The sequence below is a fragment of the Geodermatophilus sp. SYSU D00779 genome, assembly GCF_054050595.1.
The window spans coordinates 1-56,169 of the sequence record NZ_JBJGZQ010000030.1 but is presented as its reverse complement, the minus strand read 5'-3'; the positions used below and the strand labels follow the sequence as shown (position 1 = coordinate 56,169).

Genomic DNA, 56,169 nt, shown 5'->3' with positions numbered 1-56,169 from the left:
GCGACCCGCTGTCCGGCGACGGCCAGGGGCTGGAGTACCTGGCCGGCCTCGGCGACCGCGCCGGGCGCTTCACCGCCCTCTGGGCGCACGACGCCGCCGGCGAACGCCGCATGGTCGAGGACCTGGTGGACCGCGTCGTCGAGGCCTGGCGCACCGACCCCGGCATGCACGTCTACCACTACGCCGCCTACGAGGTCAGCGCGCTCAAGCGGCTCACCGGGCGGTACGGCGTCCGCGAGGCCGAGCTCGACCAGCTGCTCCGCGCCGGGCGGTTCGTCGACCTGCTGCCCGTCGTCCGCCAGTCGATGCGGATCAGCAAGGAGTCCTACTCGATCAAGAAGGTCGAGGCGTTCTACGGGCGCGAGCACACCGGCGACGTCGCCGACGCGATGAGCAGCGTCGTCGAGTACGAGAAGTGGCTGATCGACCGCGACCCGGCCCGCCTGCAGGCCATCGAGGACTACAACCGCGACGACGTCGACTCCACCCGCGAGCTGCACGACTGGCTGGAGTCCCAGCGGACCGAGCTGGCGGCGCGGTACGGCGTGCTGCCCCGGCCGTCGGCGGCCGAGGTCGCCGCCCCCGCCCCGCGGTCGGACGCCGAGGCCGCGGAGTTCGCGCTGGTGGAGCGGCTCCGGGACACCGGCCACCCTCTCCTCGGCGACCTGGTGCAGTGGCACCGCCGCGAGGCCCGGCCCGGCTGGTGGGAGTTCTTCTCCCGCAGCGAGCTGGAGGACGAGCAGCTGGTCGAGGACCGCACCGCCCTCGGCGGCATCTCCGGCGGGTTCGAGATCGGCGCCGAGAAGCGCAGCAAGCTCTACGAGTTCTACTTCCCGCCGCAGGACACCAAGCTGTCGGTCGGCGCCCGGGTCGTCGACGTCGACACCCGCGTGCGCATGGGTGAGGTCCGCGAGATCGACGCCGTCGCCGGCCGGGTCGTGGTCAAGAGCACCAAGCCGCCGGCGTCGGCCCGGGGGCTGGGTCCCGAGGGTCCGCTGGACGACAAGGCCATGCGCGAGTCGATCGCCGCGACCGCGGACGCCGTCCTGGCCGGCCGGTCCTGCCTCGGGCAGCGGCTGCTCGACCGCGTCGTCCCCGCGGACACCCGCCGGCTGCCGGGGGAGGAGGCCGGCGACGCCGTCGTGCGGCTCGGCCTGGCGCTGCACGGCGAGGTGCTCGCCGTGCAGGGGCCGCCCGGCAGCGGCAAGACGCGGGCGGCGTCGCGGCTGATCCGCGCGCTGCTCGACGCCGGCAAGAAGGTCGGCGTCACGGCGACGTCCCACGCGGTGATCGGCAACGTGCTGAGCGCCGTCGGTCGGCCGGCGCTGCAGAAGTGCGAGGAGCACCAGGCCTGCGGCGCGCCGGGGGTGGAGTGGTCCAAGGACTCGTCCGACGTGGCCTCCCGGCTGCTGGACGGTTCCGCGTCCCTGGTCGGCGGGACGTCGTGGTTCTGGTGCCGCGAGGACCTGGCCGAGGCGGTGGACGTCCTGGTGGTCGACGAGGCGGGGCAGTTCTCCCTGGCCAACGCGGTCGCCGTCGCGCGGTCGGCCCGCTCGCTGGTGCTGCTGGGCGACCCGCAGCAGCTCGCGCAGCCGACGCAGGCGGTGCACCCGGGGGAGTCGGGGCTCTCGGCGCTGGAGCACCTGCTCGACGGGCACCTGACCGTGCCCGAGGACCGCGGCGTCTTCCTCGACCGCACCTACCGGATGCACCCGGCGCTGACCGCGTTCGTCTCCGACCTGGCCTACGAGGGCCGGCTGGAGTCGGCGGCCGGCCGCGACCGGATCGCGGTGGACGGCTGGACCAGCGGGCTCGCCGTCCGGTTCGTCGAGCACGCGCAGCCGTCGATGGCGGCGTCGCAGGACGAGGCGACGGCGGTGGCCGAGCTGTGGCACTCGCTGCAGGGGGCGGCCTGGACCGACGCCGAGGGTGCGGAGCGGCTGATCGGGCCGGACGACGTGCTGGTGGTCGCCCCGTACAACAACCAGGTCGCGCTCATCCGGCGGGCGCTCCCGCACGGGGCGCGGGTCGGCACGGTGGACAAGTTCCAGGGCCAGGAGGCGCCGGTCGTCGTCTACTCGATGACGTCGACCTCGGCCGAGGACGCACCCCGCGGCGTCTCCTTCCTCTACGACCTGCACCGGCTCAACGTGGCGGTCTCGCGCGCCAAGGCGCTGGCCGTCGTGGTGATGAGCGAGGAGCTGCTGGACGCCGCCGTCCGGACGCCGGAGCAGCTGCGCCAGGTCAACGCGCTGTGCCGGCTGGTCGAGATGGCCACGATCGTCCGCTGAGCAGGTGGATGCGCTGTCCGGGCTCCAGGGCCGCCAGGGGTCGAGGAGGTCGACGGCGGTGAACGGGCAGTGGCGACGCGTCGAGACGGCGGCCGTCGTCTGCTCGGTGTCGTCGTCCTCCTTGCGGTGCCACTCCGTGCCTGGGGAGCCTCGTCCTCCCACACGAGGTCCGAGGGGAGCGCGGGATGAAGTACGTCGTCACGTGGCGCGAGCGGCCGACCGGCTCGGTCGCGGAGTACGAGGCCGCGCAGCAGCGGGTCCTCGAGATCTTCTCCCGGTGGGAGATGCCGGAGAGCCTGACCTTCCACCAGTTCCTCGTCCGCCTCGGCGAGTTCGGCGGGTACGCCGTCGTCGAGACCGACGCGCCCGCCGACCTGCAGTACCTCACCACCGTCTACGCGGGCTTCTCCTTCACCGTCGAGCCGGTGATGGACGTGATGGACGCCGTCGCTGCCGAGACGCGCGGGATCGACTACCGGGACTCGCTGCGGAAGGAGTGACGGCGTCTCGCCGCGCCGTCGCGCAGCCGGACCCACGGTGTCGACGCTCGGCCCCTGCCCACAGTGCGGGGCAGGGGCTGAGGCACGCTCACCCGCTGCCCACAGTGCGGGGCAGGGGCTGAGGCATGCTCACCCGCTGCCCACAGTGCGGGGCAGGGGACGAGGCTGCGGGGAGAACACCTTCCCCGTGGACCTCTGCCGCAGCTTCTGGATGGAAGCAGCGGCAGAGGTCAGCGGAGGGGTCGTCAGGCGGCCGGGGCTCCCCGCTCGTCATCGTCCGAGTCGCCGCGGGTGGTGCTGCTCCCTGGGCGAGGAGACGGCGTCCGCGGCGGTGAGCACCCACCGGCCGGAGCGGCCGCCGACCACGCCGAGACCTCCGGGCGTGGGCGGTGGAGGGCGCGGCGACCGGGGATCCACGGGTCGATCGACGCTAGGCTCCCCGCCTCACAGGGGCGGCCCCGGTCCTCAGCGGGGGCGCCCGTGGTCACTGCCGAGTCGTCCGGGAGTCCACCCACATGGCCGACAAGAGCTCTTCCCCCTCTGACCGACACCGGCACGCCCGCCGCCCAGCGCCGAGGGATCGCCGCAGGCGCCTGCTCCTGATCGCAGTCGGCGTCCTCGTCGTCGCCGCACTGGCCGCGGTGCTCGTCCTCTCCACCGGGGACCGGTCCGACGACGCGGCCGCCGATCAGGCCGTCGCGCCCGCCCCCGCCGCCGCGAGCACGTCCCCACCCCCCACCAGCCCGCCCGCCGCGACACCGGCCCCGACGACCGAGCAGACGACCCCCACGTCGGATGTGCCCGTCGAGTTCGCCGACGCGATGCGCCAGATCGGCATCCCGCTGGACCCCCACACCGGCTGGGTCGTCGCCCAGGGGATCTGCGTCCGGCTGGGGCAACCCCAGTACGACCAGTTCAGGATGTCCGAGGGCGTCGAGAGGTTGTTCCCCTCGGTCCCCGATGAGCAGGCGCACGAGTTCGTGGCCATGGTTGCCGAGTCCGTCTGCCACATGTGAGGCCACCCCGGTGCGGGGTCCCCGCACCCGTCACAGCCACGCCTCGATCGCGTCCAGCTGCTCGTGCGTGAGCCCGACGAACAGGTCCGGCGCCACGACCAGCACGTGCGGGTTCGCCGCCAGCCAGTCACCGGTGTCGGCGGCCTGCATCGCCAGGTCGTCGTCGACCCAGATGATCCGCCGGTCCGGCTCCGCCTCGGCGACGGCCCGGGCGGCGGTCAGCTTCCACCAGCCCGACCGGCCGCCGAACACGCCGGCGAACCCGGTCGGGGCCGAGTCGGCGCGGGCGTGGGTCACCAGGCCGCGGGGGAGTCCCATCGGCTCGGCCAGCAGCCGGTCGGCGTCCGTCGTCCACGTGGTCAGCCACTGGATCTCCACCCGGCCGGACTCGTGCAGCTCCCGCAGCCGTGCCGTGATCGTCGGGTCCCAGGTCAGCACGTAGCCGTTGAACGTGCCCCGCCGCCAGCCCTCGGGCTGGTCCACGCGCGCGGCGTTGAGCACGCCGTCGACGTCCAGCAGCAGGATGGGGACGTCGCTGGTCGAGCCCATGCCCCATCCTGACGCCCGAGCCCCTCCGCCGTATCAGAGCCCCGTGTCGGGTCGTCTGGGTGTCAGCTGCCGGGTGTCGAGCGTCGTCGTCCTCATCGCGCCGCTCCGCTGCCCGGGAGCCTCCAGGGGTCCGAAGGGGGAGATCGACATGAAGTACGTCGTCAGCTGGCGCGAGCGGCCGACCGCCTCCGCCGCAGAGTTCGAAGCGGCACGGAAGCGGGTCGTCGAAGCCTTCTCGACGTCGGAGAAGCCCGAGAGCCTCACCATCCACCACTTCGACGCCCGTGTCGGGCTCGGCGGGTACGCCGTCGTCGAGACGGACGAGCCGGCCGACCTGCAGTACCTCGCCAGGGCGTACGAGCCCGTCTGCTTCACGGTCCGGCCGGTGGTCGACGTGGTGGCCGCCGCCGCTGCCGAGGCGCGTTACAACTGACCGCGCGTCCTCCGGGGAGGACGGCGGCGGTCGCGCGCCGTCCGGGATCGGCGCAGGGACCTCCGAGTCCGGTGACGGAGGTGGCGGCTTCCTGGCTTGGGCCCGTGTCGGTGACGCCTGCGCGGCCGGTACGAGCGCGACCACCGCGTCTGCTGCCTGAGCTCGGCTGACGAAGCGGTCGCCACGCTGGAAGAGCCCGCGCCGGCCGACGAGCAGTCCACCAGGCCGTCGCGAGCTCCCTGGCCTCCGGGCGCCCACCGGTGCCACTGGAGATCAGCGTCTCCGGGGCCCTCGCCGCCGGGGACGTCCGGCACGGGTCCATCGAACGCGTGGCGTCAGCGGTGGGGGCTCGATCGCCGTTCGGTACCACGCCGCAACGGTCAGAGCGGCGGCTGGCCGCCGATGACACCGGCGACCACGGCAGCCGCTGCGTGCCCGGTCCGGACGGCGTCCGGCACGAGGGCCCCGGCGCGCCAGCCGGACAGCACCCCGGCCACGAAGGCGTCCCCGCAGCCGGTCGTGTCACGCAGCCGTCCCTCCGGCAGCGGCTCGACCGGCACCTCCTCCGTGCCGGCCCGCGTCCTCACCCGCGTCGGCCGCGCGCCGGCGTGCACGAGCACCAGCCCCGGCGCCCACGCCGGCAGGTCGCCGTCCAGACCGAGCACTGCGGCCTCGGCGGCGTTGCACGACAGCAGGTCCGCCCGCAGCCCGGCCAACAGGTCGACGTACGCGCCGGCCCCGTGGCGCTCGATCCGGGGTGCGGCGGCGACGTCCGCGCTGACCGGAACCCCGGCGTCGTGTGCGAGGGACGCCGCGGCGAGCACGGCCTCGGGGAAGCGCAGCAGGTCGTAGCCGTCGAGGTGGAGGACGGCGGCGTCCGCGAACCACTCCGGGCGGACGTCGGCCGGCTCCAGCCCGCCCTCCCCGCCGTCGGTGAGCAGCGTGCGCTCGCCGTCCGGGTGCACCAGCACCGTCGACAGCGGCGCCCGCCCGCGACGCACCACCGCGACCTCGACGCCGCGCTCGGCGAGACCGGCCAGCAGCCCGTCGGCGAGCGGATCGGCACCGGCCCAGCCCGCGAGCCGGGCCGGCGCCCCGAGGCGGGTCACGCCGGCCGTCACATTGGCCGGAGCGCCACCCGCCGTCGTCGTCCGGACCACCCGCTGCTGGCCACCGACCACCAGGGGCGCGGACAGCTGCAGGAGCTGGTCGGCCACCAGCTTGCCCAGCGCGACCACCGGGCCAGCGCCTGCGGGGCGCGGCCACTCGGGAGCGTCATCCTGCGGCATGAGGTCAGGATGCCCGGCACGCGGAAAGGAACTCTGGCCGTCGGGTACGTCAATAGGATCAGGCCACTGAATCCGCTGCTGGACACTGCGATGCGGGCGCCGCAGCAGCTGAGCAGGGTTGACGCATCGTGCCGACTCGTCGACATGGTCACGAGCTGCGGGATGTCCACGTCATGAGGGTGCTCATTCGAGCAGCCGGTCGCGGTCAGGCGACGCCGTACCGTCGCCGCTCTTCCTCGCGGCCGCGATCCATCAACGCCCGGCGAGCCACGTCGCTCTGGAAGACGCTCTCTGGCTCGAGTGGCTGCCCCTCATGGTCGACCCAGGTCCACACGGGCGACAAGTCCTGCGAGGTCATTCGCAGGTCCAGGAGCACCCCGTGCTTGTAGCCATGGACGGTGACAACCTGCTGAACCGATTCGAGCGACCCGCCACGGGCTCCTTGACGCTGGTGATTGGTCTTCAATTCGAGGACGAGCAGGTTGTTGCCCTGCTTCCTCTCGCCGCGTCGATGGACGATGAGGTCGGGAGTGACCGTCTGCCAGTTCGGGTCATCCGCAGCCGGGAGATGAGGCCGTTTCACGATGGCCTCAGCACCATGGAAGACCCGGTTGTACTCGCAATCGATGTCCCAACTGCGCTCCATCACCTGCCGGAGGTGCCACCCGAGGGCGAAGGCCACCGCTCTTTCGCTCATTCGTGCGTTCATCGCGAGCAAACGCCATTCGTCGACGATGAGATTGCTGATCGCCAGGCCTAGTCGCCGCGCGACGGTGCTTCTTTCCACGAGCGCCGATGATCGCAGAGGGCTGGCCCGGTGTTGGGGATGTACACGGGTCACTTGGCGGCATGATGTGGGTGGTCCCCATGAGGTCTCTGCGCTTCGCCTCCTCCAACGACAGGCACGACCGGCATGCACAGCGTCCCGTGGTCAGCGGCCGCCCTGCTCCAGGCGCCGCAGCGCCGCGGTGAAGCTGTCGTTCCACAGCCCCAGGTGCGGCCACCGCTCGGCGACGTACGCCGTCGCCGCCTCGGGCGACATCCCCTCCTCGCGGACCAGCCAGGCACGCAGCACCAGCCCGGTCCGCGAGGCGCCGCCGTGGCAGTGCACGAGCAGCCGGTGGCCCTCGGCGCGCAGCGCGGCCATGTCGTCGAGGACATCGGCCAGCATGACGTCGAGGTCGGCGTTGTGGTCGCTGTCGGCGATGTAGGCCATCCGGTGCAGCGCGTGGCTGAACGGCTCGCCGAGCCGGCACAGCGAGATGACGGCGAAGTCCTGCGCGCTGTAGCGGGCGCCGTCGAGGTTGCCCGCCCAGATGCCCGGCAGCACCTCCTGCGGACCGATCCGCGGGATCACCCCGGGGTCGTAGCTCTGCTGCGCGCCGCCGTCGAGCGCGGCCGCCAGCTGCTGCAGCTCGGCCAGCCGCCACACCCGCGCGCCGTGCCCGGGGACGCGCCCGTGGACGACGGACGCCCAGCGCATCGGGATGCCGCCCATCCCGTACACCGCCCCGGCCAGCCCGCCGGCGACCGCGGCGACGGTATCGGTGTCACCGCCCAGGTCGATCACCAACCGCAGCACGTCGGCGAACGACGTCCCGCGCCGCAGCGCCCACACCGCCTGGCCGAGCGTCGGCCACACCGCGCCGTTGGGCATGCCGGGCTCCGGTGTCCAGTCCGGTGCGAGCACCTGCGCGTACCGCTCGCGGTGCTCGGCGGCCACCGCCTCGAGCGCCGAGGGGACGGCGGCAAGCGGGTCGCCGCCGTCGAGCGCCACCCGCACCAGCTCGTGGAGCACCGCGCACCCCTCGCCGGCCGCGGGGTCGCCGTGGGTCAGCGCCGAGATGCGCCGCGCGGCGTCCGTGGTGGCCTCGCGGCCCTCGCGGGCGAACCGGACGGCGGCGGGCGTGGTGCGCATCAGCGACCCGTTGCCGGCGGCCCGCCCGGTGCGCCGGACGTGCTCGGCCGCGGCGGTGTCCCACGGCAGGCCGGAGCGGAGGACGGCGCGGGTCTGGCTGCCGATGTCCGGCGGGTCCGCCTCCGCCCAGCGAAGGAACCGGTCGAACAGGTCGGCCTCGTCCAGCCCACCGCGCTCGACCAGGGACGTCGCGATCATCAGCGCCATCTGCGTGTCGTCGGTGAACTCGCCGGGCTCCCGGTGGAGCGCCCCGCCGCCGCACATCTCGGTGTGCGCGCCGCGGGCGGGGGTGGGGAAGCGGGCGGAGAACCGACCGGGCGGGCCGAACTCGAATGGCGCGCCGAGCGCGTCGCCGACGGCCGAGCCGACCAGCGCGCCGGCGGCGCGGTGCGAGCGGTGCAGGGGCGGGGTCACGCGTGCATCGTGCACACGCCGCGCGCCTCAGCCGTCAGGCGCTGACCTCCTCGTGCGTGTTCACGCCGGGGATGCGCCGCACCGACCCCCACCCGAAGCGGGCCCACACGACCAGCAACGCAGCGCCGACGAGCGATCCGAGCGTGTCGCGGAAGAGGTCGCCGTTGGTGTCGTCGTTGTCCTCGGAGAGCTGGGTCCCGAACCACGCGTCCGACCGCCACTCGAACAGCTCCCACAGCGCCCCGACGGCGATGCCCAGGGCCGCGGTCACCACGCCGATGCCGACGTAGTGCCGCAGGTGCGTCTCGTCGCGGGGGTCCGGGACGACGTCCAGCCGGGCGAGGCCGATGTAGACGACCGGGGCCGTGAGCATCGGGAGCGTGAAGTGCACCAGGTCGTCGAAGCGGACGAACTCGTCGTAGAGGCCGAGCGTCTCGCCGAACCCCTGCAGCGCCATGCCGAGGGTCAGCGACAGGTCGTAGAGCCGGGGCAGGTTCACCAGTCGCGCGACGAGCGTGATGCTCCCCAGCGCGACCAGCAGGGCCGCCGACCCCCACTGCCCGTCGACCGCGTAGACCGCGGCCCCGGCGAAGATGATCAGCCTGAGGACGTCGATGCCGTCCCTGATCCACGGATTCCAGTCACCCAGCAGCAGCGTGCGCCCGTCCACGTCGCCGGACTACCCGCCGGGGACGGCGCACGCTCGCCGTTCGCGACCCTGCGTCACCAGATTCCGCCGTCACCCAGGCGACCGGGGGACGACTGCGTCTGCGGCGCGCGCACGGCGACCTCCCGGTGCTGCACTGTCCCCGGCCGGCGCAGCGCCGGCGGAGGCACCGCAGGACAGGAGCACGTCGTGACCGATCGGGAGCTCGGGCCGACCACCGCGAGGAGCAGCCGCACGGCCCGCTGCAGCAGCCATGCCGCCGGTCACGGCGTCCACCCCACCCGCGTGCTGCTCTGCGACAACAGTCCGGACGACGCGTGGACACCGGTCGTCGTCATGGGCGCCGTCGGCGACGTGCTCACCGTGGCCTGCGGCGCGGAGCTCCGGCGCTACCGCAACCACGAGGCCGGCCGGCTGCTGGACCTGGCCGACACCACCGGCCCCGACGCCCTCCTCAACGAGCGGTACGGCCTGCTCTTCCTGCGGACCTGGCCGCAGGACGCCGCCTCGGTGTTCTCGTTGCAGCCGGCCGACCAGCCGCCGCACCCCTGCCGCTGACCTCCGCGGCGGGATCGGCGATCTCGCCGGGGCGGGGAGCGACGGGGGCCCGGACGCGGGGGTGCCCCGGCCGGCAGCGTCGCCGACCGGGGCATCCCGTGCGACCGGGTCAGGCGACCCGGCGGGCGCCCGAGTAGCTCGGCATCGAGTCGAGCTTCATGACCTGGACCGGCTTGCTGGAGTTCAGCGCGTGCACGATCTGGCCGTTGCCGATGTACATCGCCACGTGCGAGACCGGGCTGTAGAAGAACACCAGGTCACCCGGCTGCAGGTTGGCCTTCGACACCGGGGTGCCGAACGTCGACTGCGCCTTGGACGTGCGCGGGAGGGAGATGCCGGCCGCCTTGTAGGAGAAGCTGGTCAGCCCCGAGCAGTCGAAGGAGTTGGGGCCGGTGGCGCCGTACACGTACCGGTCACCCACCTGGGCGAGCGCGGTGTTGACGGCGGTCTGCGCGGCGCCGCTGGCCGCGGCGGCCGGGGCTGCGGCGACGGTCGGGGCGGCGGCGAGGGCCGTACCGGTCGGGCCACCCACAGCGGCCGAGGCCGGGGCGGGGGCGAGGGCGATCCCGGCGCCGGCGATGGCGGCGACGGCGACACCCCGGAACGAGCGGCGAGCGAAGGACGTGCGGGCAGTCGTCATCGACGACGGTTCTCCTGTTCTCCACGACCGCCTACCGGGTTAGCTGACGGGTTCGGACGGGGGAGTCGCCCGGCGCGACGAGGTCGCGCTTCACCCCAGTGCTGCGGTGGGTCCCCGGCCTGCGCAGCGGTCATCGACCGGTGCGCGGTTCGGCGGCGTCCGTCGGGTGTCGCAAGGTCAGCGACGCGGGCCCTCCGGACGGCGACCGAGGCTAGGTGGGCCCTTCGGCCCTGTTCAAAGCGAGCGCCGCGGTCCCGTACAGCGGTTGACGCGGACCGCGACACGCCGAGCCGACCACGACGATCGCCGTCGGCGAACCGCGGGTACGCGTGGGAAAAGCCCTGGTCGGGGCGTTATGAAAAAGTTGCTTCGATGGCGGAGAGCCGATGCACACCGTGTCTGATCAGGTGCCGAGAGCTCCGGCGGTGTCGTGGTTGGTCCGGGGGTTCCCCGGGCACGACCAGAGGTGACAGACCCAAGGAGGAGCACCATGGCCGGCATGTTGAGGAAGGTCCTGGCCTCGGGGATCGCGGCGAAGGTCATCCAGGAGGCCCGCAAGCCGCAGAACCAGGCCAAGATCAAGGAGTTCATCGCCAAGATGGGCGAGCAGAACAAGAAGCAGGGCGGCGGCCGGGGCTACGGCCGCGGTCCGGTGCGCTGAGCACCGGACGCTGAGCGCACGGCGACCCCCGCTCGCACCGGGCGGGGGTCGCCGTCATGCTCGGGGACCGTGCTGCGGATCGCCGTCCTCGACGACTTCCAGTCCGTGTCCGGTGAGTTCGCCGACTGGTCACGTCTGCCCGAGGAGGCCGAAGTCGTCGCCTTCGCCGACCACCTCGACGACGAGGACGCCGTCGTCGACCGGCTCGCCGGGTTCGACGTCGTCGTCGCCATGCGCGAGCGCACCCCGTTCCCGCGCAGCCTCCTCGAGCGGCTGCCGCGGCTGCGGCTGCTGGTGACCACCGGCGCCCGCAACGCCGCCATCGACGTGGCCGCGGCCGCCGAGCGCGGCGTGACCGTCTGCGGCACCGGTGCCCACCCCACCGGTCCGGTCGAGCTGACCTGGGCGCTGGTCCTGGCGGTGGCCCGGCACGTCCCCGAGGAGGACGCCGGGGTCCGGGCCGGCGGCTGGCAGCGCACCGTCGGGACCGACCTCGCCGGCGCCCGGCTCGGCGTCGTCGGCCTCGGCCGGCTCGGCACCCGCGTCGCCCGCATCGGCCAGGCGTTCGGCATGGACGTCGTCGCCTGGAGCCAGAACCTGACCGACGAGCGCGCCGCCGAGGCCGGCGCGCGCCGCGTCGACCGCGACGAGCTGTTCGCCACCGCCGACGTCGTCACCGTGCACCTGGTGCTCTCCGAGCGCACCCGCGGTCTGGTCGGCCGCCGCGAGCTCGCCCGGATGAAGCGCAGCGCGATCCTGGTCAACACCTCCCGCGGCCCGATCGTCGACGAGGCCGCGCTGCTCGAGGCGCTGTCCGAGGGGCGCCTCGCGGGGGCCGGCCTCGACGTCTACGACCGCGAGCCGCTGCCCGCCGACGCCGCCCTGCGCACCGCGCCGCGCACCGTGCTCACCCCGCACCTGGGCTACGTCACCCGCGACACCTACCGGGTCTTCTACGGCGACGCCGTCGAGGACGTCGCCGCCTTCCTCCGCGGGGAACCGGTCCGCGTCCTCACGCCCGCGTGACCCGTGCCGGGCCCGGGTACCCACCGGGCCCGGCACGAGGAGGCCTGCGATGACCGAGGGCAACATGACCGGCCGTCCCTACGGCGGCGCCAACGAGCGACCCGACGACGACGTCCTCCCCGGCGAGCGGCCGGAGCAGGACCTGGTCGGGCCGCCGTCCCAGCAGGAGGAGCCGCGGGCGGCGCGGGACGGCGAGATGTCGACCAACCCGGGTGAGACCGGCAGCGGCGTCCCGGACACCGACCACCCGCTCGGGGGCCGGCAGGGCGGCAACTGACCCGGCGCGGGCTACGGCCGCCCGGCGTGGGGGACGGCGACCTCGGTCGCCACCAGCACCGCCTCGCGCACCGGCGCGCGGTTGTGCTCGTAGAAGTCCGGCGCGCAGCACATCAGCAGCGTGCGGCCGTCCTCCCCGCCGAGCATGCAGGCGAAGACGCCGAGTCCCTCCGGCGCGGCGACCTCGTCGACGATCGCGCCGCCCTGTTCGACCCGCACCACCCGTCCGCCGACCGCGTCCGCCGCCCGCACGTGTCCCTCGGCGTCCAGCGCGCAGCCGTCCGGCGCCACCGTGAGCTGGCCCAGCACCTCCTCGGTGGTCCGGCCGGTCACCTCCGGCCCGAGCGACGCCCACACGCGCCGGTTGGTCAGCGCGCCGTCGGCACCGAGGTCGAAGGCGGTGTACCGGTTGCCGAGGGTCTCCCCGACGACGAGCGTGCCGCCGTCCGGGGGGACCACCATGCCGTTGGGGAACTGCAACCCCTCCGCGGCGACCGACACCGTGCCGTCGGGGTCGATGCGCTTCAGTGACGCGGTCCGCGCGTCGCCGCCGCCCATCAGGTCGAAGCCGAAGTCGCCGACGAACACCTGCCCTGCGTCGGGGACCACCAGGTCGTCGAGGTGCCCGCCGCAGTGCTCGGTCAGGTCGGCGTGGGTCGACAGGGTCCCGTCGGCGTACCGCAGCACGCGGTGGTCCTTCATCGCCACGACCACCAGCGACCCGCCGGGCAGCCAGCCCAGCCCCGATGGCTGGCCCTCCACCTCGACGACGACGGTCTCCGCGCCGTCCGGCGTCACCCGGCTGACCGTGCGCCGGTAGAAGTCCGGCACCCACCAGGTGCCCTCGTGCCAGCGCGGGCCCTCGAAGAACCCGCCACCCTCCAGGACCGTCCTGAGCTGCTGCTCCGCCATGACCCGGACAGCAGGTGGCGCCGGTCACGCACCGACGGCATGGTCGGGACGGCGGCCGCCCGGGTGCCGGCGGCCGTCGCGCGCCGGACCGGACCGGGCGGTCCGGCGCGCCGTTTCCGCAGCCGACCGGCGGGGCAGGCCCCGCGGACCCGCACCCGACAGTGAGGACGACGACCATGCAGGTCGGCTACAAGCTCGCGACCGAGGCCTTCGGGCCGGAGGACCTCGTCCGCCAGACGGTCCGCGCCGAACAGGCGGGCTTCGACTTCGTCGAGATGAGCGACCACTTCCACCCGTGGCTCGACGTCCAGGGGCACAGCTCGTTCACGTGGTCGGTGCTGGGGGCGATGGCGGCCAGGACCGAGCGGATCGGCCTGGCCACCGGCGTGACGTGCCCGATGATCCGGTACCACCCGGCCGTGATCGCGCAGGCCGCGGCGACGGTGCAGATCCTCTCCGGCAACCGCTTCACGCTGGGCATCGGCTCCGGCGAGCGGCTCAACGAGCACGTCGTGGGCGCCGGCTGGCCGGCGGTGCGGAAGCGGCACGAGATGCTCCGCGAGGCGCTGGAGATCATCCGGCTGCTGTGGCAGGGCGGCTACCGGTCCTACGACGGCAGGTACCTGCAGCTGGAGGACGCCCGCCTCTTCGACCTGCCCGACCAGCTGCCGGTGATCGCGGTGGCCTCCGGTGGGCACAACGCCTCGGCCATCGCCGCCGAGCTCGGCGACGGGCTGTTCGCCACCGAGCCGCGCAGCGACCTGGTCGAGGCCTACACCGGCGCCGGGGGGAAGGGGCCGCGGTACGCCGAGGTGCCGATGGCGTGGGCGGCCGACGAGGACTCCGCCGTCCAGGCCGCCCTGGAGACCAGCCGCTGGGCGCTCACCGGCTGGAAGGTGATGAGCGAGCTGCCCAACCCGGTCAACTTCGACGCGGCCAGCGCCACGGTGAAGCCCGAGGACATCCGGCAGCAGTTCTCGGTCGGCCCCGACCTCGACGCGCACGTCCAGCAGGCGCAGCCCTACGTCGACGCGGGTTTCGACCACGTGGTGCTGCAGAACACCGGTCCGGATCCCGACGGCTTCCTGGAGGTCTGCGAGCGCGAGCTCGTCGAGCGGGTGCGCGCGCTGACCCCGTCGTCCTGAGGGAGGACCCCGTCCTCCTCGTGAAGGACCCCCTTGCCCCCGCCACTCGCAAGCTCGCGGCGGGACCCTGCACGAGGGCCTCAGGGCTCGCGGCGAGCCTCGGGACGGGGCCGGGCCGACGTCCCCCCGCATGCGGCGTCGGCCGGTGCCGCTCAGGCGGCGTCGAGCGGTGAGCGGTCGGCCCGGGGGTCCAGGAGCCCGGCCATGCCGGTCAGGCGCAGCAGCCGGACGGTGAACGGCGACGGGTCGACCAGCCGCAGGGTGCAGCCGCGGTCCTCGGCCAGGGCGGCGCCCGCGGCGAGCGCCCGCAGGCCCGCGGCGTCGCAGAACGTGATGCCGGCGGCGTCGACGGTCCAGGTGCGGTGGCCGGTCACGCTGAGCGCGTGCAGCGCGTCGCCGAGCCGGTGGGCGACGAGTCGGTCGAGCTCGCCGGCGGCGGTCACGCGGCCGGTCTGCAGGTCGATGGACAGCAGCAGCGGACGCTCGAACGAGCGCTGCGGGATGGCACGTGCGCGCATGGGGCTCCCCCCTGGGGGCACCGGTCGGCAGCCGAGCACCGGACGGCGTCCCCACGGACGTGGGCGTCCGGGCCAGCTCTTCGACCCGGTTCCCGACGTTAACAGGGCCGACCCGTCTTGTCTGGTGCACGATGAAGTGGCCCACCACCGGTCGGTGCCGACACGCCGGGCGGTGCTGCCGGGCCCTCCCTCAGGCGCGGGAGCTCTGCCCCTGCCCACCATGCGGGGCAGGGGGAGAGCATCCACGAGGACGACCGGTCCCCCCGGACGTGGACCGGCCGGTGTCCGCGGGTGCGGACACCGGCCGGTGTGGTGCGGGTCAGGCGCGGTCGTTGCGGGGCAGGTAGGGCGCGCCCGGGTTGAAGACCACGAGGGTGTACTGGTCGAACCGGCGGATCCAGGACCTGATCGTGCGAGCGGTCCGCGTGGTGCTGCGGGATGGCATGGGTGTCCTCCTGTCGTCCTCCGGACGTGCGTCGTCCGGAGGCGGCGGTCTGCGGGATGGCTGACCGGCCGGCCCGGCAGTGGGCGGCGGCGCGCCGGTGCGCACGTGAGGCGGCGCGGTCGCGGGTCAGCTGCGCCCGGCGTCGTCGCGGGGCGCGGTCACCGGCGCGTGCGGACGCCGGCACCAGGGGGAACGTGCACGCCGGGGGCCCCGTTCCGCGACTCCGATCACGCACCCCGCTCCGCGACTTTGAGGACCCCGGCTGATGCCGTCCGCGCAGACGAGCGACGCGTGCGCGGCACGGGTCGGGGTAGTCCGTTCCCCGTGAGCGAGACGACGAGCGGCCGCGTCAGCAAGGTCGCGGCGGCGGACGTGGCCGCCGGACGGATGGGGCAGCGGTACCTGGCCGCGGGCTCCCGGGTCGCGATGCGGTTGTGGGCGGCAGAAGAGCCGACCGAGGGCAAACCCGAGGCGGCCCGGGAGTACGAGACGGTGGGGTACGTCGTCACCGGGCGGGCCCGGCTGCGCGCGGGGGACCAGACGCTGGACCTCGGGCCGGGTGACTCCTGGGTGGTGCCGGCCAGCGTGAGCCACACCTACGAGATCCTCGAGGAGTTCACCGCGGTGGAGGCGACCTCCCCGCCCGCGGACCAGGCCGGCCGGGACGCCCCGCCCGCCTGAGCAGCTCCGTGCCCGGCAGCGGGGCCCCCTCAGTCGCCCTTGACGTTGACCACCTGGCGCAGGGTGTGCCGGACCTCCACCAGGTCGGCGGCGTCGGCCATGACGACGTCGATCGGCTTGTAGGCATCGGGGTGCTCGTCGAGGAACGCGTCCGAGCGGCCCCAGGCGATGCCCTTCATCCGCCGGTCGAGGTCGGCGCGGGTGAACATCCGCCGCGCGGCACCCCGCGAGTGGTTGCGCCCGGCACCGTGCGGCGCCGAGGTCAGCGACTCGACGTCGCCCTTGCCGACGACGACGTAGGACGCCGCGCCCATGGAGCCGGGGATCAGCCCCCACTGGCCGGCCCGCGCGGAGATCGCGCCCTTGCGCGAGAGCCACACCTCGGTGCCGTAGTGGGTCTCCCGCTCGGTGTAGTTGTGGTGGCACTGCACGACCTGCGCCCGGTGCACCTCCTCGGTGAGGAACCGGGAGACCTGCTCGGCCAGGCGGTCCATCATCTCCTCGCGGTTGAGTGCGGCGAACCGCTGCGCCCAGTGCAGCGCCTCGACGTAGGCGTCGAACTCCGCCGTCCCCTCCTCGAGGTAGGCGAGGTCGCGGTCGGGCAGGTCCATGCCGGCACAGCGGTCCTGCGCCACCCGGATGTGCTTGGACGCCAGCCGGTTGCCCACGCCGCGCGAGCCGGAGTGCAGGAACAGCCACACCCGGTCGTCCTCGTCGAGGCAGACCTCGATGAAGTGGTTGCCCGAGCCGAGGGAGCCCAGCTGCAGCGGCCAGTTGTGCGCGACGCCGTCGGCCTGCGCCGCGCCCGGGAGGTCGCGCAGCTCCTCGACCCGCGCCGCCGCCGTCCCGCGCAGCTTCTTGTTGTAGCGCCCGGCCGACAGGGGGATGGCCCGCGAGATCTGCTCGTGCAGCGTCGCCAGGTTGCGGCCGCGGACGTCGTCCCCGGTGAACTGGGTGCGCACGGCCATCATCCCGCAGCCGATGTCCACGCCCACGGCCGCCGGGATGATCGCCCCGTCGGTGGGGATGACCGAGCCGACGGTCGCCCCGAGCCCGAGGTGCGCGTCGGGCATCAGCGCCACGTGCGGGTGGATGAACGGCATCGAGGCGGTGCGCTCGGCCTGCGTGCGCGTGGTCGGCTCGAGGATCGACGCCCAGTTGAGCAGCCGGTCGTTGATCTTCTCCATGGCCCTTCCGTTCCGGGTCGGTGACGCGGCGGTGGAGCAGGACCGCCCCGCCGTCCACCCGGCACTACCCGGCGGAGGAGCTCAGTCGTCGTCCTTGTCGTTGCCCCGGCCGCGCTCCTCGTCGCGGTCGCGGCCGCGGCCGCGCTCCTTCTCCGGGGTCGGCGTCTGGGCTGCCGGCGCAGGCGCCGCCGCCGTCGGCGGGGGAGGAGGCGGCGGGGCGACCGCGTGCGTGACGGTCACCGTCGTCCCGACCAGGAGCTCGCCGGTCGGCGCGAGCGCGAGGACCTGCCCGGCGGGGACGTCGGCCCGCTCGACCGCCACCAGCGCGACCGGCAGGTCCAGGCCGGTCAGCCACGCCTGCACCTCGGTCACCGGCTGACCGATGTGCGCGGCCGGGTCCACCCGGACGTAGGTGCCCGAGGGCCGCGGCGCGACCGGCGTCGGCGCCGCGGACGTGGTGGGGGTGGCCGCGCGCGGCGCCGCGGTGGGGACGTCGCGGGTCCCCAGCACCAACCCGGCGACGACGAGCGCCGTGGCCACCAGCCCGACCAGCACGGGCACCACCAGCCGGCGCACGCGGCCGCGGTCGTCGGGCTCCTCGTCCTCGTCGTCCAGCGCGGGCAGCACCGGGGGGACGGCCGCGGGGGAGCTCCCCGGCAGCGGGGCGGTGGTGGTCGACTGCGGCACGGGGAGGACGGGCAGCACGCGGGTCGCCGTCCGCTCGTCGGCCGGCTCCGGCGCACGGCCCGCGGCGGCGGTGCTCGTGGTGGCGGCCACCGCGGCGACCAGCGCGGCGCCGTCCGGGATCCGCGCGGCCGGATCGGTGGCGAGGGTGCGCTCGACCAGCTCGCGGACCGGCGCGGGGACGTCGGCCGGCAGGGGCGCGGGCGTCTCCGAGACCCGCCGCATCGCGACCTCGACCGGGTCGGGCCCGTCGAAGGGACGGCGCCCGGCGAGGCACTCGTAGGCGACCGTGCCCCACGAGTAGACGTCGACGGCGGGCGTGGCCTTCTGCCCCTGCACCAGCTCGGGCGCCAGGTACTGCGCGGTCCCGACGACGTGGCCGGTGCGGGTGACGGTGGCGTTCGCGGCCGACCAGGCGATGCCGAAGTCGGTCATCTTCACGGTGCCGTCGGGGCGGACCAGCAGGTTGGCCGGCTTGACGTCGCGGTGCACGACCCCGGCGGCGTGCGCTGCGGCCAGCCCGGCGGCGACCTGACCCAGCAGGTCCAGCGTCCGCTCCGGCGACAGCCGGCCCTCGCGCGCCAGCACCGCCGACAGCGGCTCGCCGTCCACCAGCTCCATGACCAGGTAGACCAGCCGGTCGCCACCGGGGGAGACCGGCTCTCCCTCGCCGTAGTCGTGCAGGACGGCGATGTTCGGGTGGCTCAACCCGGCCGACAGGCGGGCCTCGGTGCGGAACCGGGTCAGGAAGACCAGGTCGCCGGTGAACTGGCTCTTGAGCACCTTGACCGCGACCTCGCGGCCGAGCACCCGGTCCTGCCCGCGCCAGACCTCGCCCATGCCCCCGGTCGCGATGAGCGACCGGAGCTCGTAGCGGTCCTGGAGGACGTCTCCCGTGGCCGCCATGCTCAGACGGGGTCGACCAGGCGCAGCGGCGGGTGCGGCGCCAGGCGCTTCTCCAGCGTGACCCGGTGCCGCCCGTCGGACTCGTGCCGGAAGTCCAGCCGGTCGACCAGCGCCTGCATGAGCAGCAGGCCGCGGCCCTCGTCCAGCGGCGAGCGGCCGTCCTCCTCGGGGAGCGCGGCGGGGTCGAAGCCCTCGCCGCTGTCGACCACGCTGATCCGGCACAGCCGGTCGTCGATGGCGACCTCGACCTCGTACTCGGCGTGCTCCCCGGCGTGCTGGACGACGTTGGCGCAGGCCTCGGTGAGCGCCAGCGCGACCTCGTCGATCACCGTCTGCTCGATGCGCAGGTGCGCCAGGGCCTGCCGGCACAGCCCGCGGATGAACGGGACGCTGTCGGTGTCCACCGGGAGGTGGACCGTGAACGCGATGTCCACGCCGGGTTCCCCCCTCCCGCCCGCAGGCATCTAGGCTGCTCAGGTTCCACGTCGTCGATGGGAGGACCGATCCGTGCACTTCGACGTCGAGCGGACGACGGTCCTCGGGCGGCCGGCGCTGAGCGTACGCGGAGAGCTGGACCTGGCGACCGCCCCGCGCCTCGCGGAGGCCGCTGAGTCACAGCTGTCCCAGCAGCCGCAGTCCCTGGTCGTCGACCTGACCGGCACGACGTTCCTCGACAGCTCCGGTGCCCGGGAGCTGGTGCGCCTCGCCCGCCGCGCCGCCGGCGAGGGCGTGGCGCTCGAGGTCGTCTGCCCCCGCGCCAACCGGCCGGTGCGGCTGGTGGTCGACCTGCTGGAGCTCCGGGCGGTGGTGCCGATCGTCGAGTCGCCCAGCCTGACCGAGAACGAGGTCGGCCCGTAGTCCGTAGGGTCGGACGGCGATGACGCCGATCGGGAGCACACCTCCTCCTGACGTCCCGGGGGTCGACGACGACGCCCTGCAGCGCTGCGCCGACGAGCCGATCGCCGTCCCTGGCGCGATCCAGCCGCACGGCGCGCTGCTGGCCGTCACCGAGCCCGACCTCGCCGTCGTCGTCGCCTCGGCCAACGCCGCCGACGTCCTCGGCACGACCCCGGCGTCCCTCGCCGACGTGCTGGGCCCCGCCGACCTCGAGCGGCTGCGCGCCGGCCTGGCCGGGGACCTCGCCGCGGTCGACCCGCTGCGGGTGACCGTCGCCGGCGCCGAGGTCGACCTCGTCGTCCACCGCGCCGACGGCCTGCTGGTCACCGAGTGGGAGCCGCTGGCCGGCGCCGAGCAGGCCGATGCGGTCTGGCACACCCGGCTGGCGCTGGTGCTGCAGCGGCTGTCGGCCAGCGGCACCCTCGACGAGCTGACCGCCTCGCTGGCCCGCGACGTCCGGGCGCTCACCGGCTTCGACCGGGTGATGGTCTACCGCTTCGACCCCGAGTGGAACGGGGAGGTGGTCGCCGAGGACCGCCGCGCGGACCTCGAGCCCTTCCTCGGCCTGCGCTACCCGGCCAGCGACATCCCCGCCCAGGCCCGCGCGCTCTACGCGACCAACTGGCTGCGGCTCATCCCCGACGCGACCTACCGGCGGGTGCCGCTGGCGCCGGCCGCGAACCCGGTCACCGGGCGCCCGCTGGACCTCTCCGGCGCGATGCTGCGCAGCGTCTCGCCGGTGCACCTGGAGTACCTGGCCAACATGGGCGTGGTCGCCTCGATGTCGGTGTCGCTCGTCGACCGCGGCCGGCTGTGGGGGCTCATCTCGTGCCACTCCTACAGCGGCCCGCACCGCCCCTCCTTCGCCGACCGGGTGGCCGCGGAGTTCCTCGGCCGCACCGCCTCGCTGCTGCTGCACACCACGGTCGAGGCGGGCGAGCAGGGCCGCGTGGTGGCGGTGGCGCAGCGGCAGGCCGAGCTGGTGGCCGCGCTCGGCCGCACCCCGCGGACCCCGGCGCAGGCCCTCACCGCGGGGACGCCGACCGTGCTGGACCTGCTGCCCGCCGCCGGCGCCGCCGTCCGCCTCGACGGCCGGCTGCACCTGCTCGGCAGCACCCCGCCGGCCGAGCGGGTGCCCGGGCTGGTCGCCGCGCTGCTCGCCCAGGGTCGCCCGGCCAGCGACGCGCTCGGCAGCGTGGTGCCCGAGGCGGCCGACGTCGCGGACACGGCCAGCGGCCTGCTCGCGGTCGAGGTCGGCGGCGGGCGCGGCGACTTCCTGGCCTGGTTCCGGCCGGAGACCCCGCGCGAGGTCACCTGGGGCGGCAACCCGCACACGCCCAAGACGGTCGAGACCGAGGCCGGGCCGCGGCTGTCCCCGCGCCGCTCGTTCGCCGCGTGGCGCGAGACGGTGCGGGGGACGGCGACGCCGTGGCGTGCGCACGAGGTCGAGGCCGCGCAGGCGCTGGCCGCGCACCTCACCGAGTCGGCGCTGCTGCGCGCCGGGGAGGACAACCGGCTGGCCGCGGCGCTGCAGCGCACCCTGCTGCTCGAGGAGCTGCCGAAGGTGCCCGGCGTCGCGCTGGCAGCCCGCTACCGGCCCAGCGCCGCGGACGTCGTCGGCGGGGACTGGTACGACCTGGTGCCGCTGCCCAGCGGACGGCTGGCCGTCGTGCTCGGGGACGTCGCCGGGCACGGGCTGGCCGCCGCCTCGGTCACCGCGCAGCTGCGGCACGCGCTGCGCGCCCACCTGCTGCGCGACCGCGGCCCGGCCGCCGCGCTGCAGGGGCTGGGCGAGGTGATCGCCGCGCTGCTGCCCGGGGAGATGGCCACCGCGGTCGTCGTCGAGCTCGACCCGGGGACCGGGGAGGTCGCCGTCGCCAACGCTGGCCACCTGCCGGTGCTGCACGCGGCGGCCGACGGGGTGCGGCTGCTGACCGAGGGGCGGGGGCCGGCGCTGGGTCTGCTCGACGAGGTCGAGTACGCCGAGGGCCGGCTCCGGCTGGCCGGGCCGGACCGGCTGCTGCTCTACAGCGACGGGCTGGTGGAGCGCCGTGACGTCCCGCTGCCCGACCGGCTGGACGCGCTGTGCGCCGCCGTCGCGGCCGGCGAGGAGCCCGAGGCGCTGCTGGACGAGGTGCTCGCCGCCCTCGACCCGGCCGACACCGACGACGTCACCCTGGTCGCCCTCGGCCGCACCTGAGCCACGCCGGACAGCTCCCTGCCCGACCTCCACCCCTGCCCCGCATGGTGGGCAGGGGTGGAGCCGGGCTACGTCGCTGCCCCGCATGGTGGGCAGGGGTGGAGCCGGGCTACGCCGCTGCCCCGCATGGTGGGCAGGGGTGGAGGTCGCGCGGAGGTGTGTGCCGGACGTGGCGGGGACCGCCGGCACGCCGGCTGACCCGGGGACGTCCGTGGACCGGGGCCGACCGGACCGAGGTCCCCCGGCGACCTCAGGCGCTGCTCCGCACGGGAGGCAGCGGTCGACGTTCGGGGAGGCGGTACCGGCGGGGCGGCCCCGTTCCCGCAGCGGTGGTGCCGCTACCGAGCGCGGCCTTCGGCGTCCGCGCGGCCCGGGACCGGCGGCTGGCGACGCACGCCGGCGTCGAACCGCTGCGTCCGGTCGGCGGCGTCGTCGTCACCGTCCGCCGCGTGCCGCCCGGCGGTGGGGAGGGCGAACTCGGCGGTCTCGTCCAGCAGGTGCTTGGCCACGATGAGAGTCCTTCCGTGCGTGGTCGACACCGAGGCTAGGAGCCGGAGCGGACGCGTCTGGGATGCACGGGGACGGTCGTGGCCGGTGGGACTGCTGGGGAAACGGGGTCGGTCATCAGTCGCCGCGGCGACGGCGGCGGCGGGGCGAGCCGTCACTCCCGCGGCTGCGCGCGAACGACTGCGCCAGCTCCCGCGGCCAGCCGTCGTCCACCAGCAGCAGCTCCAGGCGCCGGCCGAGCACCTGGTCGACGTCGCCCGCCGGGAGCTCGGAGCCGAACACCACCTCGCGCAGCGCCCAGCCACGCCCGGCGGCGGCCCCGGTCGCGACGGCCGCGGCGAGCTCCTCGACCCCGGCCACGTCCATCCGCAGTGCCGCCCACCGCAGCGCCGGCGGCAGCGCCGGGACCGGGACGGCGTCGCCCAGCCGGGCCAGCCAGCCCGGGTCGGCGACCAGCAGGTGCCCCAGCAGCTCGCCGTGCTCCGCCGTCCACCCACCCGACGACCGCCACTGCGCGAGCAGCGCGTCGCCGACGACCTCGCGGCGGGTGGCCAGGAGCGCCAGCTCCCAGGTCTGCCCGGTGAGCCGGAACAGCGGCAGGTCGACGCCCAGGGCCAGCGCCTGCTCGACCAGCAGGCCGGCCGCGCGGTCCAGCCGGGCGATCCGGCGTCCGCGGCGCACCTCGGCGGCCAGCGCCGCGCACAGGTCGGCCTGCCCGACGCCGGCCACCTCGACGGCGAGCTCGGCCGGGCCCGCGGAGCCGTCGAACACCTCGTCCAGCAGCGCCGCCAGCACCCGGCCGCGCACCAGCTCGGCGACCGCCGGCCACCGGTCGACCGCCGCCCGCAGCGCCGTCTCGACGGCCGGGCTGTCCGCGGCGAGGTCCAGGGCGGCGGCCGCGTTGCCCCCGCGCCCCAGCCAGCGCGGTGCCGCCGACGACTCGAGCACGCTGGCCACCTGGTCGGCCGACAGACCGGCGGCGTCCTGCTCGGCCCAGGCGTCGGCGAACAGCCACGCGTCCAGGCGGCGCAGGTCGGCCAGCTCGTCCGGCGCGAGCTCCCCCTTGCTCGCCGCCTCGAGCAGCGTGCGGGCGCGCTCGGTGTCGTGCGCCGCGGCCGCCGTCCGCGCGGGCGCGTCGGTGAGCCGCACGGTGACGGGCGCGGTGTCGCCGACGTCCTCCCGGGTGCCGGTGTGCAGCGAGACGCCGGTGGTCAGCGCGCGCGGCAGGACGGCGAAGAGCACCTCGGCCACCTCGCGGCCCGAGGCCGTCCGCACCGGCAGGGCGCAGCTGCCCGCGCCGGCGGCGAGCGTGGTCAGCAGCCCGGCCAGCGGCGGGGTGAGCGCGTCCACCTCGTCGGGGGTGAGCGTCGGCGCGGTCCGGCCGGCGACCGCCACCCGCAGCGGCGGCAGGTCGGCGGTGGGGGTGGCGTCGTCGGGCAGGGCGTCGAGGAACCGCCCGGCCCGGCGCAGCGCGAGCAACTCGCGCACGCCCAGCCGACCGCTCTCGTCCCACAGCAGGTGCACCAGGTAGTTGCCGGGGCGGCCGAAGCCGTCGGCGCGGGCGGCCACCGCGCGGTAGAGCACCCGACCGGCGCCGCGGGACAGCACCCCGTAGGCCTCGCCGTCCGCGGGCTGGAACCCGGCCAGCGCGCCGAGCGCCTTGCGGGTGCGGCCGACCTCGGCCGGCCAGTCCGCGGAGTGCGCGTAGACGCCGAACCCCGGCCCCTCCAGCGTGCGGCTGGCCGAGGTGTAGAGCGCCTGGGGGCAGGCCCGGCCGCTCACCGCGACCACTCGCCGCGCAGGCCCGCGCCGTACTCCTCGGGGTCCAGCCCCTCCGCCGAGAGGAAGCCGGAGCGGGCCAGCAGCACCAGCAGCGGGTCCAGCACGCCGACCGGCGCGATCCGCGGGTAGCCGCCGTCCCGGGCGTCGGCGCCGGTGGCCGAGACCGCGTGCACGGTCGGCCGGGGCAGCCGGTGCAGCACCGCCGTCAGCAGGTTCGACCCGCCGCTGACCTCGAGGAAGTCGACCAGCCGGGAGCTGTTGTCGCGCACGTCGGCGAACCAGTGCGCCAGCGGCATCGCGCGCAGGTCGGGGTCGCGCAGCGTCTCGGCCGGGAAGTCCGGCACGCCGCGCAGCTTGTCGGCCTTGCTGAGCACGACGGCGGTGGCCACGTCGTCCACGTGCGCGTCGAGGGGCAGGTTGCGGGCGGCGCGCAGCACGTTGGCCAGGTTGACGACCATCTGCGTGTGCCGGGCCAGGCCCATCGAGTCCTCACCGGGGTCGGCCACCGAGCGCAGCCGCGGGAAGACGCCGGGGGAGAGGACGACGAGCAGCGAGGTCGCCGCGTAGAGGAACCTGCCGTAGAGGCCCATGTCCTCACTGCGGTACAGCTGCTCGCCGGAGGCGTCGAAGAAGACCAGGTTGACCGTGCGCTCGGCGCCGTTCCGGCCGGTGCCGCGCAGCACGAGCATGAACGGCTCCGGAGAGCTGCCCTCACCCAGCAGCGGCAGGGTCAGCGGCAGCTGCTGGCGCTGCACGAGCAGCCGGTAGCGGTGGTCGTCGAAGCGGGCGGCGGACTCCTCGTCCATCTCGACGGAGACGCCGAGCGGGGCCAGCGCGCCCTCGTGCAGCAGGTCGATGAGCACCGTCAGGTAGGTGCTCTTCGAGGCGCCGGTCAGCCCGACCAGGCCGACCACGATCGTCGGCCGGTCGAGGTACTCCGGCGGCAGCCGGTGCCCGCGCGGGCAGGTCGGCACCACGTTGGCCGCGGCCGCGCCGGCGGCGTCCCGGGCCGTGGGCACCGGCAGGGGGTCGGTGCGCAGCGGGTCGAGCAGCCGCTGCCAGCGGGTGCGGCGCTCCACCGGCGGCCGGGTGGGTGCACCGGTGGCGTCGCGCCACACCGGCGCGGTCAGGGGCTCCAGGCAGCGGGGGCAGACGCGGCGGCGCATCGTCAGCGGACGAACAGCGCGAAGAAGACGACGGTGCTGACCACGAGGATCGCCAGCAGCACCCGCTGGCGCTCCCGGAACCGCTGGCGGCGCGCGTCGAGCCGTTGCTGGGCCAGCGCGCGCTCGTACAACCCGGACACGGTGCTCCTCCTCGAGGGGTCGGGGCCTGCGAAGCCCACGGTGTCAGAAGACGACGTGGTACAGGACGGCGAGCAGCAGCCCGGCGACGACGCCCAGCAGCACCATCGCCGCGGCGGCCACGGCGAAGCCGGACCAGGTGTCGGCGACCGCCCGCTCCAGCCGGGCCAGCTCGTAGCGCGCCGCCTCGGTGACCGCGCCGAGGGAGCGCAGGTCGCGCATCGTCGTCCGCGGGTCGGGGATCTGCGAGGTCTCGCCGAGCCAGCGGGTGCGCTGCTCCACCTGGCGGGCCAGCTGGGCCACGGTCGGGCGGCGCTCGGGGTTGAACCGCAGCGCCTTCTCCACGCTGTCGAGCAGGTTGGCCGGCACCCCGCTCAGGTCCAGCCGGCCGGCCCGCAGCGCCAGGTAGTAGTCGGAGTCGGGCATCGTGTCGTCGGGGTCGACCGGGTGCACCGCGCCGGCCGCGTAGGCGATCACCATGCCCCAGCTGTAGACGTCGCTGGCCTCGGTGAGCACCGCCCCCGCCAGCTGCTCCGGGCTGGCGAACAGCTTCGTGCCCAGCGCCGCCATGCCCGTCGTGGCGGTGCCCGACGGCGGCTCCGGGCCGATGTAGCGGCTGATGCCGAAGTCGACCAGCCACACGTCGTCCCCGGAGATGATGATGTTGCCCGGCTTGACGTCCCGGTGGACGACGCCGGCGGCGTGCACGTCGCGCAGCGCGCGCAGCAGCCCGATCGCGATCCGGCGCAGCTCCTCGGCGTTGAGCCCACCGGAGCGGTGCGCCATGAACTCGTCCAGCGGCGTCCCGGAGACGTACTGCTGCACGTAGTAGGGCGCCTCGGCATCGAGGTCCTGGTCGACGATGCTGGCCACCCGCGAGCTCTTCACGCGGGCGGCGTTCTCCACCTCCCGGGCCAGCCGCTTGCGGGCCAGGTCCGGCGCGCCCTCGGGCAACCGCTTGATGACGACCAGCGCGCCCTCCGGCCCGGCCGACCCGACGAAGACGTCGGCGCCCTGGCCGCCGCGCGGCAGCCGGCACAGCAGGTCGTAGGGACCGATGCGGTCCGGGTCCCCGGGCTCGAGCAGGCCGATCTGGCGGGTCCCGGCCAGGTCGGCGACCGCTCCGGCGGGGTCGAGCGCCTCGTCCACGCGGTACGGCCTCCCATCGACGGCGGTGGGCCGAGGCTAGGTCCTCTGCCTGGGAGCCAGGTGTGAGCCGGCCGCCCCTGTGCCCGTCCGGTCCCGCCAGGATGCGCGCACCGCGGTGCCCGGGACATCCGGGACGTCCCCCATTCGAGCCCTGAGACGTCGGCAGCGGAACGCACGTCGCACGCTCACGGCGGGACCCCGCAGCGGGGCCGGCGGCGGTCAGCCGACGGTCAGCACCCCGGACTCCCGGCGCACCAGCCGGCCGGCGTCGAGCGCCCGGGTCAGCGCGGCCTGCAGCAGCGGGGTCAGGGACGGCGTCCGACGGCGGTAGCCGAAGACCTCGGCGGTGCGCACGAACAGCTCGTCCTCGGCCACCTCGCCCGCGGCCCGGCACAGCGCGGCCATGGCGTTGCCGACCTCCTCCGGCGCGACGTGCTCCAGGGGCCGGTCCGCGCTCGATGCCTGCCGACGGAACCCGGTCCAGCCGACGCGGTCCAGCGACTCGGGCCAGGCGAAGTCGCCGTCGACGACGCCGTCGGGCAGCAGCCGCAGCAGCGCGTCGCGGCGGGCCTCGCTGACCCGGGACAGCCCGAAGGCGCCCGCCGCGATCCGCACCAGCCGGTCGCGGTGCACCGGGCCCTCCGCCTTGAGGCCGGCGGTCAGAACCCGCCGCACGGTGCGGGCGGCCCGCGGGTCGTCCAGCGAGTCGAGCGCCTTGCGCTCCAGGCCGCCCTTCGGGTTCCAGGGCGAGAACGCCGTCTCGCCGTCCAGCAGCGGAGCGGCGGGCTTCCGCGGCGCCCGCCGGGCCGGGCGGACGGCGGTCGGGGCCTCGGGAGTGGTCGCGACGGGGTCCGCCGGGGCCTCGACGGCGGTTCCCGCGGGAGGGGCCGCTCCGGTCACCACGGTCCCTACCACGGCCGGCGGCGCGGCCCGCAGCGGCACCACCGCGCGGACCTCGGGCGCCGGGGGCTCGGCGGGCGCGGGCACCGGTGGGACGGCCATCTCCGCGGAGACGGCCGGACCCTGGACGGCGGGAGCCGGGATGGCCGGCCCCTGGGCGACGGGAGCCGGCGCCCGCGCGGGGACCGGCACCGCCGCGACGGCGGCGACCAGCCGGTCGAGCACGGCCTCGCGGTCGCGCAGCCAGGTCGGCAGCCAGACCCGCTCGACGGCCGGCCAGCCGAGCATCCCCGACAGCACCTCGACCGGCAGGCCGTCGCGGTCGCCGACGGTGCGCCGCCGCGCCCACGCCGGGCCGTCGAGCAGCACGGCCATCACCGGCTCGTCGGGCGTCTCGGTCCGGGCCACCGACAGGTCGACGCGGAAGTCCGAGAGGCCGACGTCGGTGCGCACGCTCAGGCCCCGATCACGCAGCGCCGCGGCGATCTCCTCGCGGTGCCGGTCCGGGACGGCGACCGGCCGGGCCTCGCGCGGCAGCGCGTCGGTGCCGAGCGCGGCCAGGTCGAGGTAGGCGCGCAGGTGCTTCACGCCGACCGACGAGGTCTGCTCTGCGCGCAGCTGGGCGGGGTCGAAGGAGGACAGGACGACGACCTGCCGGCGGGCCCGGGTGACCGCCACGTTGAGCCGCCGCTCGCCGCCGACCCGGTTGAGCGGGCCGAAGTTCAGCGGCAGCACGCCGCGGTCGTCCACGCTGAAACCGGTGGAGAAGAGGATCACGTCGCGCTCGTCGCCCTGCACGTTCTCGAGGTTCTTGACGAACAGCCCCTCGCCGTCGGTGCGGTCCAGCGCCTCGACCAGCCGCTCGTCGCCGGCGTCGCGGAGCAGGCCCTCGATGTAGGCCCGCTGCTGGGCGTTGAAGGTCACCACGCCGATCGACGGCAGCGCGTCCGGGGAGGCGTCGAAGCGGCGGCGCACCTCCGCCACGACCGCCTTGGCCTCCATCGGGTTGGTGCGCAGCAGCCGCCCGGCGCCGGTGCGGTGGAAGGTGCCGTTGACCCGGATCAGCGAGATGCCGCGGCCGCCGACGTCCGCCGAGGGCCGGCCGTGCGTCGGCGCGGGGAACGACGAGAGCCGGTTGTCGTAGTAGTTGGCGTTGCTGAACGCGATCAGCGACTCGTCCTGGCTGCGGTAGTGCCAGGACAGCCACTGCCGCGGCACCCGCGCCTGCACGCACTCGGAGAGGATCGACTCCTCGTCCTCGACCGAGGTGCCCAGCAGCTCGACGGCGTCGTCGTCGGCAACGCCGTAGGTCGGCTCGGCGAACGACGTCGGCGGCATCTGCCGGCTGTCGCCGACGACGACCGCGGCCCTGGCCCGGCCCAGGGCGCCGACCGCGTCGGCCACCCGGATCTGCGAGGCCTCGTCGAAGACCACCAGGTCGAACAGGCCGGCCTGGGCGGGGAAGAACCTCGCCACCGAGTCGGGGCTGACCAGCACGCACGGCATCACGGTGGTGACCAGCCGGCCGTGGCGGGCCAGCAGCGCGCGCACGCCGAGCCCGCTGCGGGCCTTGGCCAGCTCCCGCTGCAGCGCACCGACCTCGCCGTCGTCGCCGACGCCGTCGAGCGACCGGGCGGCGAGCACCGAGGCGGGCAGCGCCGAGCGCAGGTGCGTCCGCACCGCCCGCGAGGCGGCGGTGAACCGGGTGATCGCCCGCTCGTGCGCGTCGGCGTCGAAGTCGTCGAGGCCGGCCGCGTCGCGGCGCTCGGTGACCGAGGCCCGCGCCAGCCCGCGCTCGAAGGCCCGGACGGCGTCCTCGGCGGGCAGCTCGCCGGTGACCAGCAGCGCCCGCGCCTCGTGCAGACCGGCGGCGCGCAGCGGCTCGAGGGTGTCGACCAGGTCGGCCCAGCGACGCAGCGACATCAGCCCGGTGTGCTCGACGCCGCGCTCGGGCCGGGTCATCTGCCAGCGCAGCACCAGGCCGTCGTCGCCGGCCCACTCGGACATCCGCCGCGGGTTGCTGCGGCACACCCTCAGCAGCGCGGCGACCGCGTCGCGCAGCCGGGCGACGGCGGCGCCGGCTGCCGGGTCGGGGCCCTCGCCCTGCACGACCCAGCGGCGCAGCGCGACGGCGAACTCGCTGGCGCTGTCGGTGGCGGTGCCGGCCCGCTCCAGCCACTCGACCTGGCCGACCAGCAGCTCCGGCTCGGCCAGCGGGTTCCAGGTGGGCGGCACGACCAGGCCGGGGATCACCGAGGCGCGGGCGACGATGCCCTGCGCGGCCGTCTGCAGCCGCCACAGCTGGGCCGTGAGCTCCGGGACGTCGCCGAGCCCGACCTTCACGCCCGGCCGCAGCACCGGCTGCAGCCGGTCGCGGACGGCCCGCAGCCCCGCCCGGCGGGCCAGGAACCGGCCGGCCTGCGCGGTCTGCGCCGCGACGTAGAGGTCGGCCAGCGGCAGCTCCAGCGCGGCCGGGGTGGCCAGCTCCATCCCGGGGTGGACGGCGCCGGAGAACGCCGCGACCTCGCCCAGCACGGTCGTCGTCGCCAGGTTCCAGCGCTCGGTCGGCACCTCGTCGAGGACGTCGAGCGTCGTCGCCGGGCCGCAGAGCAGGTGGGCCAGCGCGTCGAGGTCCGCGGGCGTGCGGACCTCCCGCAGCACCCGGGCCAGGTGCGGCTCGCTGGGCAGGTCGCGGACGGCCTGGTCCACGGCGGCGGCGGTCTGCTGGGCGGCGAGCAGGTCGACCCGCGCGGTGTCCACGAACGCCCACGCGTGCCGCGGCGAGGGGCGCACCAGGTCGGCGATGTCGGGCAGCAGCGCCAGCGCGCGGCGGACCGCGGTGAGCGTCTCGGCCGAGGCGGCGGCCACGAACGCGGGGGAGACCGGGAGGCTCGGGACGCCGTCCCGCCGGGCCAGCGTCGCCGTCCGTGCCGTGTAGTACGACAGCCCGGCGGCGTTCTCGGCGTGCAGCCGCTCGGCGTAGCGGGCCAGGGTGCGGCGGGCCGAGCGGAGGTCGTCGGAGTCGGCGGTCAGGCCCTCGTCGTCGACGGCGACCGCGTGCTCCAGCGCGGCCTGCACCTGGGCGCGCACCACCGAGGCCTTGGCGCCCTTGTCGTGCAGGTCGAGCGCGAACGGGCCCATGCCCACGGCCTCGAGCCGCCGCGCGACGACGTCCAGGGCCGCGCGCTTCTCGGCGACGAAGAGCACCCGCTTGCCGTCGGCGACCGCGCGGGTGAGCAGGTTGGTGATCGTCTGCGACTTGCCGGTGCCGGGCGGGCCCTCGAGCACGAAGGTGCGCCCCGCGGCGGCCTCGGCGACCGCGCGCAGCTGCGAGGCGTCGGCGGGCACCGGGCAGGCGGCGGCCAGCTCGTCGAGGTCGGTGGCGCCTGCGGTGTCGGGGACCGGGTCGACGAACGCCTCCGTGGGCCGGTGCACGAGGTGGTGCACCAGCGGGTTGGCGGTGAGGTCGGCCCAGTGCTCGTCGAGGTCCTTCCAGAGCCGGTACTTGGCGAACTGGAGGACGGCGAGGTCGGCGGTGGCCTCGACCCGGTGCGGCAGCCCGGCGTCGGCCAGCGCCTGGCGCATCGCCTGCAGCGCCTTGTCCAGGTCGATGCCCGCGCCGTCCTCGCCGGGCTCGGTCAGCCCCGGGACGGCGAGGCCGTGCACCTGCCGCAGCTTCTCCAGCAGGCAGTAGTTCGGGGTGCTCGACCCGGTGTCGTCGAGCGCCAGCCGGTAGACGCCGTTGCGGCTGGTCGGGGTGAGGGTGACCGGCACCAGCACCAGCGGGGAGCGCAGCGGCCGCCCGTCGAGCTCCCACACCAGGCTGCCGAGGGCCAGGTAGAGGTTGTTGGCGCCGGTCTCCTCGCGCACCGTCTTGGCCCTGTAGGCGAGGTTGCGCAGCCGTGGCAGGTAGCCGCCCTCGCTGACCTGGGCGTGCACCGCGCGGCGCTCGACGAGCACCTCGGCCAGCTGGGTGTCGGGCAGGTCGCGCGCGGTGGCCAGGCCGCGCTCGCGGTGCACGGCGGCGATCCGGTCGTCGGGCAGCAGCTGGACGGCGGTGCCGCTGTGCAGCAGGTCCTCCAGCGCGGCCAGGTGGGACGCCGGCACGGTCAGCGGCAGGCCGGCCCGCTCGCTGTGGTTGATCAGCCGGTTGCGCAGCGAGAGGTCCAGCAGGCTGTTCTTCCACTGCTGCACGCGGGCCGGGATCTCCGGGCGGCCGGTCTGCGCCGGCGACCCGCCCGCCCCCGGCGCCCGCTCGACCGGGCGCGCCGCGACGCTGTGCACCGCCGGCCGGTACTCGACGACCTGCACCGCGCCGTCCCGGCCGCGGGTGCGGGCCGGCAGCGGCACGATGCCGTCGCGCCGGGCGCGGTGGACGTCGGTGACGCCCAGGACCCGGTCGAGGTCGCCGGCGCCGGCCAGCCAGGCGCTGTAGGCGGGGGCGTGCAGGTCGGCGCCGGCCGAGCCGCGGCTGGTGAGCAGCGTGGTCTCGACCAGCCGGATCAGGCCGAGGTCGACGAGGTTGACCAGCGGGGCGACGTCGGTGGTGGCGACGCTCTCGGCGCTGCGCTCCTCGCGCCAGTACCCGAGGAACGCGTGGCCCTCCGCCACCCACAGCAGCGGCCGGATGCCGGCCTGCTCCAGCGCGGCGGCCAGCGTGACGACGGTGTCCAGGCAGGTGCCGACCCGCCCGTCGAGGACGTCGCCGGGGGTGCGCACCTTCTGCCCGACGTCGGCCCAGGAGGCCGGGGGCTCGGTGTAGCGGATGGCGCGGCACTGCATCGCCTCGGTGAGCGCGGCGACGATCTCGTCGACCCGCTCGGGACCGGACTGGTAGCCCTGCACCGACCCGCTGCCGGTGCGCGCCTCCAGCAGGTCGGCGGCCTCGCCGATCAGCGTGGTCACCGACGGGTGGTTGGGCAGCACGTGCGCCGCGAGCATCTCCAGCGCCAGCGGCACGGGGGTGGCCAGCCACTGGTTGGCGGCCAGCACCTGCACCGGGACGGCGGTGCCGCCGACGTCCTCGCCGTCCACGAGCAGGTCGATCTCGATCGAGCCGGGCCGCTGCTCCTCGATCTGCAGCATCGCGGCGGGGTCCATGACCAGGCCGACGTCGCTGAGCACCGTGGTCTGGCCGGCGTCGAGGTCGACGAGCAGCTCGACCGGGCTGCCGATCGGGCCCTCGGCGTCGCGCACGCCCAGCCGCACGGTCGCGCCGTGCACCGCGGCGCCGTGGTTGGTGAAGGCGAGGCGGGAGACGACCGGGACGCGGTTGTGGGCCAACGCGTAGCTGAGCACCGGCGTCGACGTCGCCTGGATCGCGACGGCCGGCCGGGTGCCGGGGCCGGAGGGCCGGACGTGCGTGGTGCTCATGGCGTCCTGTCTACCGGTCCGGACGGAACGGTCCCCTCAGGTCGCCGAGGCGTCTGGGACGGGTGTGACGGGTGCGCCGCGACTGAAGAAGGACCCTCCTGCCCCCACCGTCGGAGGACCCCGTCCTCCTCACCGCTCGCAGGCTCGCGGCGAGCCTCTGGACGGGGCCGGCGGCGGGACCGGGCAGGAGGGCCGGCCGGGTGCCCCTGCGGACGGTCACGACGTCGCGGTCCCGTGCCGATGACGGCCACCGGCGGTCCCGGTCCCAGCAGTGCCGGACCGCTCGTCCTGGCCGTGCGACCCGACCGTCTCCCTCGATCCCGGAGGACCTCATGACCCAACCGCCGTACGACCCCTCGGGCCAGTTCGCCACCGCCCCCCTCCCGCCGGCGCCCGCCAGGAAGCCCTTCCACAAGCGTCCGGCGGTGTGGGCGGTGGCCGGAGCGCTGGTGGTCGGCGTGGGCATCGGCAACGCCGGGGGCGAGACGGGGGAGGCGCCGGCGAGCGCGACGTCGTCCACCTCCTCGTCGGCGCCGAGCCCGGTGGCCGTCGCTCCGACACCCGCGCCCGTGACGGTGACGGTCACCGAGACGCCCGCCCCGGTCCCGTCGCCGGCTCCGGCTCCGGCCACGGCCACGGCCACCACCCCCGTCGTCGACTTCGCCATGCCGGATCTCGTGGGGCTCGACCTGCAGACCGCGCAGAACGTCATCCAGGGCAACGGTGTCTTCCTCAGCCGCTCCCACGACCTCCTGGGCATGCGCACCCAGGTCCTCGACTCGAACTGGGTGGTGTGCACGCAGAACATCCCGGTCGGTCAGCAGGTGACCGGGGACGCCGAGGGGTTGATCGACCTCGGCGTCGTGAAGCGCGAGGAGCCGTGCCCCTGAGCCGGCCCTGGTGATGTGCAGGTGAGGCGCCTCTCGAGGCCGGGATGCGCCCCAGCTGCACATCACCGGCCGAGGTGCGAGCCGGCCCCGGGGCGGTCCCCGTGCATTGTGCGGCGCCGCCGTCCGTGATCGGCTGCGGTGACGCCGGTCCGCGGGGCCGGCGACCGTCCCGGCGACACCCAGGAGCGAGGAAGGCATGAGCCTCACGGCCACCCCGGCGGACAGCGACACCGGCAGCGACCGGGCCCTGCGCGAGATCGAGGACCGCGTCCTCTGGCTGGCCACCGCGATCGTCGACCACGCCAACCGGGTGCGCCCCAACCCGGGAGGGCTCAAGGTCGGCGGGCACCAGGCCTCCAGCGCCTCGATGGTCACGATCATGACCTCGCTGTGGCTGGAGCAGCTGCAGGCCGAGGACCGGGTCTCGGTCAAGCCGCACGCCTCCCCGGTGCTGCACGCGCTGGAGTACCTGCTCGGCCAGCTCGACGCGGAGTACCTGACGACGCTGCGCGAGTTCGGCGGCCTGCAGAGCTACCCCAGCCGGCTCAAGGACCCGGTCCCGGCCGACTACTCCACCGGCAGCGTCGGCATCGGGGCGACCGCGCCGATCTGGGGCGCGATCGCCCGCCGCTACGTCAACACCCAGCTCGGCGCGGGCGGCACCGGCCGGCAGTGGTCGCTGGTCGGGGACGCCGAGCTCGACGAGGGCGCGGTCTGGGAGGCCGTGCTCGACCCGATGGTCGCCGAGCTCGGCGAGGTCGTGTGGGTGGTCGACCTCAACCGGCAGTCGCTGGACCGCGTCGTCCCGATGATGGGCGCGACCCGGCTGCAGGGCATGTTCGCCGCGGCCGGCTGGCAGGTGCTCACCGTGAAGTACGGCCGCCTGCTCGAGGAGCTGTTCGCCCGGCCCGGCGGCGCGGCGCTGCGCGACCGGATCGACGCGATGTCCAACCCCGAGTACCAGCGGCTGCTGCGCCACGACCCCGCCGACCTGCGCCGGCTGCTGCCGGGGGAGGGCCCGGGTGCGGCCGACATCGCCGCGCTGATCGCCGACCTGCCGGACGCCGACCTGCGCGCCGCGGTCCGCAACCTCGGCGGGCACGACCCCGCCGCCCTCCGCGCCGCCTTCGCGCAGATCGACGACACCCGCCCGACGGTGGTCCTCGCCTACACGCTCAAGGGGTACGGGCTGGCGACCGAGGGCCACCCGCAGAACCACTCCGCCCTGCTGACCGAGGCGCAGCTGCACGAGCTCGCCGCCCGGGTGGGCGCCGACCCCGCCGACCCGTGGGCGGGCCTCCCCGCCGGCGGCGACGCGGCCCGGCTGCTGAGCGACGCGGCCCAGCGGCTGCGCCGCCGGGCGTACGAGGCGCAGGCCGCCCCGCCGGTGCCTCCCGACCTGGGCCGCACGCCGTCGGGGACGGCGACCACGCAGGCGGCGCTGGGCCGCACCCTGCTGGACCTCAACCGCGCGGCACCCGAGGTGGGCCGGCGGGTGGTCACGGTCAGCCCCGACGTCAGCTCCTCGACCAACCTCGGCGGGTGGGTGAACAAGGTCGGCGTCTGGTCGCACGAGGACCGGCGCAACTGGTTCGCCGACGACGCCGAGACGATCCTGCACTGGCGCGAACGCCCCTCCGGCCAGCACATCGAGCTGGGCATCGCCGAGACCAACCTGGTCGGCGCCATCGGCGAGCTCGGCGCGACCTGGAGCCGCTGGGGGCAGCCGCTGCTGCCGATCGGCGTGCTGTACGACCCGTTCGTCGAGCGGGCGCTGGAGCCGTGGTCGTTCGGCATCTACGCGGGCGGGCAGTCGATCCTCGTCGGGACGCCGTCGGGCGTGACGCTGGCCCCCGAGGGCGGGGCGCACCAGTCGATCACCACGCCGTCCCTCGGGCTGGAGCAGCCCGGCTGCACCAGCTACGAGCCGGCGTTCGCGCTCGACACCGAGTGGTGCCTGCTCGCCGCGCTGTCCCAGCTGGGCCGGCCCGGCGGGTCCTCGGCGTACCTGCGGCTGTCCACCCGACCGGTGGACCAGGCCCTGGCCGCCGTCCCGGCCGACCCGGCCGCCCGCGAGCGGCGCCGCAGGCAGGTCGTCGCCGGCGCCTACCCGCTGCGCCGGTCCGCCCGGCCGGTGGTGACCCTCGCGGCCATGGGTGCCCTGGTGCCCGAGGCGCTCGCCGCCGCCGAGCGCCTGGAGGCACTGGGTCTCGGGGCCGACGTGGTGTGCGTGACCAGCCCCGGCCTGCTGTTCCGGGCGCTGCAGGGCCGTCGCGGGCTCGACGAGGCCTCCGGCTGGGTGCTCGACAGCGTGTTCGCGGCGGAGCGGGCGGCGCCGATGGTCACCGTCCTCGACGGGCACCCGCACACGCTGGCGTTCCTGGCCGGCGTCCGCGGCGTCCCGGCCACCCACCTGGGCGTCACGGCCTTCGGGCAGAGCGGCGACCTCGAGAGCGTCTACCGGCACCACGGCCTCGACGTCGACTCGATCGTCGGGGCCGCCCTGGACCTGGTCGACTGAGAGGCTGCCGGCATGGCCGATCTGCAGCGCCGGGAGTCCGGACTCGTCGTGGAGGAGCGCGGGCACGTCCGCGTGCTCACCCTGGACCGGCCGGAGCGCCGCAACGCGCTGTCCAGCGCGCTGCAGGCCGACCTGGTCGAGGAGCTGCTGCGCTGCGGGGAGGACGGCGACGTCCGCGCGGTCGTCCTCGCCGCCAACGGGCCGGCGTTCTGCGCCGGGTTCGACCTCGACGAGATCCGCGAGCTGGACCGCCGCGGCGAGCGCTTCCGCCCGCCCATGGACCGGCCCACCCGCGCGCTGTTCGAGGTGGTGACCGAGGTCCCGGTGCCGGTGGTGGCGGCGATCGCCGGTGCCGCCGTGGCCGGCGGGTTCGAGCTGGCGCTGGCCTGCGACCTGCGGGTCGTCGCGCCCGGCGTCCGCATGGGGCTGCCCGAGGCGAAGATCGGCATGGGCGCCAACTTCGGCTCCGTCGTCCTGCCCAAGCGGATCCCCATGGGCATCGCCCTGGAGCTGCTCTACACCGGCGAGTACGTGACCAGCGAGGTCGCCGAGCGGTGGGGACTGGTCAACCGCCTCGTGCCGGCGGACGACGTGCTGCCCACCGCGCTCGGGCTGGCCGACGCGATCGCCGCCAACGCTCCGGTGTCGGTGCGCCGGATGAAGGCGACCGCGGTCAAGGGCCTGGAGCTGCCGCTGTGGCAGGCGCTGCGGTTGGACGTCGGCCCGAACCCGTACCTGTCCGAGGACCGCAAGGAGGGCATCGCCGCGCAGCGCGAGAAGCGCGCACCGCGCTGGACGGGGCGCTGACTCCCTCCGCCCGCCCGCCCGCCCGCCCGCGGCCGGGAGCCTGAGCACGTTCCTCCCCGGGAGCTCTCCCCCTGCCCCGCACCGTGGGCAGGGGGAGAGCTCCCGGGGAGGGGTGGGACGGCTGGGTGGGAGGCGCGGCCGGGACGGTCCGTGCCCGGATCGGTGCACGCCGCAGGTGTGGGTGCCGCTGGACGGCGGAGCGTGGCCAGTATTCGCGGGACCACTGACCGCCGCACCCACGGGAGCGACCATGACCTCCACCGGCCCGGGCGCCGGCCCCGTCGGCCCCCGGCCCCACCCGGCCGAGCCCGTCCCGGCTCCTCCGGGGCCCTGGGCGCCGCCGCAGCAGCCGGGTCCCTGGGCTCCGCCGCAGCAGCGCGGCGCCTGGCTCCCGCCGCAGGGCGGTGCCTCCGCGGTGCCCGGCTCGGCGCCCGGGAGGGCGAGGAGGTGGCCGCGGCCCGGCGTGCCGATCACCGTGGCCGGCGTCGTGGGGCTGGGCACTCTGGGCGGCTGGCTGGGCTGGGGCGACCCCGAGGTCGACCGAGGTCGCGTCGTGGATCGGCGGGCTGGAGACCGAGCCCGGCACGGTCTTCTGCGCCGAGTTGACCGGGGCCGGCGGCCTGTAGTCATCTCTCCGCGACCTCCCGCCTGTTCGCTCCTGTGAGCAGGGGCTGAGGTCTCGGAGGGGAGGGGGCGGGATGCCGAGGACCAGTGCGGGGCTGTTGCTCTACCGGCGACACCCCGAGCGCGGCGTGGAGGTGCTCGTCGGGCACATGGGCGGGCCGTTCTGGGCGCGCAAGGACGCCGGCGCCTGGTCGATCCCCAAGGGCGAGCACGGCCCGGACGAGGAGCCGCGCGACGTCGCCCTGCGGGAGTTCGCCGAGGAGCTGGGTTCGCCGGTGCCGGCCACCGACCTGGTGCCGCTCGGAGAGGTCCGCCAGTCCGGCGGCAAGCGGCTCACCGCCTGGGCCGCGGAGGGCGACCTGGACGCGGCGGCCGCGGTCAGCAACACCTTCTCCCTCGAGTGGCCGCCGCGTTCGGGCCGCGTGCAGCAGTTCCCCGAGATCGACCGCGCCGCCTGGCTGACCGTCGACGAGGCCCGCGAGAAGCTGGTGGCGGGCCAGGTGCCGCTGCTCGACCGGCTGCTCGACCTGCTCGCGTGATCGTCGCGCAACGGTTGGACGACAGCTCGTCCCACCCGTCCCACCCCGCCCCGGAGCGGGCCGCCGTCCTGGCAGGGTCCGGCCGAGCGAAGTCGCCGGACTTCCCGAGGACGAGGAGGACGCCGATGTCGGCGTGTGCGGAGTGTGGTGCGGCCCGTCAGGCGGGCCGGTTCTGCGTCGGCTGCGGCGCGGTGGTCCCGGTGGCCCCGGCGCGGCCCCGGTCACCGCTGGCCGACGAGCTGACCCAGCCGGTGCTCCGCCTGGACCGCCCGTCGAAGCCCGCCGTCCCCGCGCGCTGAGCCGATCCGTCCACCGCAGCACGACACGTCGACCTGTCGACCCGTCGACGTGTCGTGATGCGGTTCACAGCAAGCACTACGCTTGCAGGAGTTAGCAGGCGGGCGATCGTGGGCAAGACTCCACACGTCAGGTCATCCCCGATGTCTGGAGTTCCCCAAGTCATGACCGACAACGCCAAGATCATCAACCAGCTCCGCGCCCTCGTCCTGCTGACCCAGACCGAGGAGCAGGTCGCCCGCACCCGCGTCTCGCAGGCCCGCACCGAGGCCGTGCGCCGTGAGCTGACCCAGAACGCCGACAACGCCGCCGAGCGGACCCGGGCCATCACCGAGCAGCTGCGCGCCCTCGGTGGCGTGCCGGACGTCGTGACCCCGGTCGTGGGTCGGCTCTCCGCCGTCCTCAAGGCCGGCTTCGAGCAGGCCGAGCCGCTCGAGGAGGCCCTGCTGCAGGACCTCTCCCTGGAGCACCAGCTGCTCGACCGCGCCACCTACCTCAAGGTGCTCGCCGAGCAGGCCGAGCTGCCGAAGGTCCGCCAGCTCGCCGAGCGGCTCGTCACGGCGCACAAGGCCACCGTCGAGTGGCTGACCGTCGTCCTCGCCGAGGAGGCCATGGGCGGCCCGGCCGCGCTGCAGGCCACCGCGCTGCAGCGGGTCGCCGGCACCGCCGCCCGCGCGGCCAACGCCCCGGTCCGCTTCTGGGCCAACCGGGTCAACGAGGTCGTCGAGTCGGTGCACCAGCGTCGCGAGCAGGCCGGCGAGCGGCTGAGCGAGGCGTCCGACAAGGCCTCCTCGTTCACCGACGCCGTGCGCGAGACGCTGACCGTCGGCCGCAGCGCCGCGCTGCGCCGGGCCGAGCGGATCGCCCGCCGCGAGGGCAACAAGGACGCCGCGAACGCCGCCAAGGCCGCCCGTGAGGAGCTCGGCGACGTCAGCGCCGACGAGCTGCCGATCAAGGGCTACGACTCGCTGTCGACCCAGGACGCCATCAAGGCGGTCAAGGAGCTCAAGAGCGCCCACGACGTCCGGGTGATCATCCGCTACGAGGAGACCCACAAGAACCGGACCAGCGTCGTCAACGCCACGCAGACGCAGCTGGCCGCGCTGGCCAAGGAGGCCGTGGGCGTCTCCGAGTGACGCTGCACCACCCCTCGCGAGGGCCCGTTCCCACCCGGGAGCGGGCCCTCGCGGCTGTTCCGGGCAGGGCGTCACGTGTGCGCCCGGGCGCGGTCGGTCCGGGCTCGCCCGATCGGTGAGATCTCGCTCGCAGCTCGTTTGACCTGCGGCGCACCTCGGGGATGGGATGCCGCATGAGCATCACACCCGACGCCCTCGAACAGGAGTTCTCCCTGACGACGGCCGTCACCCGCCTGGACTTCCTGGCCCGGCGGGACAGCGGGGAGACCACGCTGAACACCGCGCAGGACGTCGACGCCGACGACTGGACCTCGTTCAGGTCCGCCACCACGTCGCTCGACGTCCCCGAGTCGCTGGAGCTGCTCGCGCTCGGCGAGGTCGTCGCGCACAAGGCCCGCGACAGCCAGCTGACCGGCTTCCGCGCCGCGCTGCGCGGCGGCGCCTCCTGGGAGCAGATCGCCGCGGCGCTCGACGTCCGGCCCGAGGAGGCCTGGACCCGCTACCACCAGCTCATCGAGCGCCAGGAGCGCGCCCGCGTGCTCGACGCCGACGCCGCCGCGGCCGCCCGCGAGCTCGCCGGCACCCGCCCCCGCTGAAAGCGGACCCCTGCGGCTCGCGGGCTCGCAGCGGGGACCCGCAGGTGGGCCGTTCCCACAGGCACTCGGCGCGCACGGGCCGGTTCCGCTCCGCGAGCCGATCCGCTGGACTTGCCCTGCCGGCGTCGTCCGCGGCAGCTGCCACGGGGCGCCGACGCGCGAGAGCCCGAGCAACCGTCGAGGAGGGACGCGATGAGCCAGGCCACGGAGACCGGCGACGTCACCGGCACCAAGGACAAGGACTACAACCTCATCTGGTTCACCGAGCAGTGCCTGAGCAACGCGCTGCGGTTGGAGACCTACATCCAGGACGCGGAACGGGACGGTGACAACGAGCTCGCCGACCTGTTCCGCAAGGCGCAGAGCGACAGCCGCAAGGGCGCCGAGCAGGGCAAGGCGCTGCTGCGCTCGCGCATGAGCAGCTGACCACGACGGAGGGGGGGGGGGGGGGGGGGGGGGGGGGGGGGGGGGGGGGGGGGGGGGGGGGGGCGGGGGGGGGGGCGGCCCGCGGGCCGCCCCCCCCCCCCGCCCCCCCCCCACCCCCGCCCCCCCCCCCCTCTCATGTGTCCACCCACCGTCACGCCCTGCCTGGACGTCGCACGGCACCGCGCCTCGATGACCGGCCCGGGACCCGGCGGTGGGCCGGCCGTCCCGGGGCCGGCGCCGGTCAGCCGCCCTGGAGGTGCCGGACGACGGCCTCGAGCTCCTCGGACGGGGAGAAGTCGACGTACTCGCGGTCGGTCAGCGCCTCGGGCCCGTGGCCGGGCGCCCAGTAGAACGCCTGCCCCGCCTCGTGGGTGGTGACGCCGTCCGCGCCGTGCATCGCGAGGCGGCCGCTGATCATGTACCCCCAGTGCGGGCAGGGGCAGAGGTCGCCGGGGAGCCCGGCGAGGCCCGGCCGGAGGTCGGCCCCGGCGGGCAACCGCACCCAGGCGATGCTCATGCCCCCGACGCGCTCGGTGCGGAACTCGCCCCCGTCGCCCTCGATCGCGACGGGGAGGTCGGTGCGCGCGATGGTCTGCACGGCTCCTCCTCGCGCCGTCACGGCCGGATGTTCTGGTTGAGCCGGAACAGGTTCCCCGGGTCCCACGCGCGCTTGACCTCCCGGAGCCGCGCGTAGTTCGCGCCGTAGTTCTCGGCGACCCTGGCCGCGTCGTCGGCCGAGGCGAAGTTGGTGTAGCCCCCCGGCTGGGAGTGCGGAGCGATGGCGGCGTGGTAGTCGCGGACCCAGCGGGTGTTGGCCTCGTTGTCGGCCGGGTCGGGCCACATGCCCGCGATGACCGTGGCGAAGGTGGCGTCGCGGTGGCCGAAGGCGGTCGCGTCGGGCGCGACGTCGTGCGCCGCACCGTTGATCGGGTACAGGTGCACCACCGAGCTGACCGCCGGCACCCGCGGCCCGTGCTCCAGGTGCGCCGCGATCGCCTCGTCGGTGAGCCCGGTGGCGTAGGCGGCCTTCCAGTAGTGCTGCAGCCCCGGCGGGTGGAGCGCGTCGAAGGCGCTGTTGAGGGCTGCGTAGGGCATCGGGCCGACGTGCTCGCCGACCGGCTGCGCGACCTGGCGGATCCGGTCCACGACGCGCTCGCCCTCGGCCTGCGACCCGGTCCAGCAGGAGACCGCCACCGCCATCGGCTGGCCCACCCGGTCCGCCGGGATGAACGGCAGCGGCGGGGCCTGGTGGAACGCCGGGAAGCCGCCGTACTCGCGCGGCGCCTCGGGGATGAAGTCCCGGAAGAACTCGAGGAGCGCCCGGGCGTCGTCCAGGTCGAAGAACATGGGGCCGCCGAACACCGTGGCCACCGGGTGGAGCCGGTAGGTGAACCGGGTGACGACCCCGAAGTTCCCACCGCCGCCGCGCAGCGCCCAGAACAGGTCGGCGTTCCGGTCCTCGTCGGCGGTCACCACGCTGCCGTCGGCGGTGACCACCTCGGCCGCGAGCAGGTTGTCGCAGGACAGGCCGTACCCGCGGGTGAGGTGGCCGATGCCGCCGCCGAGGGTGAGCCCGCCGATCCCGGTGGTGGAGATGATCCCGCCGGTCGTGGCCAGCCCGGAGGCGGCGGTCGCGTCGTTGAACCGGCCCCACGTCGTCCCGCCGCCGGCGGTCGCCGTGCGCGCCCCCGGGTCGACGTCCACCGCCTGCATCGGCGACAGGTCGACGACCACGGCGTCGTCGGCGGTGCCGAAGCCGGGGACGCTGTGCCCGCCGCCCCGTACCGCGACGGCGCGGCCGGTGTCCGCGGCGTACCGCACGGCGGCGGCCACGTCCTCGGTGCCGGCGCAGCGCACGATGAGGTGCGGGCGGGCGTCGATCATGGCGTTGTAGACGTGCCGCGCCTCCTCGTAGTCCGGGTCCTCGGGCCGGATCACCTGGCCGCGGACGCGGTCGGCGAGTGTCCCTCGCAGGTGCGTGGTCATGGCTCCTCCTCGGTGCGGACGGCGCCGACGCTAGGGACCCGTCAGCGGCGGCACATGACCAGAAGTGCTCGACTCCCCGCCCCCGCCGGATGGTCACTTCTGGCCATCGACAGCCCCACCGAACCGGTCTAGCGTCCCGAGGCGTGTCCGGCTGGACGCCGCCCGCGCTGCCCGCGCACTGGGCAGGCGCGGCGCGACCCCTGTTCGTCGGCCGCCGGGCGGAGCTGGGCGCACTCGAGCAGATGTGGATCGCGGCGGCCGGCGGCGCCCGGCAGGTCGCGTTCCTCGGCGGCGACCCCGGTGCGGGGAAGTCCCGGCTGCTCGCCGAGTTCAGCACGCTGCTGCACCGGCGGGGGGCGACGGTGCTGCTCGGCACCTGCGTCGCAGAGCTCGGCCCGCCGTACCAGCCGCTCGTCGAGCCGGTCGAGGCGCTGCTGGCCGCCGACCTGGGGTCCGACGTGCTCGGCCGGCTCGCCGGGCGGGGCGGGGTGGACGACGGCCCGGAGCCGGACACCCGGCGCGAGCTCTACGACGCCGTCGTCGCGGCCATCCGGGCACTGGCCGCGTCGGGACCGGTGGTCCTGGCGCTGGAGGACCTGCACTGGTCGGGCACCGCCGGCCTGCAGCTGCTGTGTCACCTGGTGGAGCGGGCGGCGGAGTGCCCACTGCTGGTCCTCGCCACACACCGGACGACGGCACCCGAGCGCTCGGCGGAGCTGACCGGTGCCATCGCCCGCCTCCACCGGCTCGACGGCGTCCGGAGGCTGGACCTCGCCGGGTTGGACACCGACGCCATCGCAGAGTACCTGGGGCACGAGGCCCGGCTGCCCGCCCACCGGGCCCGCGTCGCCGCGGCGCTGCTGCGGGACCGGACCGGCGGCAACCCCTTCCTGCTGCGGGAGCTGGTGCGCGAGGCAGCCGGCCGCGGCGCGGTCCCGGACGGCAGCGCGGCTCCGCTGTCGGTCCGGGACATGGTGGCCAGCCGGCTGGTGCCCCTGTCCCTGCCGGAGCGGCAGGCCCTCGAGCTGGCCGCCGTGGTGGGGGAGGAGGTCGACCTCGGCACCGTCCTCAGCGTCTCCGCCTGGGGCACCGACACCACCCTCGCGGCCCTCGACACCGCGGTCGCCTTCGGCTTCCTGGAGTGCGTGGGCCCGACGATCCGTTTTCCGCACGCCCTCACCCGGCAGGCGGTGCTCGACCTCATGCCGGCCACCCGCCGGGCCCGCGAGCACCTGCGGGTGGCCGAGCTCCTGGAGTCCTCGGTCCCGCCGTCGGAACGGCGGACCCAACGGCTGGCCCACCACTTCGCGCAGGCGGCCGCGCTCGGCTGCGCCGACCGGGCGGTCCGCTACCTGACCGAGGCCGCGCAGGCGGCCGAGCGCAGCCTGGCCCACGAGGACGCGGCGCACTGGGCCGAGCAGGCGGCGGCCCTGACCCCCGATCCGCCGCGGCGGCACCGGCTGCTGCTGGAGGCCGCCGGCGGGCACCTCCTCGGCGGGGACTTCGCCCGCGCCCGGGCCCTGTTCGCCGAGGTGGCAGGCGCCGGTGCACCGCCGGACCGGCTGGAGGCGGCCATCGGCTTCGAGGCGGCGTCCTGGCGGCCGGGGCTGCCCGGTCACCGTGCGGTCGACCTGCTCACCGCAGCGCTGCGCGAGGTCCCGCACGACGCCACCGACCCCCTCTACGTGCGGGCGCTGGCCGGTCTCGGCCGGGCCCTGGCGTTCACGGGGGCCACGGCGCAGGCCGCGGAGCTGGGACACCGGTCGGTGGCCCTGGCCCGCGCCCTCGGGGACGACGCCCTGCTCGCGGCCGCCCTGCAGGCGAGCCTGTGGCACGGGCTGCGCCCCGCCGACGCCCCGGCCAAGCTCGAGCGGGCCACCGAGCTGTCCCGGCTCGCCCACCGGACCGGCGATCTCGGCCATCTCGGCCCGGCGGCGTACTTCCGGGCGGTCATCGCCTACGCGCAGGGCCAGCCGCACGCGGTGGCCGAGGCCCACCGGGACCTGCAGCGCATGGTGCAGGCCACGGGGGAACCGTTCTACGAGTACATGGCCGGCTGCGTGCGCTACGGCCGCCAGTTCGCGGCCGGCGACCTGGCCGGTGCCGGGCGGACGTGCGGGGAGCTGCTGGAGCTCGGCGAGTCCTTCGGCACCGACGACACCGAGGGCTCCTACGGCGTGCAGACCTACATGGTGCGGCGGGAGACCGGGGCGGTGGCGGCGGTGCGCCCGCTGGTGAGCGGCGAGGAGTCCCCCGAGGGGCACTGGGCACCGGGGCTGCTCGCCCTCTACACCGAGCTGCGGCTCGACGGGCCGGCCGCGCGGGTGCTGGGCTGGCTGATGGACGGCCGGCTGTCGCGCTACGAGGACTCGGCCCAGTGGCCCTGCGTGCTCGCCTTCCTCACCGAGGCGTCCCTGCACCTGGGCGACGAGGCGGCGCTGCGCGCGCTGCGGCCCCGGCTGGCCGAGTACGCCGGGACCAACCTGGTGGCCGGGCAGTTCGTCGCCGTCTTCGGCAGCGCCGACCGGTTGCTCGGTACCGTCGGCGCGGCGCTGGGCCGGGCGTCCGCCGGACCGCTGCTGGAGGCAGCGCTGGAGATGGACACCGGGATGGGCGCGGCCCTGCACCGGGCGGAGAGCCTGGCCGCGCTGGCCGGGCACCTGCGCCTGGTCGGCGGGTCGGGGCGACGGGTGGCGGAGCTCGCGGAGGAGGCGCGTCGGGTCGCGGGCGACCTCGGACTGCGCCGCGTGCTGCAGGCCGTGGAGCGGCTCGGGGTGCCGGGGGCGCGGCGCCCGGCGGTCGCGGGGACGCCGTCCCGGCCGGCCGGGCTGACCTCACGGGAGACGGAGGTGCTCCGGCTGGTCAGCGAGGGGTTGCTCAACCGGGAGATCTCCGAGCGTCTGGTGATCAGCGAGAACACGGTCGCCAACCACGTGCGCAGCATCCTGGCCAAGACCGGCGCCGGGAACCGCACGCAGGCGGCGATGTACGCCGCCGCGCACGGGCTGCTCGACGGCTCAGACCGGTTGCAGTGACCCGTCGGGGTGCACCGTCGCGGTGACCTCGACGACGACGTCGGCGGGCAGCCCCGCCCGCTCGGCCGCCCGGCGGATCGCCTCGGCCGACGGTGCCTCGTACAGGCAGTAGGTCTTGCGCTTGTCGGCGGACAGGAACGAGTACAGCCAGTGGACGTCCTCGTCGCCGTTGATCCGGTTGATCCCCTCGGCGCTCTCGGCGTCGACCTCCAGCACGTCGGCGAACCGGCGCTCGACCATGAACACAGGCATCGCAGGGCCTCCCCGGAGAGGGTTCGCGGCCGGGCCGACGGTACCGGCCCCGGCCGCCGCGGGACAGGGACCGGGCGCGGCCCGCGGTCCCGCAGCGGTCCTACCGGTGTAGCAGCGCGAAGGTGGCGACGGCGTGCGCGACCGCCTCGCCGTCCTGCTCGACGTCGGCCTCGCAGACGGTGAGGTGCTTCCCGCGGGTGCGGACCCGGCCGGTCACGACCAGCGCGCCGGGCTGCCCCGGCCGCAGGTAGGTGACGGTGAGCTGGCTGGTCGCCGGCACCTCGCCGTCCCCGGTCGTGGTGCGCACCGCCTGGCCCATCGCGGTGTCGACCAGCGTGGCCACCACACCCCCGTGCAGCGTCCCCGCCGGGTTCAGGTGCTCCTCGCGCACCTCGAAGGCGATCCGCGCGCCGCCGTCGTCGGCGTCCTCGACCTGCGCGCCGATCCGTCCTGCGAAGCCACCGGGGCTCGTCTGCTCGCTCATGCCGCCGCGCTACCCGCGCACGGACCCGCCGACGCACCGGCGGGGCTCGTGTCGCGGCCCCCGGGGCCCTAGCGTCGGGGCCGTCCCGCCGGCGCGGCCGGCGCCGTCGGGAGGAGCGGACATGAGCGAGCTCGCGAGCTCGTGCACGGGCACGGCAGTGCCGCCAACGTGGCCGGCGAGCGTCGGCGAGGAGGGCTCGTGAGTGCACCGCAGCAGGTCCTGGACCGGTGGGCCGACGGCGAGCGGTTGTTCGCCACCGCGCTGGGCCGGCTGACCGACGAAGAGCTCGACGCCGCCTCGCTGCTGCCCGGCTGGGACCGCCGGCACGTGGTGGCCCACGTCGCCCGCAACGCCGACGCGCTGGGCAACCTGCTGACCTGGGCGCGCACCGGGACCGAGACGCCGATGTACCCCTCGCCGGAGGTCCGCGACGCGGGCATCGCCGAGACCGCCGCGCTCGACGCGCCGCGGCTGCGCACCGAGCTGGTCGCCGCCACCGCCCGCTTCGCCGACGCCGTCCGCGGGCTGCCGGGGGAGGCCTGGTCGGCGCCGGTGCGCACCCTGCACGGCCGCGAGGTGCCGGCCACCGAGGTGCCGTGGATGCGCTGCATCGAGGTCGTCGTGCACGCCGTCGACCTCGACGCCGGCGTGGGCTTCTCCGACGTCGACGAGGGGGTGCAGGCCGCGATCTGCGAGGAGGTGCTCGCCTCGTGGGCGCGCCGCGGCGAGACGCCCGACGTCGTCGTCTTCGCCGGCGACCGCGAGTGGGGCAGCGGCGCGGTCGCCGTCTCCGGGCCGCTGCCGGCGGTCACCGGCTGGCTCACCGGGCGCAGCCGTGGGGAGGAGCTCACCGCGGACGGCGACCTGCCGGCCCTGCCCCGCTGGATGTGAGGCACACGCCGTCCCCGCTCGACCCTGCGGCGGGTTGCCCGCCCGGGTGGGGATCGGCGGGTGAGCGACGGGGTCTTCCAGGGACCGCACCACGCCCAGCTGGTCATGCCGCGCGGCGAGGAGGCGGCCGCGCGGGCCTTCCACGCCGGCGTGCTGGTGTCCGACCTCGACGAGGTCGTCCGCCGGCTGCGCGCCGCCGGGCAGGACGTCACCCGGGAGGCCGACTCCCCGGGTCCCGCCGCGTCCACGCGCACGACCCGTCCGGCAACCCGCTGGAGTTCCTGCAGCCGGCCGGACGCCGTCGCCGTGGCGGGCTCCCGCCGTCCGCCTGTCCCGTCGTCGTGCGCCGGGTGCGGTCCCGGCGCGGTCGGGGACCACGTCGGACGCACACCCTCCGGAGCCGCGGTGGTGCCTGCGGCCGGCCGGGCGGCTGCTCGCGACCGCGGATACTGGACCTCGCGGTCTCGTGGACTTCGGTGCGTCCGGCGTCACGGGGGCGCCGGACACCTCTCTCCGACCGAGCGGACCCGCGGTTGCACTCCGCGCCCGCCCGGGTACCGGGCACGGGCCCGCCCGCCCCCGACCCTCCGGAGTGGTCCGTGGACCCGACCGAGCCGCCCGTTCCCGAACTGCAGACCATGCCGCTGGGCCTCTACGACGTGGTGCAGTTCGCGATCCTCGGCGCGGGCTTCGCGCTGCTGGCCTACTTCCTGTACTCGCTGACCAGCCGGGACGAGGTCTCCGCCCGGTACCGGCCCTCGTCGTACGCGGCCCTCTGCCTCGCCGCGGTGGCGACGGTCGCCTACGCGCTGCTGTACCAGGACTGGGACAGCGGATTTCGCCTCGAGGACGGCGTGTACGTGCCGACCGAGGAGGCGCGGACGACGGAGGGCACCCGCTACATCGACTGGTCGATCACGGTGCCCCTGCTGACCGTCGAGCTGCTGGCCGTCTGCTCGGTCGCCGGGTCCGCCGCCCGCCGGCTGCGCTCCAGCACCATGGCCGCGGCGTTCCTGATGATCGTCACCGGCTACCTCGGTGCCCAGGTGCTCGACCAGGGGCGGGACCGGACCGCCCTGGTCGTGTGGGGCCTGATCAGCACCGCCTTCTTCGGCTACCTCTACGTCGCGCTCATCGGTGCGGTGCGCCGGTCGCTGCCGACCATGGGGCCCGAGGCGGCCGTGAGCCTCCGGAACGCGACGATCGTGCTGCTCAGCAGCTTCGGGGTCTACCCGCTGGTCTACGCGGTGCCCGTCTTCGCCGACGTGACCCCCGCCTGGTTCACCGCCATGCAGGTCGGTTACTCCGCGGCCGACGTCGTGGCCAAGATCGGTTTCGGCGTCCTCGTGCACAAGGTCGCCAAGCTGCGCACCGCCGAGGACATCGCGGCCGGGGTCGACACGCACCCCGAGCCGGTGTGGTCGAGCAACGTGCACAAGAGCGACGGTGTGCTGCCCGAGGTCGGGCGGGTCGCCCCGGCGGTGCTCGACCGGCTCGGCGCCGCCCCGGGCGGGCAGGTCCTCCACCGGTCCGACGCGGGTGCCCGCGCTGCCGGCCGCCGCCGCGGGGACGCCTGAAGCAGGCCTCTGCGCCTGCAGACCCCGTCGCGGCCCCGTCCAGGGGCTCGCCGCGAGCTGGCGAGCGGTGAGGAGGACGGGGTCCTCTTTCAGGGCAGCCTGGCCAGCAGCGCCCGGGCGAACGCCTCGGCCGCGGGGTCGACCGGACCGCCCGCCGCCGCGGCCCGCAGCCAGCCGGCCAGCGGCGCGGCCAGGGCGGGGGAGAGCGCCGCGATCCACGCCCCCGTCCCCGCCCGCGCCTCGGCCACGTGCTCGGTGCCGCCGTCGGGGGAGTGCGCGACCACCTCGGGCCGGGTGGCCAGCAGGCCGCCGACCCGCCAGTCGCCGGGCGTCGTCCGGGCGGCGAGCGCCTCCAGCCGGTCGGCCGCCGTCCGCAGCAGCAGAAGGACCCCGTCCTCCTCACCGCTCGCAGGCTCGCGGCGAGCCTCTGGACGGGGCCGCCACGGTGAGGCAGGCGGGTCCCAGGCCGTCGGCTCGCGGCGCATGGGCACGTGCGGGATGCCGTCCTCGACGTAGCCCGGGCCGCTGCGCACGAAGCCGAACCGGGCGTACCAGCCCTCCAGGTGCGCCTGCGCGCCGAGGGTGATCGGCGTGCCCCCGCACAGCGCGATCCCGGCCTCGACCAGCCGCGCCGCCAGCCCCTCGCCGCGGTGCGCGGCCGCGGTCGCCACCCGGCCGATCGCGCGGGTGTCCCCGTCGTCGAGCACGCGGATGGTGGCCGCGATCCCGCCGTCCTCGTCGGCGAACCACAGGTGCACCGTGCCCGGCTCGACGTCCCGGCCGTCCAGCTCCGGGTACGGGCACTGCTGCTCGACCACGAAGACGTCGACCCGCAGCCGGCACAGGCCGTAGACCTCGGTGCCGGTCAGCTCGGCGAAGCGGGCCGTGCGCATGCGCAGCGGTGCAGCGGTCATGCGATGAGTTGTAGCCGACCGGGCAGGGCCGCCCCGCTGCCGCCCGTGGTACACCTTCTGCTGAGGTTTGGCTTGCCTATCTTCTGGAGCTCCTACGTGACCAGGCTCGTGCGGACCACCGCGACCGCTCTCTCCGCCCTCACCGTCGCCGGGGCGCTCGCCGGCTGCGGCGGAGGCGACGCGGGGGCCGCCGAGACGTTGACGGTGTACAGCGCCCAGCACGAGAGCCTGGTCCGCACGATGCTCGAGGGCTTCACCGACGAGACCGGCATCGCGCTGGAGTTCCGCGACGCCAACGACGCCGAGCTGGCCAACCAGATCGTGCAGGAGGGCGAGGCCAGCCCGGCCGACGTCTTCCTCACCGAGAACAGCCCGTCGATCGACGTCCTCGACCGCGAGGGCCTGCTGGCGCCGCTGGACCAGGGGACGCTGGACCAGGTCGGCGCGCAGTACCGGCCCGCGACGGGCAACTGGACCGGGTTCGCCGCCCGCTCGACCGTGCTCGTCTACAACCCCGCGCAGCTGCCCCAGGACCAGCTGCCGGCGTCGATCCTCGACCTGGCCGATCCCGCGTGGCAGGGCCGGATCGGCATCGCCGCGGGCGGCGCGGACTTCCAGGCGATCGTGGCCGGCGTCCTGGCGCTGCGCGGCGAGGAGGCGACCCGGGCCTGGCTGGAGGGGCTGCAGCGCAACGCGAACGTCTACCCCAGCAACAGCGCGGTGATGGTGGCCGCCGACGAGGGCGAGATCGACGCCGGCGTCATGTACCACTACTACTTCTACCGGGACCGCGCCGAGAACGGCCTGAAGAGCGACGACGCCGAGCTGCACTTCTTCCGCAACTCCGACCCGGGTGCCTTCCTCAGCGTCTCCGGCGCCGGCGTCCTGGCCTCCTCCGACCAGCCCGAGCAGGCCCAGCAGCTGGTCGCCTACCTGACCAGCCCCGAGGCGCAGCGGCGGCTGGCCGAGAGCAGCGCGCTCGAGTACGCCGTCGGCAACGGCGTCCCCTCGGCCGAGGTACTGCCGCCGCTCGAGGAGCTGCAGGCGCCGCAGGTCGACCCCGGGTCGCTGGATCAGCAGCGGGTCACCGAGCTGATGCAGGACGTGGGGCTGCTCTGAGCGCTCCCGCGTCGCCGGCCGCCGAGCCCGGGACGACGGCCCGGCCGGTCGTCCCGGGGCGGTCGCGCACGCGCGCCCCGCTGACCCTGCTGCTCGCCGCGGCGGTCGCGGTGCTCGCGCTGGTGCCCCTGGCCTTCGTCGTCGCGGAGGTGGTCGAGGTCGGCTGGGCCGGCGTGCGGGAGCTGGTGTTCCGCCCGCGGGTGGCCGAGCTGCTGGGCAACACCGCGCGGCTGGTCGTCGGCACGGTGCTGCTGTGCGCCGTCCTGGGGGTGGGCGCGGCCTGGCTGGTGGAGCGCTCGGCGCTGCCGGGACGGCGGCTCTGGCACGTGCTTCTGGTCGCGCCGCTGGCCGTGCCGGCGTTCGTGAACAGCTACGCCTGGATCTCGCTGCTGCCGGGGCTGGACACCTACGGCGGCGCGCTGCTGGTCGTGACCCTGTCCTACTTCCCGTTCGTCTACCTGCCGGTGGTCGCCACCTTCCGCGGCCTGGACCCGGCCCTGGAGGACACCGCCCGCGGCCTGGGCCTCTCCGGCCCTGCTGTGTTCCGGCGGGTGCAGCTGCCGCAGCTGCGGGTGGCCCTGCTCGGCGGCAGCCTGCTCGTCGCCCTGCACGTGCTGGCCGAGTTCGGCGCGCTGCAGATGGTGCGCTACCCGACCTTCACCACCGCCATCTACGACCAGTACCGCGCGACCTTCAACGGGCCCGGCGCGACCGCGCTGGCCGGCGTCCTGCTGCTGCTCTGCCTCGGCCTGCTGCTCGCCGAGCTGCGGCTGCGAGGCGTGCGTGGCTACGCCCGCACCGGGGCGGGGGTGGCGCGCGCCGGGCGGCCGGTCCGGCTCGGGGCCCTCGCCGTCCCGGCGCTGCTGGGCCTGGGCGGGCTGGTCGCGCTGTCGCTGGCCGTGCCGCTGGGCAGCCTGGCGCTGTGGATGGTGCGCGGCTCGTCGACCGCGCTGGACCGGTCCGCGCTGCTGGAGACGACGGGGACGACGCTCGGGCTGGCCGCGGTCGCCGCCGTCGTCACCACCGCGATGGCGCTGCCCACCGGCTGGCTCGCCGTCCGGGCCCGGGGCCGGGTGGCCACGCTGCTGGAGCGCAGCACCTACCTGGGCAGCTCGGTGCCGGCCATCGTCATCGCCCTCGCGCTGGTGACCGTCTCCCTCGAGGTCACGCCGTGGGCCTACCAGACCGTGCCGGTGCTGCTGGCCGCCTACGCGATCCTGTTCCTGCCCCGCGCGATCGTCACCGTGCGCGCCGCCGTCGAGCAGGCGCCGCCGCTCTACGACGACGTCGCCGCCTCGCTGGGCTCCTCGGCGGCCGACCGGCTGCGCCGGGTCACGCTGCCGCTGCTCGCCCCCGGCCTCGGCGCCGGCGCGGCGCTGGTGTTCCTGGCCGTGGTCACCGAGCTGACCGCCACGCTCCTGCTCGCGCCCATCGGCACCACCACGCTGGCCAGTGCCTTCTGGTCGGCCAGCAGCGCGTTGGAGTACGGCGCGGCCGCCCCCTACGCCGTGGTCATGGTGCTGCTGTCGGCGCCGGCCACCGTGCTGCTCTCCCGCGACGCCCGGCGGGGGCTGACGACGTGAGCCCCCGTCCCCTGACCCCACGAGGACCGCTGCCATGAGCTCCCTGACCGTCACCGGCGTGACGAAGTCCTACGGCGCGACGCCCGTGCTCACCGGCGTGGACCTGCACGTGCCCGAGGGCAGCTTCACCGCGCTGCTCGGACCCTCCGGCTGCGGCAAGACGACGCTGCTGCGGCTGGTCGCCGGCTTCGACGACCCCGACCGCGGCACCGTCGAGATCGGCGGCCGCACGGTGGCCGGCGCGGGCCGCAGCGTGCCCGCGCGGCGCCGGCACATCGGCTTCGTGCCGCAGGAGGGCGGGCTGTTCCCGCACCTGTCGGTCGCCGGCAACGTCGCCTTCGGCCTGCCGCGCCGCCAGCGCCGCGACGCCGGCCGGGTGGCGGCGCTGCTGGAGCTCGTCGGCCTCGACGCCGCCCTGGCCGAGCGCTCGCCGCACCAGCTCTCCGGCGGCCAGCAGCAGCGCGTGGCGCTGGCCCGCGCGCTGGCACCCGCGCCGTCCCTGGTGCTGCTCGACGAGCCGTTCTCCTCGCTGGACGCCTCACTGCGCGAGGAGACCCGGCAGGCTGTCGCCGACGCGCTGACCGCGGCCGGCGCGACCGCGGTGCTGGTCACGCACGACCAGGCCGAGGCGCTGTCGATGGCCGACCAGGTGGCCGTGCTGCGCGGCGGGACGCTGGTCCAGCTGGCCGACCCGCGCACCCTCTACCGCAGCCCGCAGGACCTCGACGTCGCCACCTTCGTGGGGGAGTCGGTGGTGCTCGACGCCGACGTCCGCGCCGGCCGGGCGCACTCGGCCCTCGGCGTGCTCGACCTCGACCGGACCTGTCCCGACGGCCCGGTGCGGGTGCTCCTGCGCCCGGAGCAGCTGCGGCTCGGACCGGCGGCCGGGGCCGGGCCGCGCGCCCGCGTGCGCGGCGTCGACTTCTTCGGCCACGACGCGCGGGTGCGCCTCGAGCTGCCCTCCGGGGTCGAGTTCAGCGCCCGGCTGGAGGGCTGGGACCTGCCGGCGGCGGGGGACGACGTGACGGTCGGCGTCCTCGGCGCGGCGCTGCCGTTCCCGGGGGACGACGCGCGGGTGCCGGCCTGAGTGTCGGCCGTGGGTTAGGTGTGCCTAAGCTCACCTGCGTGGACCTCTTCCTCTTCACGGTGGACCCCGACTGGGGCGCCGACGTGGTCGCCGCGGGCGCGACCGGGATCGTCGTGGACTGGGAGCGGCGCGGGAAACACCGCCGCCAGCTCGGCGAGGGCACCCAGATCAACAGCGACACACCCGCCGACCTCAGCCGGGTGCGGGCCGCCACCGACGGCCGGGTGCTCTGCCGCGTCAACGGCTTCGGGCCGTGGACGCCGGCCGAGGTGGACGACGCCGTCGCGCGCGGCGCCGACGAGCTGCTGCTGCCCATGGTGCGCACGCCGGAGGAGGTCGACCGGACCCTCGACCTGGTCGCCGGCCGCTGCGGGTTGGGCATCCTGGTCGAGACGCAGGACGGCGTGGCCCGCGCGGCCGAGCTGGCCCGGCGGCCGCTGTCGCGGGTCTACGTCGGCCTCAACGACCTGCGCATCGACCGCGGTGCCCAGGGGCTGTTCACGCCGCTGGTCGACGGCACGGTGGACGCCGTCCGCGCGGGGGTGCCCGGGGCGTTCGGCGTCGGCGGGCTGACCCTGCCCGAGGGCGGCGCCCCGGTGCCGGCCTGGCTGCTCGCCGCGGAGCTGGTCCGGCTGGGCGCGGACTTCACCTTCCTGCGGCGCTCGTTCACCGCCGACATGGCCGGACGCGACCCCTTCGTGGAGGTGCCGCGGCTGCTCGCCGTCCTCACCGGGCTGGCGACGGCCACCGCGGACGAGGTGGCCGAGCGCCGGGCCGCCTTCGTCGCCGCCGTCACCGGGGTGCCCGCGGTCCAGTCGGCGTGAGGGCCCTGGTCACCGGTGCCGGCGGCTTCGTCGGCCGGCACCTGGTCGCCCGGCTGCGCGGCGACGGGTGGGACGTCGTCCCGCTGACGCGGGCGTCGGTCGACCTGACGGATGCGGTCGCCGCCGCTGCCGCCGTGCGGGCGGCCGACCCCGACGTCGTCTTCTCGCTGGCCGCCGCGCGCCGGAAGGCGACCCCCTCGGAGCGCGCCGACACCGTCGCGGTCAACACCAGCCCGTGGCTGGTCGACGCGCTGCCCGACCGGTGCCGGGCGGTGGTCCGGCTGGGGTCCTCGACCGAGTACGCCGCCGCGCCGGTGCCGCTGGCCGAGGACGCCGCACTGCACCCGCGCGGGTTCTTCGGCGCCACCAAGGCGGCCGGCTCGCTGCTGCTGCAGGCCGCGGCGGCCGAGCGCGGGGTGCGGTCGGCGGTGCTGCGCGCGTTCCAGGTGTACGGGCCCGGCGACCACCCGACCCGGCTGGTGCCGGTCGTGCTGGCGGCCGCGCGCACGGGCGGGGTGGTCCCGCTGCCGGCACGGGTGAGCCGGCGGGACTGGGTGTGGGTCGGCGACGTGGTGGACGCGTGCGTGCGGGCCGCCCTCGCCGACGACCTGCTGCCGGGGCAGGTGCTCAACATCGGCACCGGCGTGCAGACCTCGACCGAGGAGCTGGTGTCCGTGGCGTCGCGGGTGACCGGGCGGCCGATCGCCGTCTCGGCCGGCGCGCACCCGGGCCGCGACTGGGACACCGACTGCTGGGTCAGCGACCCGTCGCAGGCGGCGTCCCAGCTGGGCTGGCGGCCCTCCGTCGACCTGGCCGAGGGCCTGGCCCGCACCTGGGCCGCGCTGTCGTGACCCGCGTCGCCGTCGTCGTCCCGGTGTACCGGAACGCGGCGACGCTGGAGGCGCTGGTCGACCGGCTGGGGACCGCGCTGGCCGGCCGGGACTGGCGGCTGCGGCTGGTGGTCGACGCCTGCCCATCCGGCAGCGCGGAGGTGGCCGTCCGGCTGACAGCCGCCCATCCGCGGGTCGCCGTCACCGGGCTGACCGTGAACGGCGGGCAGCACGCCGCGCTGCGGCAGGGCCTGGCCGACGAGCCGGACGTCGACGTGTGGGTGTGCATGGACGCCGACCTGCAGGACCCGCCGGAGGCCGTGCCGCTGCTGCTCGACCGGCTGGCCGCCGGGAACGTCGAGGCGGTGTTCGCCGGCCGGCGCGGGGTGTACGAGTCGTGGGCGCGGCGGGTGACCGGCGGGCTGCACCGCCGGGTGGCCGCGCGGCTGACCGGCCTGCCGCCGGACGCCGGCGCCTTCCTCGCCATGGGGCCGCGGGTGCGTGCCGCCGTGCTGGCTGCGGACGCCCCCAGCGTGGTGCTGGCCGTGGGCGTGGCCCGGCGGCCGGTGGCCAGCGTGCCGGTCGTGCGGGACGTGCGACCGGAGGGGCGGTCCGCGTGGACGGCGCGGGCGCGGCTGCGGCAGTCGGTGCGCTCGCTGTGGTGGGCGCTGCTTCGGCGGTAGCTCGACCCTGGCGCTCTGAGGTCGGTCAAGCTCTCCTGTTGTCCTGTGGGCAGGCCGCTGAGCTGGGGATTCATGCTGCTGCAGCGTCCTCGATCGGCTAGGCTTCGAACACGTGATCGATCCGGTGGGAGGTGTCGTGGACGAGCTGTATGCCTCCCTCGACGCCCTGGCCGCCGAGGACCTCACCCCGCTGGTCGGCCCGGCGCTGCTGGACCGGCTGGGCCCGCTGCTGGCCGCGGC

The 56,169-nt window shown here is 75.7% G+C and carries 52 protein-coding genes and 1 riboswitch (1 of these 53 only partly in view); of the genes, 29 read left to right on the top strand and 23 right to left on the bottom strand.

Annotated elements, in window-relative coordinates; all coding sequences use genetic code 11:
- The 3 genes from ACI79G_RS20975 to ACI79G_RS20965 all read left to right on the top strand — a co-directional run.
- Positions 1–2,291 carry the 3' portion of a TM0106 family RecB-like putative nuclease gene (locus tag ACI79G_RS20975; protein WP_456882995.1) on the top strand. The gene continues 958 nt to the left of window position 1, outside the view, so the window shows 2,291 of its 3,249 coding nt (coding positions 959–3,249); its start codon lies beyond the left edge, outside the window; the stop codon is at positions 2,289–2,291.
- 185 nt (positions 2,292–2,476) lie between these two features.
- Positions 2,477–2,791, top strand: a complete 315-nt coding sequence (locus tag ACI79G_RS20970; protein ID WP_456882994.1) for a DUF3303 domain-containing protein — start codon at positions 2,477–2,479, stop codon at positions 2,789–2,791.
- A 515-nt stretch (positions 2,792–3,306) separates the two neighbouring features.
- Positions 3,307–3,807 carry a hypothetical protein gene (locus ACI79G_RS20965; RefSeq protein ID WP_456882993.1) on the top strand — a complete coding sequence of 167 codons (501 nt, stop codon included), beginning with the start codon at positions 3,307–3,309 and terminating at the stop codon, positions 3,805–3,807.
- Between the two features lie 30 nt (positions 3,808–3,837).
- Here ACI79G_RS20965 and ACI79G_RS20960 read toward each other — a convergent pair whose 3' ends face one another.
- Positions 3,838–4,356 (bottom strand): HAD domain-containing protein, encoded by a 519-nt coding sequence (locus ACI79G_RS20960; protein ID WP_456882992.1) that lies wholly within the window; start codon positions 4,354–4,356, stop codon positions 3,838–3,840.
- 148 nt (positions 4,357–4,504) lie between these two features.
- Between ACI79G_RS20960 and ACI79G_RS20955 the strand changes: the two genes are divergently transcribed.
- Entirely contained in the window at positions 4,505–4,789 is a 285-nt protein-coding gene (locus tag ACI79G_RS20955) for a DUF3303 domain-containing protein (RefSeq protein WP_456882991.1), read from the top strand.
- Positions 4,790–5,169: 380 nt separating this feature from the next.
- Here ACI79G_RS20955 and ACI79G_RS20950 read toward each other — a convergent pair whose 3' ends face one another.
- From ACI79G_RS20950 to ACI79G_RS20935, 4 genes are all read right to left on the bottom strand, one after another.
- A complete protein-coding gene (locus ACI79G_RS20950) occupies positions 5,170–6,078 on the bottom strand; it encodes a carbohydrate kinase family protein (RefSeq protein WP_456882990.1) in 909 nt (302 codons plus the stop codon).
- Between the two features lie 205 nt (positions 6,079–6,283).
- Complete coding sequence (locus ACI79G_RS20945) at positions 6,284–6,865, bottom strand: hypothetical protein (protein WP_456882989.1); 582 nt, start codon at positions 6,863–6,865, stop codon at positions 6,284–6,286.
- A 144-nt stretch (positions 6,866–7,009) separates the two neighbouring features.
- Positions 7,010–8,410 carry an ADP-ribosylglycohydrolase family protein gene (locus tag ACI79G_RS20940; RefSeq protein WP_456882988.1) on the bottom strand — a complete coding sequence of 467 codons (1,401 nt, stop codon included), beginning with the start codon at positions 8,408–8,410 and terminating at the stop codon, positions 7,010–7,012.
- 34 nt (positions 8,411–8,444) lie between these two features.
- Entirely contained in the window at positions 8,445–9,080 is a 636-nt protein-coding gene (locus ACI79G_RS20935) for a hypothetical protein (protein ID WP_456882987.1), read from the bottom strand.
- Between the two features lie 186 nt (positions 9,081–9,266).
- Between ACI79G_RS20935 and ACI79G_RS20930 the strand changes: the two genes are divergently transcribed.
- Positions 9,267–9,635, top strand: a complete 369-nt coding sequence (locus ACI79G_RS20930) for a hypothetical protein (RefSeq protein WP_456882986.1) — start codon at positions 9,267–9,269, stop codon at positions 9,633–9,635.
- 109 nt (positions 9,636–9,744) lie between these two features.
- Here ACI79G_RS20930 and ACI79G_RS20925 read toward each other — a convergent pair whose 3' ends face one another.
- Positions 9,745–10,275, bottom strand: coding sequence for a C40 family peptidase (locus ACI79G_RS20925; protein ID WP_091216601.1), 531 nt, complete (start codon positions 10,273–10,275; stop codon positions 9,745–9,747).
- A gap of 12 nt (positions 10,276–10,287) precedes the next feature.
- Positions 10,288–10,414: riboswitch (cyclic di-AMP (ydaO/yuaA leader) on the bottom strand.
- 351 nt (positions 10,415–10,765) lie between these two features.
- On the opposite strand from ACI79G_RS20925, the gene ACI79G_RS20920 reads away from it, so the two are divergent.
- The 3 genes from ACI79G_RS20920 to ACI79G_RS20910 all read left to right on the top strand — a co-directional run bounded on the left by ACI79G_RS20920 (position 10,766) and on the right by ACI79G_RS20910 (position 12,239).
- Positions 10,766–10,936, top strand: a complete 171-nt coding sequence (locus ACI79G_RS20920) for a hypothetical protein (RefSeq protein WP_175479507.1) — start codon at positions 10,766–10,768, stop codon at positions 10,934–10,936.
- A gap of 69 nt (positions 10,937–11,005) precedes the next feature.
- Complete coding sequence (locus tag ACI79G_RS20915) at positions 11,006–11,962, top strand: D-2-hydroxyacid dehydrogenase family protein (protein WP_456882985.1); 957 nt, start codon at positions 11,006–11,008, stop codon at positions 11,960–11,962.
- Positions 11,963–12,011: 49 nt separating this feature from the next.
- On the top strand, positions 12,012–12,239 hold the full coding sequence (locus ACI79G_RS20910; RefSeq protein ID WP_456882984.1) for a hypothetical protein: 228 nt from the start codon (positions 12,012–12,014) through the stop codon (positions 12,237–12,239).
- A gap of 11 nt (positions 12,240–12,250) precedes the next feature.
- Here ACI79G_RS20910 and ACI79G_RS20905 read toward each other — a convergent pair whose 3' ends face one another.
- Positions 12,251–13,150, bottom strand: a complete 900-nt coding sequence (locus tag ACI79G_RS20905; protein WP_456882983.1) for an SMP-30/gluconolactonase/LRE family protein — start codon at positions 13,148–13,150, stop codon at positions 12,251–12,253.
- A gap of 176 nt (positions 13,151–13,326) precedes the next feature.
- Between ACI79G_RS20905 and ACI79G_RS20900 the strand changes: the two genes are divergently transcribed.
- Entirely contained in the window at positions 13,327–14,295 is a 969-nt protein-coding gene (locus ACI79G_RS20900; RefSeq protein ID WP_456882982.1) for a TIGR03557 family F420-dependent LLM class oxidoreductase, read from the top strand.
- A 152-nt stretch (positions 14,296–14,447) separates the two neighbouring features.
- Here ACI79G_RS20900 and ACI79G_RS20895 read toward each other — a convergent pair whose 3' ends face one another.
- Positions 14,448–14,813 carry an STAS domain-containing protein gene (locus ACI79G_RS20895; RefSeq protein ID WP_456882981.1) on the bottom strand — a complete coding sequence of 122 codons (366 nt, stop codon included), beginning with the start codon at positions 14,811–14,813 and terminating at the stop codon, positions 14,448–14,450.
- Positions 14,814–15,132: 319 nt separating this feature from the next.
- The gene (locus ACI79G_RS20890) at positions 15,133–15,258 is read right to left on the bottom strand and encodes a hypothetical protein (RefSeq protein ID WP_456882980.1); all 126 of its coding nucleotides are present in this window, start codon (positions 15,256–15,258) and stop codon (positions 15,133–15,135) included.
- A 324-nt stretch (positions 15,259–15,582) separates the two neighbouring features.
- Between ACI79G_RS20890 and ACI79G_RS20885 the strand changes: the two genes are divergently transcribed.
- Positions 15,583–15,939, top strand: coding sequence for a cupin domain-containing protein (locus ACI79G_RS20885; RefSeq protein WP_456882979.1), 357 nt, complete (start codon positions 15,583–15,585; stop codon positions 15,937–15,939).
- Positions 15,940–15,968: 29 nt separating this feature from the next.
- On the opposite strand, the gene ACI79G_RS20880 is transcribed toward ACI79G_RS20885, so the two are convergent.
- From ACI79G_RS20880 to ACI79G_RS20870, 3 genes are all read right to left on the bottom strand, one after another.
- The gene (locus ACI79G_RS20880) at positions 15,969–17,126 is read right to left on the bottom strand and encodes an RtcB family protein (protein ID WP_456882978.1); all 1,158 of its coding nucleotides are present in this window, start codon (positions 17,124–17,126) and stop codon (positions 15,969–15,971) included.
- An 81-nt stretch (positions 17,127–17,207) separates the two neighbouring features.
- On the bottom strand, positions 17,208–18,716 hold the full coding sequence (locus ACI79G_RS20875) for a protein kinase domain-containing protein (RefSeq protein ID WP_456882977.1): 1,509 nt from the start codon (positions 18,714–18,716) through the stop codon (positions 17,208–17,210).
- 2 nt (positions 18,717–18,718) lie between these two features.
- Positions 18,719–19,150, bottom strand: coding sequence for an ATP-binding protein (locus tag ACI79G_RS20870; protein WP_456882976.1), 432 nt, complete (start codon positions 19,148–19,150; stop codon positions 18,719–18,721).
- 73 nt (positions 19,151–19,223) lie between these two features.
- Here ACI79G_RS20870 and ACI79G_RS20865 point away from each other — a divergent pair, with 73 nt between their 5' ends.
- Both ACI79G_RS20865 and ACI79G_RS20860 read left to right on the top strand, forming a co-directional pair.
- Entirely contained in the window at positions 19,224–19,574 is a 351-nt protein-coding gene (locus tag ACI79G_RS20865) for an STAS domain-containing protein (protein WP_456882975.1), read from the top strand.
- Positions 19,575–19,593: 19 nt separating this feature from the next.
- A complete protein-coding gene (locus ACI79G_RS20860; protein WP_456882974.1) occupies positions 19,594–21,813 on the top strand; it encodes a SpoIIE family protein phosphatase in 2,220 nt (739 codons plus the stop codon).
- A gap of 338 nt (positions 21,814–22,151) precedes the next feature.
- Here ACI79G_RS20860 and ACI79G_RS20855 read toward each other — a convergent pair whose 3' ends face one another.
- The 6 genes from ACI79G_RS20855 to ACI79G_RS20830 all read right to left on the bottom strand — a co-directional run bounded on the left by ACI79G_RS20855 (position 22,152) and on the right by ACI79G_RS20830 (position 32,828).
- Positions 22,152–22,322 carry a hypothetical protein gene (locus ACI79G_RS20855; RefSeq protein WP_456882973.1) on the bottom strand — a complete coding sequence of 57 codons (171 nt, stop codon included), beginning with the start codon at positions 22,320–22,322 and terminating at the stop codon, positions 22,152–22,154.
- Positions 22,323–22,437: 115 nt separating this feature from the next.
- Entirely contained in the window at positions 22,438–24,102 is a 1,665-nt protein-coding gene (locus ACI79G_RS20850; protein WP_456882972.1) for a GAP1-N2 domain-containing protein, read from the bottom strand.
- Complete coding sequence (locus tag ACI79G_RS20845; protein ID WP_456882971.1) at positions 24,099–25,268, bottom strand: TRAFAC clade GTPase domain-containing protein; 1,170 nt, start codon at positions 25,266–25,268, stop codon at positions 24,099–24,101. The genes ACI79G_RS20850 and ACI79G_RS20845 overlap by 4 nt, the downstream gene beginning before the upstream one ends.
- Positions 25,269–25,270: 2 nt before the next feature.
- Positions 25,271–25,408 carry a hypothetical protein gene (locus tag ACI79G_RS20840; RefSeq protein ID WP_456882970.1) on the bottom strand — a complete coding sequence of 46 codons (138 nt, stop codon included), beginning with the start codon at positions 25,406–25,408 and terminating at the stop codon, positions 25,271–25,273.
- A gap of 43 nt (positions 25,409–25,451) precedes the next feature.
- Complete coding sequence (locus tag ACI79G_RS20835; RefSeq protein ID WP_456882969.1) at positions 25,452–26,555, bottom strand: serine/threonine-protein kinase; 1,104 nt, start codon at positions 26,553–26,555, stop codon at positions 25,452–25,454.
- Positions 26,556–26,774: 219 nt separating this feature from the next.
- Positions 26,775–32,828: a DUF4011 domain-containing protein gene (locus ACI79G_RS20830; protein ID WP_456882968.1), complete on the bottom strand. Its 6,054-nt coding sequence runs from the start codon at positions 32,826–32,828 to the stop codon at positions 26,775–26,777.
- A 332-nt stretch (positions 32,829–33,160) separates the two neighbouring features.
- Between ACI79G_RS20830 and ACI79G_RS20825 the strand changes: the two genes are divergently transcribed.
- The 8 genes from ACI79G_RS20825 (at position 33,161) to ACI79G_RS20790 (ending at position 40,664) form a co-directional block, all read left to right on the top strand.
- Complete coding sequence (locus ACI79G_RS20825; protein WP_456882967.1) at positions 33,161–33,718, top strand: hypothetical protein; 558 nt, start codon at positions 33,161–33,163, stop codon at positions 33,716–33,718.
- Positions 33,719–33,914: 196 nt separating this feature from the next.
- Positions 33,915–36,239: a transketolase-like TK C-terminal-containing protein gene (locus ACI79G_RS20820; protein ID WP_456882966.1), complete on the top strand. Its 2,325-nt coding sequence runs from the start codon at positions 33,915–33,917 to the stop codon at positions 36,237–36,239.
- Positions 36,240–36,251: 12 nt separating this feature from the next.
- Entirely contained in the window at positions 36,252–37,046 is a 795-nt protein-coding gene (locus tag ACI79G_RS20815; protein ID WP_456882965.1) for an enoyl-CoA hydratase/isomerase family protein, read from the top strand.
- Between the two features lie 698 nt (positions 37,047–37,744).
- Complete coding sequence (locus ACI79G_RS20810; RefSeq protein ID WP_456882964.1) at positions 37,745–38,209, top strand: NUDIX domain-containing protein; 465 nt, start codon at positions 37,745–37,747, stop codon at positions 38,207–38,209.
- Positions 38,210–38,334: 125 nt separating this feature from the next.
- Positions 38,335–38,508 (top strand): hypothetical protein, encoded by a 174-nt coding sequence (locus ACI79G_RS20805; protein ID WP_456882963.1) that lies wholly within the window; start codon positions 38,335–38,337, stop codon positions 38,506–38,508.
- A 162-nt stretch (positions 38,509–38,670) separates the two neighbouring features.
- Positions 38,671–39,642, top strand: coding sequence for a ferritin-like domain-containing protein (locus tag ACI79G_RS20800; RefSeq protein ID WP_456882962.1), 972 nt, complete (start codon positions 38,671–38,673; stop codon positions 39,640–39,642).
- 173 nt (positions 39,643–39,815) lie between these two features.
- Entirely contained in the window at positions 39,816–40,238 is a 423-nt protein-coding gene (locus tag ACI79G_RS20795; RefSeq protein WP_091216654.1) for a hypothetical protein, read from the top strand.
- A gap of 192 nt (positions 40,239–40,430) precedes the next feature.
- Positions 40,431–40,664: a hypothetical protein gene (locus ACI79G_RS20790; RefSeq protein ID WP_091216657.1), complete on the top strand. Its 234-nt coding sequence runs from the start codon at positions 40,431–40,433 to the stop codon at positions 40,662–40,664.
- A gap of 241 nt (positions 40,665–40,905) precedes the next feature.
- Here the strand turns inward: ACI79G_RS20790 and ACI79G_RS20785 are convergent, their stop codons facing one another.
- Both ACI79G_RS20785 and ACI79G_RS20780 read right to left on the bottom strand, forming a co-directional pair.
- The gene (locus ACI79G_RS20785; protein ID WP_456882961.1) at positions 40,906–41,262 is read right to left on the bottom strand and encodes a hypothetical protein; all 357 of its coding nucleotides are present in this window, start codon (positions 41,260–41,262) and stop codon (positions 40,906–40,908) included.
- 17 nt (positions 41,263–41,279) lie between these two features.
- Positions 41,280–42,650 carry an FAD-binding oxidoreductase gene (locus ACI79G_RS20780; protein ID WP_456882960.1) on the bottom strand — a complete coding sequence of 457 codons (1,371 nt, stop codon included), beginning with the start codon at positions 42,648–42,650 and terminating at the stop codon, positions 41,280–41,282.
- 143 nt (positions 42,651–42,793) lie between these two features.
- On the opposite strand from ACI79G_RS20780, the gene ACI79G_RS20775 reads away from it, so the two are divergent.
- Positions 42,794–45,685: a helix-turn-helix transcriptional regulator gene (locus ACI79G_RS20775; protein WP_456882959.1), complete on the top strand. Its 2,892-nt coding sequence runs from the start codon at positions 42,794–42,796 to the stop codon at positions 45,683–45,685.
- Here ACI79G_RS20775 and ACI79G_RS20770 read toward each other — a convergent pair.
- Positions 45,668–45,937, bottom strand: coding sequence for a DUF4242 domain-containing protein (locus ACI79G_RS20770; protein WP_456882958.1), 270 nt, complete (start codon positions 45,935–45,937; stop codon positions 45,668–45,670). The genes ACI79G_RS20775 and ACI79G_RS20770 overlap by 18 nt on opposite strands.
- 100 nt (positions 45,938–46,037) lie before the next feature.
- Positions 46,038–46,421 carry a PaaI family thioesterase gene (locus ACI79G_RS20765; RefSeq protein ID WP_456882957.1) on the bottom strand — a complete coding sequence of 128 codons (384 nt, stop codon included), beginning with the start codon at positions 46,419–46,421 and terminating at the stop codon, positions 46,038–46,040.
- Positions 46,422–46,619: 198 nt separating this feature from the next.
- On the opposite strand from ACI79G_RS20765, the gene ACI79G_RS20760 reads away from it, so the two are divergent.
- The gene (locus ACI79G_RS20760) at positions 46,620–47,312 is read left to right on the top strand and encodes a maleylpyruvate isomerase family mycothiol-dependent enzyme (protein WP_456882956.1); all 693 of its coding nucleotides are present in this window, start codon (positions 46,620–46,622) and stop codon (positions 47,310–47,312) included.
- A 599-nt stretch (positions 47,313–47,911) separates the two neighbouring features.
- A complete protein-coding gene (locus ACI79G_RS20755) occupies positions 47,912–48,889 on the top strand; it encodes a bacteriorhodopsin (protein WP_456882955.1) in 978 nt (325 codons plus the stop codon).
- A gap of 89 nt (positions 48,890–48,978) precedes the next feature.
- On the opposite strand, the gene ACI79G_RS20750 is transcribed toward ACI79G_RS20755, so the two are convergent.
- A complete protein-coding gene (locus ACI79G_RS20750) occupies positions 48,979–49,803 on the bottom strand; it encodes a GNAT family N-acetyltransferase (protein ID WP_456882954.1) in 825 nt (274 codons plus the stop codon).
- A gap of 96 nt (positions 49,804–49,899) precedes the next feature.
- On the opposite strand from ACI79G_RS20750, the gene ACI79G_RS20745 reads away from it, so the two are divergent.
- The 6 genes from ACI79G_RS20745 (at position 49,900) to ACI79G_RS20720 (ending at position 55,929) form a co-directional block, all read left to right on the top strand.
- Positions 49,900–50,922, top strand: a complete 1,023-nt coding sequence (locus ACI79G_RS20745; protein WP_456882953.1) for an iron ABC transporter substrate-binding protein — start codon at positions 49,900–49,902, stop codon at positions 50,920–50,922.
- A 110-nt stretch (positions 50,923–51,032) separates the two neighbouring features.
- Positions 51,033–52,505 (top strand): ABC transporter permease, encoded by a 1,473-nt coding sequence (locus ACI79G_RS20740; protein WP_456882952.1) that lies wholly within the window; start codon positions 51,033–51,035, stop codon positions 52,503–52,505.
- Positions 52,506–52,539: 34 nt separating this feature from the next.
- On the top strand, positions 52,540–53,592 hold the full coding sequence (locus tag ACI79G_RS20735) for an ABC transporter ATP-binding protein (protein ID WP_456882951.1): 1,053 nt from the start codon (positions 52,540–52,542) through the stop codon (positions 53,590–53,592).
- A 38-nt stretch (positions 53,593–53,630) separates the two neighbouring features.
- Positions 53,631–54,416 carry an aldolase/citrate lyase family protein gene (locus ACI79G_RS20730; RefSeq protein WP_456882950.1) on the top strand — a complete coding sequence of 262 codons (786 nt, stop codon included), beginning with the start codon at positions 53,631–53,633 and terminating at the stop codon, positions 54,414–54,416.
- On the top strand, positions 54,413–55,267 hold the full coding sequence (locus tag ACI79G_RS20725) for an NAD-dependent epimerase/dehydratase family protein (RefSeq protein ID WP_456882949.1): 855 nt from the start codon (positions 54,413–54,415) through the stop codon (positions 55,265–55,267). The genes ACI79G_RS20730 and ACI79G_RS20725 overlap by 4 nt, the downstream gene beginning before the upstream one ends.
- Positions 55,264–55,929: a glycosyltransferase gene (locus ACI79G_RS20720; protein ID WP_456882948.1), complete on the top strand. Its 666-nt coding sequence runs from the start codon at positions 55,264–55,266 to the stop codon at positions 55,927–55,929. Before ACI79G_RS20725 ends, ACI79G_RS20720 begins: the two co-directional genes overlap by 4 nt.
- Positions 55,930–56,169: the final 240 nt, after the last annotated feature.

Coding starts and splice junctions, on each gene's coding strand:
- ACI79G_RS20970 (WP_456882994.1), top strand. CDS start 2,477: ATGAAGTACGTCGTCACGTGGCGCGAGCGGCCGACCGGCTCGGTCGCG.
- ACI79G_RS20965 (WP_456882993.1), top strand. CDS start 3,307: ATGGCCGACAAGAGCTCTTCCCCCTCTGACCGACACCGGCACGCCCGC.
- ACI79G_RS20960 (WP_456882992.1), bottom strand. CDS start 4,356: ATGGGCTCGACCAGCGACGTCCCCATCCTGCTGCTGGACGTCGACGGC.
- ACI79G_RS20955 (WP_456882991.1), top strand. CDS start 4,505: ATGAAGTACGTCGTCAGCTGGCGCGAGCGGCCGACCGCCTCCGCCGCA.
- ACI79G_RS20950 (WP_456882990.1), bottom strand. CDS start 6,078: ATGCCGCAGGATGACGCTCCCGAGTGGCCGCGCCCCGCAGGCGCTGGC.
- ACI79G_RS20925 (WP_091216601.1), bottom strand. CDS start 10,275: ATGACGACTGCCCGCACGTCCTTCGCTCGCCGCTCGTTCCGGGGTGTC.
- ACI79G_RS20920 (WP_175479507.1), top strand. CDS start 10,766: ATGGCCGGCATGTTGAGGAAGGTCCTGGCCTCGGGGATCGCGGCGAAG.
- ACI79G_RS20910 (WP_456882984.1), top strand. CDS start 12,012: ATGACCGAGGGCAACATGACCGGCCGTCCCTACGGCGGCGCCAACGAG.
- ACI79G_RS20905 (WP_456882983.1), bottom strand. CDS start 13,150: ATGGCGGAGCAGCAGCTCAGGACGGTCCTGGAGGGTGGCGGGTTCTTC.
- ACI79G_RS20900 (WP_456882982.1), top strand. CDS start 13,327: ATGCAGGTCGGCTACAAGCTCGCGACCGAGGCCTTCGGGCCGGAGGAC.
- ACI79G_RS20895 (WP_456882981.1), bottom strand. CDS start 14,813: ATGCGCGCACGTGCCATCCCGCAGCGCTCGTTCGAGCGTCCGCTGCTG.
- ACI79G_RS20890 (WP_456882980.1), bottom strand. CDS start 15,258: ATGCCATCCCGCAGCACCACGCGGACCGCTCGCACGATCAGGTCCTGG.
- ACI79G_RS20880 (WP_456882978.1), bottom strand. CDS start 17,126: ATGGAGAAGATCAACGACCGGCTGCTCAACTGGGCGTCGATCCTCGAG.
- ACI79G_RS20875 (WP_456882977.1), bottom strand. CDS start 18,716: ATGGCGGCCACGGGAGACGTCCTCCAGGACCGCTACGAGCTCCGGTCG.
- ACI79G_RS20860 (WP_456882974.1), top strand. CDS start 19,594: ATGACGCCGATCGGGAGCACACCTCCTCCTGACGTCCCGGGGGTCGAC.
- ACI79G_RS20845 (WP_456882971.1), bottom strand. CDS start 25,268: ATGCGCCGCCGCGTCTGCCCCCGCTGCCTGGAGCCCCTGACCGCGCCG.
- ACI79G_RS20830 (WP_456882968.1), bottom strand. CDS start 32,828: ATGAGCACCACGCACGTCCGGCCCTCCGGCCCCGGCACCCGGCCGGCC.
- ACI79G_RS20825 (WP_456882967.1), top strand. CDS start 33,161: ATGACCCAACCGCCGTACGACCCCTCGGGCCAGTTCGCCACCGCCCCC.
- ACI79G_RS20820 (WP_456882966.1), top strand. CDS start 33,915: ATGAGCCTCACGGCCACCCCGGCGGACAGCGACACCGGCAGCGACCGG.
- ACI79G_RS20815 (WP_456882965.1), top strand. CDS start 36,252: ATGGCCGATCTGCAGCGCCGGGAGTCCGGACTCGTCGTGGAGGAGCGC.
- ACI79G_RS20810 (WP_456882964.1), top strand. CDS start 37,745: ATGCCGAGGACCAGTGCGGGGCTGTTGCTCTACCGGCGACACCCCGAG.
- ACI79G_RS20805 (WP_456882963.1), top strand. CDS start 38,335: ATGTCGGCGTGTGCGGAGTGTGGTGCGGCCCGTCAGGCGGGCCGGTTC.
- ACI79G_RS20800 (WP_456882962.1), top strand. CDS start 38,671: ATGACCGACAACGCCAAGATCATCAACCAGCTCCGCGCCCTCGTCCTG.
- ACI79G_RS20795 (WP_091216654.1), top strand. CDS start 39,816: ATGAGCATCACACCCGACGCCCTCGAACAGGAGTTCTCCCTGACGACG.
- ACI79G_RS20790 (WP_091216657.1), top strand. CDS start 40,431: ATGAGCCAGGCCACGGAGACCGGCGACGTCACCGGCACCAAGGACAAG.
- ACI79G_RS20780 (WP_456882960.1), bottom strand. CDS start 42,650: ATGACCACGCACCTGCGAGGGACACTCGCCGACCGCGTCCGCGGCCAG.
- ACI79G_RS20770 (WP_456882958.1), bottom strand. CDS start 45,937: ATGCCTGTGTTCATGGTCGAGCGCCGGTTCGCCGACGTGCTGGAGGTC.
- ACI79G_RS20765 (WP_456882957.1), bottom strand. CDS start 46,421: ATGAGCGAGCAGACGAGCCCCGGTGGCTTCGCAGGACGGATCGGCGCG.
- ACI79G_RS20750 (WP_456882954.1), bottom strand. CDS start 49,803: ATGACCGCTGCACCGCTGCGCATGCGCACGGCCCGCTTCGCCGAGCTG.
- ACI79G_RS20735 (WP_456882951.1), top strand. CDS start 52,540: ATGAGCTCCCTGACCGTCACCGGCGTGACGAAGTCCTACGGCGCGACG.